The 51,908-nt window shown below is 55.3% G+C and carries 54 protein-coding genes, 1 tRNA gene, 1 rRNA gene, 3 pseudogenes and 1 riboswitch; of the genes and pseudogenes, 21 read left to right on the top strand and 38 right to left on the bottom strand.

Annotation, left to right across the window (positions count from 1 at the left end):
- Positions 1 to 140: 140 nt before the first annotated feature.
- The 3 genes from H8Z83_RS16160 to H8Z83_RS16150 form a co-directional block, all read right to left on the bottom strand.
- Positions 141 to 638 carry a DUF6550 family protein gene (locus H8Z83_RS16160; RefSeq protein ID WP_187016022.1) on the bottom strand — a complete coding sequence of 166 codons (498 nt, stop codon included), beginning with the start codon at positions 636 to 638 and terminating at the stop codon, positions 141 to 143.
- 69 nt (positions 639 to 707) lie between these two features.
- A complete protein-coding gene (locus H8Z83_RS16155) occupies positions 708 to 1,667 on the bottom strand; it encodes a tyrosine-type recombinase/integrase (protein ID WP_187016015.1) in 960 nt (319 codons plus the stop codon).
- On the bottom strand, positions 1,664 to 2,377 hold the full coding sequence (locus tag H8Z83_RS16150) for a tyrosine-type recombinase/integrase (RefSeq protein ID WP_187016014.1): 714 nt from the start codon (positions 2,375 to 2,377) through the stop codon (positions 1,664 to 1,666). Before H8Z83_RS16150 ends, H8Z83_RS16155 begins: the two co-directional genes overlap by 4 nt.
- A 187-nt stretch (positions 2,378 to 2,564) precedes the next feature.
- Between H8Z83_RS16150 and H8Z83_RS16145 the strand changes: the two genes are divergently transcribed.
- Positions 2,565 to 4,430: an AAA family ATPase gene (locus H8Z83_RS16145; protein WP_187016013.1), complete on the top strand. Its 1,866-nt coding sequence runs from the start codon at positions 2,565 to 2,567 to the stop codon at positions 4,428 to 4,430.
- On the opposite strand, the gene H8Z83_RS16140 is transcribed toward H8Z83_RS16145, so the two are convergent.
- Positions 4,383 to 4,862 carry a hypothetical protein gene (locus H8Z83_RS16140; RefSeq protein WP_187016012.1) on the bottom strand — a complete coding sequence of 160 codons (480 nt, stop codon included), beginning with the start codon at positions 4,860 to 4,862 and terminating at the stop codon, positions 4,383 to 4,385. The two genes, H8Z83_RS16145 and H8Z83_RS16140, sit on opposite strands and share 48 nt — an antisense overlap.
- 99 nt (positions 4,863 to 4,961) lie before the next feature.
- Here H8Z83_RS16140 and H8Z83_RS16135 point away from each other — a divergent pair, with 99 nt between their 5' ends.
- On the top strand, positions 4,962 to 5,501 hold the full coding sequence (locus H8Z83_RS16135) for a hypothetical protein (protein ID WP_187016011.1): 540 nt from the start codon (positions 4,962 to 4,964) through the stop codon (positions 5,499 to 5,501).
- Between the two features lie 47 nt (positions 5,502 to 5,548).
- On the opposite strand, the gene H8Z83_RS16130 is transcribed toward H8Z83_RS16135, so the two are convergent.
- The 5 genes from H8Z83_RS16130 to H8Z83_RS16110 form a co-directional block, all read right to left on the bottom strand.
- Entirely contained in the window at positions 5,549 to 5,725 is a 177-nt protein-coding gene (locus H8Z83_RS16130; protein WP_187016010.1) for a hypothetical protein, read from the bottom strand.
- Positions 5,726 to 5,737: 12 nt separating this feature from the next.
- Positions 5,738 to 7,039, bottom strand: a complete 1,302-nt coding sequence (locus tag H8Z83_RS16125) for an FtsK/SpoIIIE domain-containing protein (protein ID WP_187016009.1) — start codon at positions 7,037 to 7,039, stop codon at positions 5,738 to 5,740.
- Complete coding sequence (locus tag H8Z83_RS16120) at positions 7,026 to 7,988, bottom strand: viral replication protein (protein ID WP_187016008.1); 963 nt, start codon at positions 7,986 to 7,988, stop codon at positions 7,026 to 7,028. The genes H8Z83_RS16125 and H8Z83_RS16120 overlap by 14 nt, the downstream gene beginning before the upstream one ends.
- A 156-nt stretch (positions 7,989 to 8,144) precedes the next feature.
- Positions 8,145 to 8,462, bottom strand: coding sequence for a hypothetical protein (locus H8Z83_RS16115; RefSeq protein WP_187016007.1), 318 nt, complete (start codon positions 8,460 to 8,462; stop codon positions 8,145 to 8,147).
- Positions 8,463 to 8,643: 181 nt separating this feature from the next.
- Complete coding sequence (locus H8Z83_RS16110) at positions 8,644 to 9,012, bottom strand: helix-turn-helix domain-containing protein (RefSeq protein WP_187016006.1); 369 nt, start codon at positions 9,010 to 9,012, stop codon at positions 8,644 to 8,646.
- 770 nt (positions 9,013 to 9,782) lie between these two features.
- On the opposite strand from H8Z83_RS16110, the gene H8Z83_RS16105 reads away from it, so the two are divergent.
- From H8Z83_RS16105 to H8Z83_RS19720, 6 genes and pseudogenes are all read left to right on the top strand, one after another.
- On the top strand, positions 9,783 to 10,157 hold the full coding sequence (locus H8Z83_RS16105; RefSeq protein WP_187016005.1) for a helix-turn-helix domain-containing protein: 375 nt from the start codon (positions 9,783 to 9,785) through the stop codon (positions 10,155 to 10,157).
- On the top strand, positions 10,154 to 11,710 hold the full coding sequence (locus H8Z83_RS16100) for a recombinase family protein (protein ID WP_187016004.1): 1,557 nt from the start codon (positions 10,154 to 10,156) through the stop codon (positions 11,708 to 11,710). The genes H8Z83_RS16105 and H8Z83_RS16100 overlap by 4 nt, the downstream gene beginning before the upstream one ends.
- Positions 11,711 to 12,010: 300 nt before the next feature.
- Complete coding sequence (locus tag H8Z83_RS16095; protein WP_187016003.1) at positions 12,011 to 12,442, top strand: translation initiation factor 2; 432 nt, start codon at positions 12,011 to 12,013, stop codon at positions 12,440 to 12,442.
- A gap of 117 nt (positions 12,443 to 12,559) precedes the next feature.
- On the top strand, positions 12,560 to 13,069 hold the full coding sequence (locus H8Z83_RS16090; RefSeq protein WP_243185082.1) for a DUF3991 domain-containing protein: 510 nt from the start codon (positions 12,560 to 12,562) through the stop codon (positions 13,067 to 13,069).
- Positions 13,070 to 13,076: 7 nt separating this feature from the next.
- Positions 13,077 to 13,445, top strand: coding sequence for a hypothetical protein (locus tag H8Z83_RS16085; protein ID WP_187016002.1), 369 nt, complete (start codon positions 13,077 to 13,079; stop codon positions 13,443 to 13,445).
- Positions 13,442 to 13,672: pseudogene (locus H8Z83_RS19720) on the top strand (recombinase family protein); the annotation flags it as partial. The gene H8Z83_RS16085 and the pseudogene H8Z83_RS19720, both read left to right, overlap by 4 nt.
- Here H8Z83_RS19720 and H8Z83_RS16075 read toward each other — a convergent pair.
- Complete coding sequence (locus H8Z83_RS16075) at positions 13,649 to 14,833, bottom strand: IS110 family RNA-guided transposase (protein WP_366464470.1); 1,185 nt, start codon at positions 14,831 to 14,833, stop codon at positions 13,649 to 13,651. The pseudogene H8Z83_RS19720 and the gene H8Z83_RS16075 overlap by 24 nt on opposite strands.
- Positions 14,834 to 15,329: 496 nt before the next feature.
- Positions 15,330 to 15,440, bottom strand: a pseudogene (locus tag H8Z83_RS16070) (HU family DNA-binding protein); the annotation flags it as partial.
- A gap of 90 nt (positions 15,441 to 15,530) precedes the next feature.
- Here H8Z83_RS16070 and trxA point away from each other — a divergent pair.
- The 3 genes from trxA to H8Z83_RS16055 are packed head-to-tail and all read left to right on the top strand — an operon-like array spanning position 15,531 to position 16,997.
- The gene (gene trxA / locus H8Z83_RS16065; RefSeq protein WP_147562457.1) at positions 15,531 to 15,854 is read left to right on the top strand and encodes a thioredoxin; all 324 of its coding nucleotides are present in this window, start codon (positions 15,531 to 15,533) and stop codon (positions 15,852 to 15,854) included.
- 14 nt (positions 15,855 to 15,868) lie between these two features.
- On the top strand, positions 15,869 to 16,798 hold the full coding sequence (gene trxB / locus H8Z83_RS16060; protein ID WP_187016000.1) for a thioredoxin-disulfide reductase: 930 nt from the start codon (positions 15,869 to 15,871) through the stop codon (positions 16,796 to 16,798).
- A gap of 1 nt (position 16,799) precedes the next feature.
- On the top strand, positions 16,800 to 16,997 hold the full coding sequence (locus H8Z83_RS16055; protein ID WP_187015999.1) for a hypothetical protein: 198 nt from the start codon (positions 16,800 to 16,802) through the stop codon (positions 16,995 to 16,997).
- A gap of 700 nt (positions 16,998 to 17,697) precedes the next feature.
- Here H8Z83_RS16055 and H8Z83_RS16050 read toward each other — a convergent pair.
- The 6 genes from H8Z83_RS16050 to H8Z83_RS16030 form a co-directional block, all read right to left on the bottom strand.
- Positions 17,698 to 17,773 (bottom strand) — tRNA-Pro (locus H8Z83_RS16050).
- Between the two features lie 102 nt (positions 17,774 to 17,875).
- The gene (locus H8Z83_RS16045) at positions 17,876 to 18,115 is read right to left on the bottom strand and encodes a DUF1653 domain-containing protein (RefSeq protein WP_187015998.1); all 240 of its coding nucleotides are present in this window, start codon (positions 18,113 to 18,115) and stop codon (positions 17,876 to 17,878) included.
- Positions 18,116 to 18,128: 13 nt separating this feature from the next.
- On the bottom strand, positions 18,129 to 19,130 hold the full coding sequence (locus tag H8Z83_RS16040) for a ribokinase (protein WP_187015997.1): 1,002 nt from the start codon (positions 19,128 to 19,130) through the stop codon (positions 18,129 to 18,131).
- 183 nt (positions 19,131 to 19,313) lie between these two features.
- Positions 19,314 to 19,445: a hypothetical protein gene (locus H8Z83_RS19940; protein ID WP_256435355.1), complete on the bottom strand. Its 132-nt coding sequence runs from the start codon at positions 19,443 to 19,445 to the stop codon at positions 19,314 to 19,316.
- A 72-nt stretch (positions 19,446 to 19,517) separates the two neighbouring features.
- A complete protein-coding gene (locus tag H8Z83_RS16035) occupies positions 19,518 to 21,029 on the bottom strand; it encodes an IMP dehydrogenase (RefSeq protein WP_187015996.1) in 1,512 nt (503 codons plus the stop codon).
- 152 nt (positions 21,030 to 21,181) lie between these two features.
- Entirely contained in the window at positions 21,182 to 21,907 is a 726-nt protein-coding gene (locus H8Z83_RS16030; protein WP_187015995.1) for a GntR family transcriptional regulator, read from the bottom strand.
- Between the two features lie 265 nt (positions 21,908 to 22,172).
- Between H8Z83_RS16030 and H8Z83_RS16025 the strand changes: the two genes are divergently transcribed.
- The 4 genes from H8Z83_RS16025 (at position 22,173) to H8Z83_RS16010 (ending at position 27,600) form a co-directional block, all read left to right on the top strand.
- Positions 22,173 to 22,685, top strand: a complete 513-nt coding sequence (locus H8Z83_RS16025; RefSeq protein ID WP_187015994.1) for a shikimate kinase — start codon at positions 22,173 to 22,175, stop codon at positions 22,683 to 22,685.
- A gap of 807 nt (positions 22,686 to 23,492) precedes the next feature.
- On the top strand, positions 23,493 to 24,881 hold the full coding sequence (locus tag H8Z83_RS16020; protein WP_187015993.1) for a uracil-xanthine permease family protein: 1,389 nt from the start codon (positions 23,493 to 23,495) through the stop codon (positions 24,879 to 24,881).
- Positions 24,882 to 25,019: 138 nt separating this feature from the next.
- Positions 25,020 to 25,192, top strand: a riboswitch (Lysine riboswitch).
- A gap of 152 nt (positions 25,193 to 25,344) precedes the next feature.
- On the top strand, positions 25,345 to 26,973 hold the full coding sequence (locus H8Z83_RS16015) for a Na+/H+ antiporter NhaC family protein (protein ID WP_187015992.1): 1,629 nt from the start codon (positions 25,345 to 25,347) through the stop codon (positions 26,971 to 26,973).
- Between the two features lie 99 nt (positions 26,974 to 27,072).
- Positions 27,073 to 27,600: a phosphatase PAP2 family protein gene (locus H8Z83_RS16010; RefSeq protein WP_187015991.1), complete on the top strand. Its 528-nt coding sequence runs from the start codon at positions 27,073 to 27,075 to the stop codon at positions 27,598 to 27,600.
- A gap of 231 nt (positions 27,601 to 27,831) precedes the next feature.
- On the opposite strand, the gene H8Z83_RS16005 is transcribed toward H8Z83_RS16010, so the two are convergent.
- A complete protein-coding gene (locus H8Z83_RS16005) occupies positions 27,832 to 28,713 on the bottom strand; it encodes a DUF2238 domain-containing protein (RefSeq protein WP_337416408.1) in 882 nt (293 codons plus the stop codon).
- A 110-nt stretch (positions 28,714 to 28,823) separates the two neighbouring features.
- On the bottom strand, positions 28,824 to 29,363 hold the full coding sequence (locus tag H8Z83_RS16000; RefSeq protein ID WP_187015990.1) for a putative ABC transporter permease: 540 nt from the start codon (positions 29,361 to 29,363) through the stop codon (positions 28,824 to 28,826).
- Positions 29,364 to 29,487: 124 nt separating this feature from the next.
- Between H8Z83_RS16000 and H8Z83_RS15995 the strand changes: the two genes are divergently transcribed.
- Positions 29,488 to 30,060 (top strand): uracil-DNA glycosylase, encoded by a 573-nt coding sequence (locus tag H8Z83_RS15995; RefSeq protein WP_187015989.1) that lies wholly within the window; start codon positions 29,488 to 29,490, stop codon positions 30,058 to 30,060.
- 51 nt (positions 30,061 to 30,111) lie between these two features.
- On the opposite strand, the gene pgsA is transcribed toward H8Z83_RS15995, so the two are convergent.
- The 10 genes from pgsA to H8Z83_RS15945 all read right to left on the bottom strand — a co-directional run bounded on the left by pgsA (position 30,112) and on the right by H8Z83_RS15945 (position 41,331).
- A complete protein-coding gene (pgsA, locus tag H8Z83_RS15990; protein ID WP_187015988.1) occupies positions 30,112 to 30,633 on the bottom strand; it encodes a CDP-diacylglycerol--glycerol-3-phosphate 3-phosphatidyltransferase in 522 nt (173 codons plus the stop codon).
- 44 nt (positions 30,634 to 30,677) lie between these two features.
- Positions 30,678 to 32,000 carry a 30S ribosomal protein S12 methylthiotransferase RimO gene (gene rimO, locus H8Z83_RS15985; RefSeq protein ID WP_187015987.1) on the bottom strand — a complete coding sequence of 441 codons (1,323 nt, stop codon included), beginning with the start codon at positions 31,998 to 32,000 and terminating at the stop codon, positions 30,678 to 30,680.
- Between the two features lie 123 nt (positions 32,001 to 32,123).
- Positions 32,124 to 32,744: a regulatory protein RecX gene (locus H8Z83_RS15980; protein ID WP_243185080.1), complete on the bottom strand. Its 621-nt coding sequence runs from the start codon at positions 32,742 to 32,744 to the stop codon at positions 32,124 to 32,126.
- Positions 32,734 to 33,843 (bottom strand): recombinase RecA, encoded by a 1,110-nt coding sequence (gene recA, locus H8Z83_RS15975; RefSeq protein ID WP_187015986.1) that lies wholly within the window; start codon positions 33,841 to 33,843, stop codon positions 32,734 to 32,736. The genes H8Z83_RS15980 and recA overlap by 11 nt, the downstream gene beginning before the upstream one ends.
- A gap of 57 nt (positions 33,844 to 33,900) precedes the next feature.
- A complete protein-coding gene (prmC, locus tag H8Z83_RS15970) occupies positions 33,901 to 34,833 on the bottom strand; it encodes a peptide chain release factor N(5)-glutamine methyltransferase (RefSeq protein WP_366464461.1) in 933 nt (310 codons plus the stop codon).
- 66 nt (positions 34,834 to 34,899) lie between these two features.
- The gene (locus H8Z83_RS15965) at positions 34,900 to 35,871 is read right to left on the bottom strand and encodes a DUF1385 domain-containing protein (RefSeq protein ID WP_187015985.1); all 972 of its coding nucleotides are present in this window, start codon (positions 35,869 to 35,871) and stop codon (positions 34,900 to 34,902) included.
- Positions 35,872 to 35,943: 72 nt separating this feature from the next.
- The gene (locus H8Z83_RS15960) at positions 35,944 to 37,398 is read right to left on the bottom strand and encodes a HAMP domain-containing sensor histidine kinase (RefSeq protein WP_337786254.1); all 1,455 of its coding nucleotides are present in this window, start codon (positions 37,396 to 37,398) and stop codon (positions 35,944 to 35,946) included.
- A gap of 632 nt (positions 37,399 to 38,030) precedes the next feature.
- Positions 38,031 to 38,717 (bottom strand): response regulator transcription factor, encoded by a 687-nt coding sequence (locus tag H8Z83_RS15955; RefSeq protein WP_187015984.1) that lies wholly within the window; start codon positions 38,715 to 38,717, stop codon positions 38,031 to 38,033.
- Positions 38,718 to 38,736: 19 nt separating this feature from the next.
- Complete coding sequence (locus H8Z83_RS15950) at positions 38,737 to 40,107, bottom strand: FG-GAP repeat domain-containing protein (protein ID WP_337787275.1); 1,371 nt, start codon at positions 40,105 to 40,107, stop codon at positions 38,737 to 38,739.
- A 189-nt stretch (positions 40,108 to 40,296) separates the two neighbouring features.
- Positions 40,297 to 41,331 (bottom strand): hypothetical protein, encoded by a 1,035-nt coding sequence (locus H8Z83_RS15945; protein ID WP_187015982.1) that lies wholly within the window; start codon positions 41,329 to 41,331, stop codon positions 40,297 to 40,299.
- Positions 41,332 to 41,515: 184 nt separating this feature from the next.
- Here H8Z83_RS15945 and H8Z83_RS15940 point away from each other — a divergent pair, with 184 nt between their 5' ends.
- From H8Z83_RS15940 to H8Z83_RS15930, 3 genes are all read left to right on the top strand, one after another.
- A complete protein-coding gene (locus H8Z83_RS15940) occupies positions 41,516 to 42,604 on the top strand; it encodes a PfkB family carbohydrate kinase (protein ID WP_187015981.1) in 1,089 nt (362 codons plus the stop codon).
- A 38-nt stretch (positions 42,605 to 42,642) separates the two neighbouring features.
- Positions 42,643 to 43,572 carry a pseudouridine-5'-phosphate glycosidase gene (locus H8Z83_RS15935; RefSeq protein ID WP_301332344.1) on the top strand — a complete coding sequence of 310 codons (930 nt, stop codon included), beginning with the start codon at positions 42,643 to 42,645 and terminating at the stop codon, positions 43,570 to 43,572.
- A 111-nt stretch (positions 43,573 to 43,683) separates the two neighbouring features.
- Positions 43,684 to 44,055, top strand: a complete 372-nt coding sequence (locus H8Z83_RS15930; protein ID WP_243185078.1) for a DUF1294 domain-containing protein — start codon at positions 43,684 to 43,686, stop codon at positions 44,053 to 44,055.
- Positions 44,056 to 44,133: 78 nt separating this feature from the next.
- Here the strand turns inward: H8Z83_RS15930 and H8Z83_RS15925 are convergent, their stop codons facing one another.
- The 6 genes from H8Z83_RS15925 to H8Z83_RS15900 form a co-directional block, all read right to left on the bottom strand.
- Positions 44,134 to 44,718, bottom strand: a complete 585-nt coding sequence (locus H8Z83_RS15925; protein WP_187015979.1) for a hydrolase — start codon at positions 44,716 to 44,718, stop codon at positions 44,134 to 44,136.
- Between the two features lie 22 nt (positions 44,719 to 44,740).
- Complete coding sequence (locus tag H8Z83_RS15920) at positions 44,741 to 45,424, bottom strand: DUF2461 domain-containing protein (RefSeq protein ID WP_187015978.1); 684 nt, start codon at positions 45,422 to 45,424, stop codon at positions 44,741 to 44,743.
- A 154-nt stretch (positions 45,425 to 45,578) separates the two neighbouring features.
- Positions 45,579 to 45,860: a 50S ribosomal protein L27 gene (rpmA, locus tag H8Z83_RS15915; protein ID WP_187015977.1), complete on the bottom strand. Its 282-nt coding sequence runs from the start codon at positions 45,858 to 45,860 to the stop codon at positions 45,579 to 45,581.
- A gap of 37 nt (positions 45,861 to 45,897) precedes the next feature.
- Positions 45,898 to 46,230: a ribosomal-processing cysteine protease Prp gene (locus tag H8Z83_RS15910; protein ID WP_187015976.1), complete on the bottom strand. Its 333-nt coding sequence runs from the start codon at positions 46,228 to 46,230 to the stop codon at positions 45,898 to 45,900.
- A 2-nt stretch (positions 46,231 to 46,232) separates the two neighbouring features.
- The gene (gene rplU / locus H8Z83_RS15905) at positions 46,233 to 46,544 is read right to left on the bottom strand and encodes a 50S ribosomal protein L21 (RefSeq protein WP_187015975.1); all 312 of its coding nucleotides are present in this window, start codon (positions 46,542 to 46,544) and stop codon (positions 46,233 to 46,235) included.
- Positions 46,545 to 46,836: 292 nt separating this feature from the next.
- Positions 46,837 to 47,778, bottom strand: coding sequence for a restriction endonuclease (locus tag H8Z83_RS15900; RefSeq protein WP_187015974.1), 942 nt, complete (start codon positions 47,776 to 47,778; stop codon positions 46,837 to 46,839).
- 50 nt (positions 47,779 to 47,828) lie between these two features.
- Between H8Z83_RS15900 and H8Z83_RS20245 the strand changes: the two are divergent.
- Both H8Z83_RS20245 and H8Z83_RS19710 read left to right on the top strand, forming a co-directional pair.
- Positions 47,829 to 48,395: pseudogene (locus H8Z83_RS20245) on the top strand (transposase); the annotation flags it as partial.
- Between the two features lie 36 nt (positions 48,396 to 48,431).
- A complete protein-coding gene (locus H8Z83_RS19710) occupies positions 48,432 to 48,593 on the top strand; it encodes a hypothetical protein (protein WP_243185074.1) in 162 nt (53 codons plus the stop codon).
- Between the two features lie 505 nt (positions 48,594 to 49,098).
- On the opposite strand, the gene istB is transcribed toward H8Z83_RS19710, so the two are convergent.
- The 3 genes from istB to rrf form a co-directional block, all read right to left on the bottom strand.
- Complete coding sequence (gene istB, locus H8Z83_RS15890; protein ID WP_187015972.1) at positions 49,099 to 49,839, bottom strand: IS21-like element helper ATPase IstB; 741 nt, start codon at positions 49,837 to 49,839, stop codon at positions 49,099 to 49,101.
- Positions 49,840 to 50,080: 241 nt separating this feature from the next.
- Complete coding sequence (gene istA / locus H8Z83_RS15885) at positions 50,081 to 51,379, bottom strand: IS21 family transposase (protein ID WP_243185071.1); 1,299 nt, start codon at positions 51,377 to 51,379, stop codon at positions 50,081 to 50,083.
- Positions 51,380 to 51,790: 411 nt separating this feature from the next.
- Positions 51,791 to 51,906 (bottom strand): 5S ribosomal RNA (gene rrf / locus H8Z83_RS15880).
- Positions 51,907 to 51,908 lie beyond the last annotated feature (2 nt).

Here is a 51,908-nt window from a genome sequence, read left to right as displayed (position 1 = left end):
AGATCTCCAATGCTTTGTTTGAGGCGGCCAAACAATCCGTTTTGCCGCCTCTGCTTTGCTATGCTCTTTTTCCACCCGCAAATTTTCTTTCAATTGGGGCTTGACTTTTTAGCAGGTTTTATGCGGCGCAATTTTTGTGGTCAGCCCATGGTGCCGATTTTGTTGCCGTTCTCGTACATATCCTCGGCATACTCGACATGATTGGGGCCTTCGCTTTGTATCCAGCCAAAGCCGGGGACATAGACCATATCCGCCAGTTCATTATCGTTAGCTATTGGCTCCGGTGCCGATTTAGGTTCAGGTTGCGTGGGCTGTACCGGGGCGGAATCTGTCTGCGTATGAGGTGCAGATTCTTGTTCTGCCTCGACATCATCTTCTATTTCCGGTGCAGGAATGGGCACCTCCTCGGCAGCCACTTCCGGGGTTGATTCAGCTTTCAGCACTCCCGATTCTTGCTTTTCTGTGATTACTTGCAATATTAGTTCATCCGGTTCCGGAAGAGTCGGCTGTAGGGTGGTCACGGCGGTCGTTTCGCTCGGCGCGGGTGGTTTCTCGACCTTTTCGGCCTGCGGCCACACGGCGGCACACAGGGCGAGACAGGCGGCGAATGTAGCAGTGATGATGATTCTATTTTTCATTTTGTTTCCTCCTCTTTGAGTGTAAAATGATTGATTTCTGTGGACAACTCACCTTTTGAGGAATAGCTATCAGAACTTCAGAAGATTATCCAGAATATTTGCCGCCTGCTGCAGCTCGTCCCGAGTGGCTTCCTTTGGCATATCTTCATCCTTTTGCGCCTTGTGCTGCAGATAGGGTTCATAGTTCTGCCGGGTGATCGTCGGTCGGTAGTGACCCAGCATCTGCGCCAACTCCTTGGCATCCATGCCGTTCTTTAGAGCGAGGATGGCGCAGGTATGACGGAGATCCACATACCGAATGTGGTCGATGCCCGCTTCCTTGATGATCTCATTGTGCATCCGGCGCACCATCTGCGGCGAGTAGGGTTTCAGCGTGGCCGGGTGCATAAACATGAGCGGGCTGCTGGGGTGCTTGCTGTGCTCCATGATGAGAAGGTCGACCACCTCCGGAGTCAGCCTTATTGACCTCGTCTGGCTACCGTACTCTACCAGCTCTCGCCGTACCACGGCACGTTTTTCTGCGATGGTCAGCGTCCGACTTTCGATGTCCAGGTCGCTCCATTTCAGGGCGATTAGCTCGCCTTGGCGTAGACCTGTCGTCAGCGCCAGCATGAACATGGGGAGGTAGCCCAGCCACTCGGCAGCATCCAGATAGTCCTCCATTTCCAGAGGCGTCATGATATTTGCTTTCACCGTTGTGGACTTGCGGTAGCGGAATGCCTTGGCGGGATTCTCTGTTAGGAGACCGTCCCGTATGGCTTGATCCAAGCATTGCTGAAGCAGGCGGTGGATGTGCCGCATGGTTTCTTCTCCCAAGCCAGAGCTGCCGGTTCGATGATTGCCGAAGCGCTTCCGTTCCTCCAGAAATTCTCCAACCATCTCCGATGTCAATTCAGAGAGCGGTATATCACCCAAACCGGGGAGAATATGGTTTTTGAATACATAGTTGTGTGCCGCATAGGTAGTTGGTCTGCTCTGATGCTTATCATAGGTTTCCTGCCAGAAGAGGATGTATTCCCGGAGCGTCATATCCCCACCTCCATGCACTGACGCTGTAAGTCTCGAAAGGCCACCCACGGGAGCCTTGCCTGTTTCAGAATCTTCTTGTGCAGATAGTAGAACTCGTGGAGCTTGTACGGCGCTCTGGTCTTGGCATTGAGGAACACATGAGGCGAGTTGGTTTCCGGTATCCGCTCAAGAAGAAGTGCCGTCTTGTCATTGAGCGTCAACAGACGTTGGCCTTTGAGGATGTACTTGTAGCGGATATGAAAATCGGCCCACGACAAGGTGATCAGTTCACATTGCCGCAGGCCGCTTGATAGTCCTGTATAGATGATGGGAAGTACGCCGAGCTGCTCCGCTGCGTTCAGGTAACGCTGGAGCTGCCCCAATCGCAGAGGGGTTGTTTTGTATTCCTCTGTCTTGGACTCCTGGCAGAGCCGCACCGGGTTGCAGGGAATGAGTTGGTCCTGTGCCGCTTCGTCCATGCACCGGCGCAGGAGCAGGTGGACACACCAGACGCTTCTGGCGCCGAGTCCCTGGCTTCGCAGGCTGTTGTAGAAATCCGTTACCACCTGCTCCGTCAGGTCAGAGAGTGCCACACTCCCGATACCGGGGAGGATGTGGCTGTAAATCAGATTGCGGTACCCGCCCTCGGTGTTGCCGTTCCATTTGCGTCGGTTCGCGGTGAACCAGTAGTCGCACCATTGCCCGACCGTCAGCTTGTTTTCTTTCTGCATATTATCGCCTCCTTTTGGCAAACGAACAATATCACAGAAAGCAGGAAATAGCTACTGAAAAGAACGGCATATCTTCAGGAAAATAACTGTTCCGAATAACGCCGGCATTATTCGGAATAATATAGTTGATTTTATTCGGAGCAGCGGTTATAATATTCTTGACAAACTGCAATGGAGGTGTTCCAATATGACGATCAAAGAAGCGGCTGCCGCTTGGGGGATCACCGAACGGCGGGTCAATGCGCTTTGCAAAGCCGGACGCATTTCCGGCGCGTATAAGGAGGGCAGGCAGTGGTTCATCCCGGACGGTACTCAAAAGCCGATGGATAAGCGTGGCCGCCGGAGTACCGGGAAGCCCGCAGTGTCATCAGCGCGCAAGCCCTTGCCTATCGGTGTGTCTGATTACCGGGATGCCTGCAAGAACTACTACTATGTGGACAAGACCCTGATGATCAAGGAATTTCTGGATGAGCGCCCCAAGGTATCCCTGTTCACCCGTCCCAGACGTTTTGGCAAGACACTGAACATGGACATGCTCCGCACATTCTTCGAAAAGACGACCGAGGACACATCCGTTTACTTCAGAGACAAGAAAATCTGGTTCTGCGGAGAATCCTACCGTGTCCATCACAGAAAGTATCCTGTGATTTTTCTGTCTTTTAAGGATGTGAAATATACTTCTTGGGAAGAAACCTATCAGACGCTCCAAAAGCTGATCGCGCAGGAATTCCGCCGTCACGATGAATTGGCCTCCAGTTCTGCGCTCAGTAATTACGAAAAAGAGGAATATTCCCTTCTCGCAACAGAAGCCGCTGACGAAGTGGAATATCAAATGTCCCTGCGGACACTGACGCTGCTCCTCCATAAGCACCACAATGTCGCACCTATCGTCATCATTGACGAATATGATACTCCCATTCAGCAGGGCCATGTGAGCGGCTTCTACGACACGATCATCGGATTCATGCGAAACCTGTTCTCCGGCGGTCTGAAGGACAATCCGCATCTGAGCTATGGTTTCCTGACTGGCATCCTGCGTGTTGCAAAGGAGAGTATCTTCAGCGGTCTGAACAATCTGAAAATCAATTCTATCTTGGATGAACGTTATAGCGAGTATTTTGGTTTCACCTCGGACGAAGTGCGTGAGATGGCGGAATACTACAGCGCATCTGATAAGTATCAGGAGCTCTGCGATTGGTATGATGGGTACCGCTTCGGTAATGCAGAGATTTTTAATCCCTGGTCTGTCATTGGATACTTCAACAATAACTGCCGTCCCAAAGCATTTTGGCAGTCCACCGGAAGCAACGACATCATCCGTGAGGTGCTGGCTTCCGCAACGCCGGATATTATGGAGCGTTTGGAGCTGTTGATGAAGGGCGAATCCTTTGTTACGCACATTGACACCGGTGTCATTTATCCGCAGATTCAGAATGATCCGTCCTCTGTTTACAGCTTCCTGCTGGTGGCAGGTTATTTGAAGGCTGTGAGCTGCGACCAGTCTTACGGCGAGGATTATATGTGCGAAGTGGCTCTGCCCAACAAAGAGATTTCTTTCGTCTACAGCAAGGAGATCCTCTCTCAGCTTGAGAATATTATTCCTCGTTCTGCTGCTATTGCTATTCAGGAAGCTATCTACAAGGCAGATATCGAATCACTGCAAAAAGCCTTGGAAAAGTTCCTGCTCCAAACAATAAGTTTCCACGATGCTGCCGACGAAACATTTTACCATGGTCTGATATTGGGTATGTGCGCTGTGATGGACAACAGCTATCGCATTACCTCCAATCGCGAAGCTGGTGATGGACGGTTTGATATTCAGATGCTTCCTTTGAATAAGCGGCTGCCTGGCATTTTGATTGAATTAAAGGCCGGAAAAGGCCGCTCTGAAACACAGCTTGAAGACCTTGCCAATGTTGCCTTGCAACAGATCAACGACCGTGCGTACAGCGTTGATCTGCGGGCAATGAATGTTACGTCAATTATAAAAATCGGCATTGCATTCTCAGGCAAAAGAACACGTATTGCTGCCGAAAGGCAAAACATCGAATAACCATCTTCGCTCAGCAGGCTGGCTATCATCCAAGTCAGCCTGCTGTCTTTTTGTCATCGCGCTTATTTCTTTGTTTATGCGACGCAATTTTTGAGTTGCTGTTAGCGGCAGAATCACCCGCTGCCGGGGGGCAAAACCGGTCGGAAGCACTTTTAATATACAGAATTTCATCCCACACAAATCCCAAAAGACGAAAGTGGTGCCTGAAACGAACAGGGCAAAAGAGTTCCAAAGAGGAACCGAAGGAGTGCCGGAAAGCGCCAAAGAGGGCGCAACAGGGCTTCCCGAAGGTTCAGACATAGGTTTGGGAGCAAGATGTCGGGAGTTCGAGTCTCCCATCTCGGACCAAGTAATGATAATCCGAACTACATTCTCCAAATAGGGAATGTGTTCGGATTTATCATTTCTATTGAGAATGTTTTGTAAAAGCAAGGGCGGGAAAATAATTCCTGCCCTTGTTCTTTTATTAAAAGAAGTTTATACTTACCATACAAGATGGTTAGGCTGTATTCCACAGAAAAGGAGACAAATATGTGCCGGAACAGACTTTCTATACTGAAAAGTGCGGTTGAACTTGCCATACTGTATTTTCCCCTGCTCTTTCTATCTGACCTCATCGAAGAGGCATGCCCGTTTGCAAACATATATGTCCAGTCTACTGCCAGCGCATTACTTTGCTTTTGTGTCCTTTTCAGCAACAGTTCGAAAACTGCATTGAAAAAATGGAGTTGTTCAATTCCATTTACTTTGATTTTCTATTTTGTCCTCGCTGCAACGAATTTTGATGTTCGGCTGATCAATAGATTGCTTCCGGGATATGGACATCTTTCGGCGGGAGCGGGATTTGCGTTTATCATAGAATTCGGATTATTCACGATTGCACAAGGGATTGCAAATCTGCTGGCAATCGCTTGCAGCAATCCGCTAAACTCCGAAAAACTTCAAAAGCTGCGTTTTATCGTACAGGACATAATTCTTCCCATAATATGTATAATAATCTTTTTAATTGTGGTGTATCTTGAATTTACAATGCCTACATGGAAATCTATATATCAATCGACTAATTATTAGCAGAGCAACAAAAGGCGGGAGCATCGTTGCAGATGTTCCCGTCTTTGTTATACCTTGTTCTCTTGTTTAGCCTGCTGCTTTGCTTTCCACTCAGCAAACTCCCGCTGCCCTTCCTCGCTCTCGAAGAACGCTTGAATTTCCGGGAGCAGGACACGGGCAAGGGCCTCTACCTCGTGATAGGGAATCCCCGTGCCGTAATCATTGGGCTTCTTTCTGCGCGGCATGGTATCACCCCGTTATAGCTGCCCCTCGTCGAACAGATAGCCTTGAAACACTATGCCATCCCCAGTGATGAAGCGGCCCCGTGCGTCCTTGGGTATCTGTTCGGCGGCGCTGGTGTTGTCGAGGATGATTTGTGAAAGCACGCTGTCCGCTCTGCCGCAAACACGGAAATCCATGTTGTTGCGTATCTGGCCGGGGATGATGGTCGCATCCGGTCTCTGCGTGGCAAGAATGAGATGAATACCAAATGCCCGTCCCTGCCGCGCAATGGTGGACAGCTTGTTTTCAATTTGTGCCAGCAGCTTCTTCCGTTCGTTATCAGCTCCGGTCTTGTCCAACATCTCCGCCACCTCGTCGCAGGCGAAAATCAGCCGTGGTAAATCGTTCTCCGTGGTTGCGTTGTATGCATCAATGTTGGGACAGCCTAATTCTTTGAACGCCTTTTTACGGTATTCCAATACCGCCACAAGCTGGCTGAGCGTATAAAGCAACTCTTCCTCGGTGAAGCACATCCGGCATTTCTCGTGCCAGACTTTCGGAAAGTCCACGCCGCCCTTGAAGTCGGCAATGTAGACCTCTGCACCCTTGTGAAGTAACTGCATAAGCAGCAATTTGAGCAGAACACTTTTGCCGCTGCCGGTAGAGCCTCCTAACAAAATGTGCGGGATGTGGGCGAGGTTGACTGTCACAGGGCCGGTATAGCTTTCGCCCAATGTCAGCACAAAGCTCTTAGGGGAAAGATAGCTGTTTTTCCATTTCAGAACTTCCGGCAAATCGTCACCAGCAGAAACAGCATACACCAGCACACGGCTCTTGCCCTTGGCGTAGGCCAGCTTGACGATAGTGATTCCCAGCGCCGTTTCAATGGCTGGGCGTTTCTTCTCCCATTCTTGCAGCGGAATACCCTGATTGCGGAACTCCCACACCGTGACACGGGGATTATCCTTGTCACGATGCTTGCGGAGCAAATCGGGCGGCATCCCCGCATGGTTTATGAGGCCGATACATTGAAGCTGGTCTTTCGCCGCCCGTCTGCCGAAGGGATAGAGCAGGAGCACCAGCAGTGCCGCAGCGCCCACCAGCAGATAGGCAAACAAGGCGTGTTCCATCGCGGCCTTGAGCAGCGGAGAAAGCAGAGGGATATTGCCCGCCAGCGTGCGCCACGCCGCTTGCTTGATGAAGACATACGCAGCACCCATGATGTACAGCGCAGCCAGCACCAGCTTTACGGGAAAACCCGGTGTTCCGCTCAATTTCTGCCGTAGGTTACGGAGTGTGTTTCTTCTTCGGATTTGAAACTTTTCATTTTGTGTCACAGGGAAAGCCCCCTTTCTTGTGCTGGACGGTGGAACCGTCCGGCAGATACTCAATGACATTCTGCACCCGCCGGAGGAACGCCCGCCATGTTTCCATCTGATACCGCTGAATATCCCGGTACTGTTCCTCTAAGGGGATATTGCTGGTGATATAGACTTTGGTATAGCAAGCGGTTCTATCGGTGTATCGTGCAGGAAGTGTCAGCGGATAAATGTCCAGATAGTTGAGCATGGCGCTGATGGGGATTTGCGAATGAAATTCCTCCAGCACCAGCACATCCTGACAATGATAGGCGTCGAAGCGAACGCCGTTCCTGCCGCCGTAGTCGGTGATACGGCAAATGCTTTTCCTGTCATGCGTTTCGAAAATGCCCCGTGTTTTTCCCGTTCCGCTTGCGCCATAGAGATAGGTCACTTCCAGCGCCCGGTTTTCGGCGCTGTACTTTTCCTCCAAAATGGCTTGACGGAGGGTTTCAATCTCCCGAATACGGAAAGCGAGTTTAGGATTATCTTCGATGATTTCCATAACGGACTTTCCGGCCCGGAGGTCTTGAATGAGCTTGAACATTTCCGGGGCCTCTTCCTCCTTTTCGGCGGGGAGGTCTCCCCATTCCTCAAAGGTGCCGGGAACGGAGGTTTCTGCCTTGTCGGTATCGGCCCAGCGCCCCTCTTTGAGAATGTAGGCACGGTTCGTCTTTGCACTTCCGTATGCTTTCTCAATATGCGCCGTGGCGAAACGGTTTTTGACCGTGGAAAAGCGCATGGGCGAGGGAGAAAACAGGAAAACATGCGTGTGATAGGTTCCGGTTGTCGCTATCTCGTCCGCCATGCAGAAATAGGTCGGAGAAAAGCGATATAGGATTTCCCGGATAGCAGCGTGGTCGAGTCCGGCCTCCAATGGGTTATTGATGACCAGCGCCCACTTGCGGGATTGTGTATTGTTCTCCATGTCAGGCTCCTTTGTGATTGCTACGTGCTACATGGTTGCCATAAGGGTAATACTAACCCTTATGGCAAGCGGGCGGCGCTGACGCTGCCGCCGGGGGATATTTTTCTTGAGGAAAAATATCTGTTCCCCGTCTGCGCCCCAGCGCCGCCCAATGGGTCAGGGCTTCGGATTCACGATATGGATTCCGGTTGCCTTTGCCCCCACATGGTAGTCGCCCTTGGACCAGTAAATAAACACTTCCATGTTGTCGAAGCGCACTTCCACATAGCCGTTCGGGGCCTCTGCCTGCTGCTGTCCGTCAATGCGTACATCGACTTTATCAAGGCCCTTTTCGGGCAGCGCGACAGAGTAGCGATAGCCGAGGACAGTATCGGTGCGCTTGCCATCCTTGTACTCGTAGGCCGGGGACACATCCACGAGCCACAGCTTGTCCCCAAAGCTCTTTGGGGAAACGATCAAATCAGTCAGCTTCATTGCTAAATCCTTTCTTACGGCGCAATGCGCCATCCATCGGTTGACAGGTACATAACACGCGGCCTTGTGTTGTGCCTATCATAGCAAAGAAACTTTCAAATGTTGTTTCATGCGTGAAACACTAAAAAAGAGCGCAAAAAAAGCCGACGCCCACATGCTGTATAGGGCGTCGGCTTTCGGTTTATCGTTCAGTTGTCAGTAGTGGGAGACCTTTCTCATACAGAATATCGTTGGTTTCGTCCACAGTATAGCCTTGCTCTGCTACCTCCTCCCATACGCGGAACTCCGGGAAAGCCGTGTCAAACAGCTTTTTCCTTTGTTCGCGGGAGAGCTTCAGCGCCAAGGCGATAGCCTGTATCGTTCTCAACAATGGCTGGTATTTGGGGTTTCCGTTCTTGTAATTTGTAATTCTGCTGATAGTCGCTTTAGACTGGCCGGATTCTCTTGCCAGCCGTGCGGGACTCCATTCCCGTTCGGCTAAGTATCCGTTTATCAGCTTTGCTAATTCGACTCTATAATCCGGGTTTTGCTTTGGCACATAAATAGCCAAAGCTCGGTCCTCGGATTACAGATTACAATTTAGTTGGGTTTGACGCCGGAGGTGGCGCGTTGGAAATTGCGTCGCTGGGGACTATGGTATCGGTGCGAAAGGGTATGCGAAAAAAGAACATATACCATAGCGACCACCTCCTTATCGTGAAATACGCCTTGGGTGAATAGTTGTTGCTATCCACCTCCGACGCGCAAAACCCGTTCACGATAATTCAATGTTATATCGGAATACAGAATTGGAGCCGTATTCCATCTCCGTCTTTCGGGCATTTAATGGGATTGCGTACAGCAACCACTTTCCCATGCCCTGCCAATTTGGGCGGCTCATAGCACCGCCCATGTCCTTTACTTTGCTGCTTGAAAGCAGCGTTCCTCTTGAGTTGTTAGTTGTTCTCATTCATGTTATAAAATAGCTCTGCGGCAATTACAGTATAATTTATGCAAAAAAGTTTGTCAATACGCCGAAAAGTAAACAGTTTATGAACGAATGGGCTATGTTGTGTTATATGACGTTATAGGCAGTTATATCGCATTATTCCGTGTTATCTCATGCCGAAAAAATTTTTACCATGCACGCCCTCTGTCCCCTGTCAATGGTCGAGATGAACGGCAGAGCCGCCATTGACAGGGGCCGGAGGGTGTGCTTTTCAGTTATCAAGCAGCGTCAGCCACAAAGTGCTGACGCTGTGCAGTAATTATAAATTTCAAAATCAATATTTACTTCTATGCTTATTTATGATATTTTATCTGCGAGGAGAGTGATTTTATATGGAGCAAATCGGGAAGCGGCTGCGGGCCTTGCGGGAGGGCATCCGGCTGACACAGGTACAGATGGCGCAGATTTTAGGCGTCCAGCAATCCCGCATCAACCGATTTGAAACCGGACAATCCACACCGTCACCGGAGGTCTTTTTGAAATATGCGGATTACTTCGATGTGTCGATGGATTATCTCTATTGCCGCACAGACGAGCCGCGGGGCAAGCTGTACGACTACCAGCCGGAGCGGCTGAAAGGCAAGAACATTCAAAATCAAGAGTTGCGGGAGTTTATCGAAATGTGCTTTGACCCGCAAGCACCAGTCAATAAGCGTCTGAAGGAGGCATTATTCCGCATCATGGAGGAGGGACAGGAAAAGACATGAAAGCTGTGATTTATGCCCGCTATTCCAGCGACAACCAGCGGGAAGAAAGCATAGAGGGCCAGCTTCGGGAATGCACGGCCTACTGTAAGAAAAATGATATTACCATTCTGCGGACATATATTGACCGCGCCATGTCTGCCAAGACTGACCACCGCCCGGACTTCCAGCGCATGATTAAGGACAGTGCAAAGGGGTTGTTTGATGTTATCATCGTATGGAAGTTAGACCGCTTCGCCCGCAACCGTTATGACAGCGCCCACTACAAGGCACAGCTTCGCAAGTACGGCGTCAAGGTGCTGTCTGCCACCGAGAATATTTCAGACGGGCCGGAGGGCATCATCCTTGAAAGTATGTTAGAGGGCATGGCGGAATATTACTCCGCCGAGCTGTCCGAAAAGGTCATACGGGGCCATACGGAAAATGCCCTAAAGTGCAAGTACAACGGCGGTACACCGACTTTCGGCTATATCATCGATAAGGATATGCAGTATCAGATCGACCCACGCACCGCCCCTGCTGTGCTGGAAATGTTCACCATGTATGACAAGGGCGCAACGATGAAAGAAATCGTTGCATATATGAGCGAACGAGGCATTACCACGGTGCGGGGAAAGAAAATCGACCTTAATTTTATGGCCCGCCTACTGAAAAACCGGAAGTACATCGGAGAGTACAGCTACCGCCATATCGTCACGCCCAACGGGATTCCCGCCATTGTCCCGCAAGACCTGTTTGACCGGGTACAGCAGCGGCTTGCAGTAAACCGGAAAGCCCCAGCGCGGCACAAGGCCGAGGACGATTATCTTTTGACAACAAAGCTATTTTGCGGCACTTGTGGGGCTATGATGGTAGGCGAAAGCGGAACAAGCTCCAGCAAGGGCCGGAAGTACCATTATTACCGCTGTGTGAATACCAAGAAACACCGTGCCTGTGACGCCAAGCACAAGACCGTCCGAAAGCTGCCGCTGGAAAACGCCGTTGTCAATGCGGTCATGGCGAAAATCATGAATGATGGCTTTGTGGAGTATGTGGCGGATGCCGTGATGGATATTCAGAGCCGGGAAAGCAGCATACTTCCCGCCCTCCGCAAGCAGCTGGAAGAAGCTGAGAGCGGCATCACCAATATGCTCAACGCTATTCAGATGGGGATTATCAATGCCTCTACCAAGCAGCGGCTTGATGAACTGGAAGAACGCAAAAAGGATATTGAGCTTCAAATCATTCAAGAGGAAATGAAGCACCCTGCCGTGAGCCGTGAGGATGTCGTTTATTTCGTCTGCCGTTTCCGTTCGCTGGACACAAGCAAGCTGGACGCCCGCAGGAGGCTGATTGACAGCTTTGTAAACGCCGTTACCATTTTTGATGATTATATCCTTATCACATTCAACTACAAAGAGGGCGAAACAAGGATTGATTTTGCCGATATTGAAAGTTCGGATTTGCAATCGGTCGGGGGCCCAAGATGTGTTGATGAAAGATGCAACACAGAAAACGCCGCACGAAAGTGCGGTGTTTTTGTATCTTTACTGGCTTTTCTCTGGCGGAAAAGTTAGGAAAAACGCTTTTTTCGGAAAATCAGTTTTTCCACGCGAGAGGCGACATTTCAGAGATGCAGCAGAGCACTCTTGCGGACTGGTGTGACTTGAACACCAAGGCTAAAAAAGAATAAAGCATAAAAGGCAGGCCACCGTTCGGCTCCCCATGTAGGAGAGAACGGCGGCCTTTTTCGTTACTTTGGTGCTTATGTTGCTTTCGCCTCGTTTGTCTATCATTCCTTGGTGGTGTTGGTAATAGCTTTCTCATAACCTTTCGGGTATGCTTGCGTTACAAAAATACGAAAGAGGTGTCCGAGAATGGCAACCACCAAAAACTTGTGCGCTCAGATCCCCATTGATCTGCATGAGCGGGTCAGCGATGAACGGGAACGGCTGGGCCAGACCACCAGCGAGTACATCGCCAACCTCATCCAAGACTATTACAACATGACGGAAAATCAGAAAGGCGGCATTCAAATGACTGAAAAAAGCAGAACCATGGCATTCCAGATCCCCGAAGAACTCTTCCAGCGCATCAAGCGTCACTTGGAGCGCAAGACGCTCCGAACCGGCAAAAAGCTCACCCAGCGAGACTTCGTGCTGAACCTGATCGCGCAGGCACTGGACGAAGCGGACGCTGAGAACGCCACGGAGCAGAACACCCCCACTGAGGCCCCTGTCGCGCCCCGTGTGGCCGACGTGACCGCTCCAGCGGACACGGACACCCCCAACGAAGATAACGCTGTGTAGGCCAACGTTAAAGCCCAAACAAAAGAACACGATTTAGGGAAAAGCCACCCAGGGCATCCGAATCTCTCGGATGCCCTGGGTGGCTTTTTGCGTTTCGCCAGAAAGGAGATCATCACTATGGCAAGCGAGATCAAAAGACGCTTTACAGACGCAGAAATGCAGATCGCCAAGGAAACGGATCTGCCGGAACTGCTGACCCATTTGGGCTATCAGGTGCGGCGGATCGGCAGATACCACACCACAGCGGAAATGGACAGCCTGCGGATCAAGGACCGCCGCAAGTGGTTTCGGTACTCGCAGAATACCGGCGGGGACGCCATTACCTTTTTGCAGCAATTCTGCGGCAAGAGCTTTTCGGAGGCTGTGGAGTACCTGTTGGCCTTTCACGGCAGGGCCAGAGACTCCCCCACCAAAGCGGCGCCTTTTGTCAAGCGGGACGAGGTGCAAAAGCCCTTTACCCTGCCTCCCCGGAATACGGATGACCGCAGGGTGTTTGCCTACCTGCACAAGCGCGGCATCGTCTCACAGGTGATCCGTCAGTTTTTGAACAGCGGCCTGCTGTATGAGGACGCCGAGCATCACAACTGCGTGTTCGTCGAAAAGAACAGCGCGGGACAGGTAAAATAATCCCAAAATGCTGATGATTAACAAGGCGATTGCGGAAGCAACGGAAGAAAACCATAAAATCAGCACCCTGCGGGCTAACGGCTTGCTGGATGCCGATGCCTGCGCCGTCCGCATGAATGCCATCAGCGCCAAACTGACTCAACTCCGGGGAGAACGCCGCTGGTTGTCGGAAAACGAGGTTTTGGATGAAGCCATGGATGCCATTCGCAAGATGACAGCTGTCATAAAGAATGGGCCGGAACAGATGAACATCTTCGATGAGGACTTGTTCGACAGCTTGGTGGAGAAGGTCATCGCGGAATCCCAGACACGCATCCGCTTCCGGCTTTGTGGTGGTTTAGAACTGGCAGAACAATTGGAGGTGGCGGCAAGATGACCAACCGAAAAATTTTATATGGGTACAGGATTCGAAACGGTATATTGGAAATCGTACCGGAAGAACAACAGACGGTGAAGCGAATCTTTACCCTCTATAATGCCGGGGCTTCCTACCAGGGCATTTCCGATGCATTGAATCAAGGAAATATCCCATACAGTCAGGAAGTTCCTCTTTGGAATAAGCATAAAGTGAAGCGTCTCTTAGAAAATCCACGCTACACTGGCCAGGATGACTATCCGGCCATTGTGGACATGGAGGTCTTTCGGGCAGGGCGGCAGAGGACAGCCGAGAAAAATGAAAAGCGCCGCCCACATGGAGAGAAATCTCCCATCACATATCTGACACCGTATTTCCAGTGCACCTGCGGCGGAAAGCTTATCCGCATTGGCGGTAAATGGTTGGATAGCGACCTGTACCAACAGGGGCTTCAAGTACACACCGGCACGGGAAATGCGAGTGGACTTGACCTTTTTGGAGCTTTGGTCGTTGCGAGGGCAGCAGCCCGCCCATGAAACCAGATGCTTTGCGGAAGGAAACACCGACATATCGGCACCGATTTCCGAGATCAGTGCGATGGCGGTCATAATGTTTCCGGAAAAGCCGGGGACAGTCTGAAGCAGTTCCAACTGATAGGGGTACTGCTGAACCAGACAAAGAATTTCCTTTTCTACATTGGTTTTGTGGACTTCCAGCTCATCCAGGTGCTGCAAACATTCTCTGAGCTTTACGGCTTGTTGGTGGGAGATAGTGCCATCAATAACGGCCTGAATTTCCTCAACAGGGTGCTTGCAACGTCTGTCGATGAACGGGGCAACCTGAAAGGTCTCACCGGGATGCTCTAAAATGTAGCGGATAACGGAACGTGAGGATTTCCCAAACACGTCAGAAAACACATCATCCAGCTTCAAATTGGAAACGGTGAGACAATTTAATGCCCGGTTCTTTTCACTGGTCATTATATTAGTGAGCTTGGAACGGTAGCGCATCAGGTCGCGCAACTGGCGAATGTCCGGCGGAGGGATAAAACTTGGGTTGACCATATCGCACATATACAGGTCACAAATCCACTTGGCATCCTTATGGTCGGTTTTGTTGCCCTTTTGGGGTTTCGTGTATTTTGGATAGGCCAAAGTTACCCAGCAGGTTTTCTCAAGGATATTAAACACCGGTATCCAAAACTTACCGGTGGATTCCATACAAACATCGTTACAGTCGTATTTGGCAAGCCAGTCAGCCAGTTTCTGCAAGCCTTTTGTAAAGGAGGAAAAGCGAGCCTGCTTATACTCTGTACGTCCATTTGTGTCAGTAATTCCCATACAGGCGTAAATCCAAGTCTTGTGAACATCCAGTCCACAGCAGTTTTTGCGGAAAATCTTAAATGCCACATATACCTCCCAAGATAGATTGGAAAGATTCGGCAGTGACTGGTCATCCGGCAAAATCGAGTCGATTTGAAAGAGATAAGTTTACGGGCTACTTGTTTGCGCCATTCGTTGATGCCTTAACGGATGACCGACGCCATATAGAAATGCGGGGTTGCCGCTATACAGCCCCACCACTCACCTCCACGGGTTCTGTAGTGTACCGAACGCTCCGTGGATATTGTAACAAATTTTGCAAATGTACGAAAGGCCGCAGGTTTCATAACCACGTCGGTGCCTTTCGCAGAAAGGCGGATTATACACAAATGAAGCGCGGGATGAAAAGCTGTTGCCCGCTCGTCTCGGATGAATGTTGCTTCTATGATGCGACTTAATGGATGTTGTCTCTGGAATTGTTTTCAGTAACCGTGCCCTGGAGCGCCGATCCAAATCTGCTGATAAAAAACAGCGCCACTCAGACGAAAATCGTCCGAGTGGCGTTGTGGTATTCGCTATGAAATTACTGGATGGCATCCTTCAGGGCCTTGCCGGACTTGAAGGCAGGCACCTTCGCCGCGGCGATCTCGATGGTCTCGCCGGTGTGGGGATTGCGGCCCCGACGGGTGCCGCGCCGATTTTTTCAAATTATGTGACGCCGTCACAGTAGAACCGCCTGTCATGCGGTATACTATACCCAAGCAAAGGAAAGGAGCTGGCAGATATGGCAGCTATGAATATGAATCAGGAACAGTTTGAGCAGGCGATCCGGGAGGAAAAGCCCGTTTTGGTGGATTTCTGGGCGCCCTGGTGCGGCTACTGCCGGAGGATCGGCCCCGCGTATGAGAAGATCGGAGAGGAATACGCGGACAGTCTCGCCGTCGGCAAGATCAACATTGACGAGGAGCCGCGGCTGGCGGGGGCCGAGGGGATCGAGGTGATCCCGACACTGGTGCTGTACCGGAACGGAAAGGCCGTGGATTCCATCACCGCGCCCGGCTCAAAGGCAGAGATCGACCGCTTCATTCAGGGAGCCTTGGCGAAATAACGGAGGGTTCAGATATGAACAACAATCGTGTTTATGATATGCTCGTGGTGGGCGGCGGCCCGGGCGGCTACACCGCCGCCCTGTACGCGGCCCGGGCGGGGCTGGACATCGTCGTGCTGGAAAAGCTGTCTGCCGGCGGGCAGATGGCCCTGACCGAGCAGATCGACAACTACCCCGGCTTTGAGAACGGGATCGACGGCTACTCTCTGGCGGAGAAGATGCAAAAGCAGGCGGAGCGTTTTGGGGCACGCAGCGAATACGCGGAAGTTCTCCGCATGGATCTGACGGCGGTTCCCAAGCTCGTGGAGACCAGCGAGGGGATCTTCCGGGGGAAAACCGTGGTGCTGGCCACCGGTGCGGACCCCAGAACGCTGGGCGTTGCCGGAGAGGCGGAGCTGGTGGGCCGGGGCGTGGCCTACTGCGCCGCCTGCGACGGGATGTTTTACAAGGGCAAAACGGTGGTCGTGGTGGGCGGCGGAAATTCCGCCGCGGCGGACGCCCTCCTTCTCAGCCGCGTGGCGAAAAAAGTGATCCTCGTCCACCGCAGAGACGCCCTGCGGGCCACCAAGATCTATCACGAGCCGCTGGCACAGGCCGAAAACGTGGAATTCCGCTGGAACAGCACCGTTTCCGCGCTGCTTTCCGGGGACAGGCTGACCGGTGTCCGCCTGCGGGACACCGTTACCGGTGAGGAAAGCGTGGTGGACTGCGACGGCGTATTTGTCAGCGTGGGCCGACAGCCCGCCACGGCGCTGGCGGCGGGTCAGCTATCGCTGGACAAGGGCGGCTATATCGTGGCCGGAGAGACCACGGAGACCAGCGTTCCCGGCGTTTACGCCGTGGGCGATGTGCGGACAAAGCCTCTCCGTCAGGTGGTCACCGCCGTGGCAGACGGCGCGGTGGCAGTCCACATGGCGGAGGAATATATCGCGGGAGGCATCTGACATGAAGAAAAAGCTGAAAAAGTGGCTCCGCCCGGTGCTCTTTACCCTTGGCGGCGCGCTAATGGGCCTCGGATACTACGCCCTTGTGGGCTGCTCCACTGGAAGCTGCGCCATCACCGCCAGCCCGGTCAACACCATTCTGTACATGGGGCTGATGGGCTGGCTCCTGTCCGGGATCTTCGGCAGTCAAAGTGCGTGACGAGGCGTGGATGGATCGTCAGGGCATATTGCCATAGAAGTCCATCCACTCGTCAACCCCGGATTTGCTGTGCGAACTCTCCGTGTGAGCCAACTCGTGCACGCTCCTCTCAAACCTCCAAATTAAGAATGTTCAAGTTGAATATTCATTGAATATGACAATTATCGTGCAGTAATGGGAATGATAACTGAAATTTTCGATACCGAGACAGTAAAAGTGGGAACGGCGAAAACCGTTCCCACTTGCGTTTTGTATGCAGCTTTTCCCTGCGTCACATCGTAGAGAAAGATGCCTTCGCCCAGCAACGTATCGTTAGTGTCATGCTTACGGATGTTAAAGAGAACGGAGCAGTCGTGTTTCTTGGAAAGCTGTACAATATCATCCCCGGTAAAAAGCCATTCACCAGGGCCTTTAACAGCGCCCCATCCGCATTCTCATACACCGCAGTGGAGCTACCACCATATTTTTCAGGTAACTGCCCATTTATATGCCGCATCCTCCCTATAGTTCTTTTAGCATAGAAAGGATTTGCGCGCTACTTTGTCAACAGGTCCGTTATTGTACCTTATCAATCCTTGACAGCACCTTATCTAAGTCACGGACAACGTGCCAATTCCGAACAGATTCCGAACATCAGCTCACATTTCTGTCCCAAATAAAGCAAAAAATCCTGAAACCATTGCGGTTTCAGGATTTTAGCTGGTCCGAGTGGCGAGACTTGAACTCACGACCCCTTGACCCCCAGTCAAGTGCGCTACCAACTGCGCTACACCCGGATACGAGGTTGACTTCTTGAAGTCAGCTTATGTATAATAACATAGCTTTCCGCAAAAAGCAACCCTTTTTTCAAAAATCTTGAAAAATATTTTTGCAGGCCGTCAGACCTCTTCCGAGACCCCACCGATCCACTGGAAACGGGGGCCATGATAGCCGTCCCGGTCTACAGGCTCGCTCCACATGGCGGCAGGACGCACCCACACGCCCCGCTCTCCATACAAAGCCCGGTAGACCACCATCGGCTCCAGAGTCTCCGAGTGGCGGGCCACATACAGCAGCTCATATTCGTTGCCCTTAAAATGCCGGTAGCGGCCCGGGCGAAGTGCAAAAAGCTCCTCCATGCTTCCTCCCGTTTCAGCGCAGCGCATCCAGGCAGGACAGTTCCAGTCCTGCACCGCCACGGGTCCGGATCAGCTCCAGCACCTCCGGCAGTGTGGGCAGGGACGGCATTGCTCCCAACCGCGAGACCGTGATGGCCGCAGTGTGGCTGGCAAAGGTCAGCGCCGCATCCTCGGGCAGGCCCACAGCCAGCGCGGTGGACAGCGCGCCCACAAAGGAATCGCCGGCAGCCGTGGGATCTGCCACATGCTCCATATGGACACAGGGAACATACCGGGGGCCGCCGGTCTCCGCCACAGCGGAGCCGTAGCTGCCCAGCGTGATGATCACATGCTCCACGCCCTTACCTTGCAGCGTATCGGCAATGTTTCTCAGATCTTCATCCCAAGGGCCGGACTTATCAAAGCGCAGGGGCAGATGGGTCTCCTGAGATGCCTCCTGCTCGTTGGGGATCAGGTAGGAGACCAGGCTCAGCAGCTCATCGTCCAGTTCCGTGGCGGGGGCCGGGTTCAGGATCACCGGTACACCGGCCTCTCTGGCCCAGCGGGCCACGGCCCGGTTCACCTCGATGGGGACCTCCAATTGCAGCAGGACCATATCAAACCCGGAAACTGCCTGTTGGATCCAGGCCACTTCTTCCACCGTCAAGGTCCGGTTAGCGCCGGGGATCACTACGATGCGGTTCTGGGCGCTGTGTTCCGTGACTTCCAACACCACGTGTCCCACGCCGGAGTGAATTCCCTTTCGGACCACCACATGACTGACATCCATTCCAGCTTCCCGCAGAGGCTCCAGAAGCTGCTGTCCAAACAGATCGTCACCCACGCAGCCTACCATGGTCACTTCCGCGCCCAGACGGGCGCATTGAAGGGCCTGATTAGCGCCTTTTCCGCCGGGTGCCATGTGGAAGGACTTGCCGTAAACCGTCTGTCCAGCACCGGGGATCTGCTCTGTTGTTGCGATCACATCCATAACAAAGCTGCCAACAACTAAAATACGAGGTTTTCTATGTAACATGCTATGCTCCTGATCCGCAGAAACGGCCATGCCGTTCCTGATGTATTTAATCGTTTATATTATACAACTTTACAGGTTCAGATACAAGAGATTTGGGATAAGTTTCAGCAAATCGTTTACTCAACTTTTTAGGATGGGCCGGCAAAAAAAGAGACAGCTTCAAAAGCTGTCTCTTTTAATATCTTAGCCCCGCTGGTTGCCGTTGGTGGTGTCCTTCAGCAGAACGTCATGGGCGCCGCCCGCTCCCCACGCGCCGGTGACGCGCGGGAACCCCGCATAGGACTCAAATGGGCAGGCGAAGCCCGCCCATTTCAAGGATTTGCTCCGCAAATCGCTTGGACGCGCAATTGCGCGGTCAGAGGGCGGTATGAGAGCCGTTCAAATACCTTAGCCCCGCTGGTTGCCGTTGGTGGTGTCCTTCAGCAGAACGTCATGGGCGCCGCCCTCGACAATGGAGGTTGCGGAGACCAGCGTCAGCTTGGCCTTCTCACGCAGCTCCGGGATCGTCAGCGCACCGCAGTTGCACATGGTGGAACGGACCTTAGCCAGCGTGGTGGCCATGCCGTCTGCCAGAGCGCCAGCATAGGGCACATAGGAGTCCACGCCCTCCTCAAAGCTCAGCTTTGCGGCGCCGCCCAGATCGTAGCGCTGCCAGTTCCGGGCGCGGGCGCTGCCCTCACCCCAATATTCCTTCATATAGCTGCCGCCCACAAGGATCTTGCTGGTGGGAGACTCGTCAAACCGGGAGAAATACCGGCCCAGCATGCAGAAGTCAGCGCCCATGGCCAGCGCCAGCGTGATGTGATAGTCCTGCACGATGCCGCCGTCGGCGCAGATGGGCACATAGATGCCGGTCTCCTCAAAATACTTATCCCGCTCGGCGGCCACGTCGATGACTGCGGTGGCCTGACCGCGGCCGATGCCTTTGGTCTCACGGGTGATGCAGATGGAACCGCCGCCGATGCCGATCTTTACGAAGTCGGCTCCGGCATCTGCCAGGAAGCGGAAGCCTTCGCCGTCCACCACGTTGCCGGCGCCAACCTTCACGGTATCGCCGTACTTGGCGCGGATCCACTCCAGGCAGTGCTTCTGCCAATAGGAATAGCCCTCAGAGGAGTCCATCACCAGCACGTCCACACCGGCCTCCACCAGTGCGGGGACACGCTCCTCGTAGTCACGGGTGTTGATGCCCGCGCCCACCACATAGCGCTTCTGGCTGTCCAGCAGTTCCAGCGGGTTGCCCTTGTGGGAATCATAATCCTTGCGGAACACAAAGCTCACCAGATGGCCGTCCTCGGAAATAATGGGCAGGGCATTGAGCTTGTGATCCCAGATGATGTCATTGGCCGTTTTCAGGCTGGTGCCCTCCGGTGCGTAGATGAGCTTCTCCACCGGCGTCATGAAATCCGCCACCTTGGCGTCGGGGTCCATACGGCTGACCCGGTAATCCCGGCTGGTGACCAGACCCAGCATCTTGCCGGTGCCGGTGCCGTCATCCGTGACAGCCATGGTGGAGTGACCGGTGCGCTGCTTCAGAGCCAGCACATCCGCCAGGGTATCCGTCACCCGGAGGTTGGAATCGCTGATGACGAAGCCTGCCTTGTAGTTCTTCACCCGGCGGACCATGGCCGCCTGGGACTCAATGGACTGGGAAACATAGATAAAGGCGATGCCGCCCTCCTTGGCCAGCGCAATGCCCATCTGCTCGCCGGACACGGCCTGCATGACGGCGGAGACCATGGGGACGTTCATGGTCAGGGGGCATTCCTCCCCCTTCTTGAAGCGGACCACCGGCGTCTTCAAAGACACGTTGGCGGGGATGCAGTGCTCAGAGGAATAACCGGGCACCAGCAGATATTCGCTGAAGGTATGGGAAGGCTCCTGGAAAAAATAGGCCATAGTAAGATACCCCTTTCTCATCGTTCGTTTATCATTTTACTTATTATAAATATTATTTTTAATAATATCGCAAATGTGCGGTACGGTCAAGCGGCGATGACCTGATTTTCAAAATGGACCGCCACGCTCACGTTGGGCTGACAGGCCGCAGGTCACAGCTTTTTCCGCAGGACCGTATGGTGGAAGATGCCGTCGGCAAAATACTCGTTGGAGGCAAACACCGGCGCGCCCTCAATATCATAGTCCACCTCGTCCATGTTCAGCAGCGGCGTTCCCTGTGGCACCTGAAAAACATCAGCCAAGGTAGCGTCCGCAGCCACAGGCCGCAGGTCCGTCAGGTCCAGATAGGACGAAATTCCGCAGACATTCTGGAGGAAATCGAAAATGGGCTGACGCAGTTCCTCCGCTGTATAGGGCCGCTGGAGCTTTGCCTTTTCCACCACATCCTCACAGTAGATGGCGGGGCGGCCGTCGGCGGTGCAGAGCCGGGAGATCCGAAGGATCGGCGTTCCGGTGGGGATCCCCAGCTGGGCGGCCACCTTATTGTCCGCCTTGTCATCGGCAGCCCGGACAAAGGCCACGCCGGGAGTGTGTCCGCTCTGGCGAATCATATCCAGAAACTCCACTTCAATGTCCATTCTGGCCGGTGCACCCAGCACATGACGGTTGATAATGGTGCCAACTCCATGACGCCGGGTAATGAAGCCCTCCCGGTCCAAAGAGGCCAGAATATCCCGCAGTTGTGTGCGGCTGATGCCCAGCATTTCCGACAATACGCTTTCCCGGGGAAGCCGGTCACAATGGGCATACTCCCCCACCTGCATAGCGGTGAGCAGCTGCGCCCGGATGCTTTTGGACTGTCTTGGGTTCTGACTCATGTCGGTCCTCCCTTCCGTTTCGCCGTCCGGTTCGATTACGGAGCGGCCAAAATAGGTATTACCATTTTTAGACATTGTACCGAATGGACCGCCATTTGACAATGCGCATATTCAACAGATTTCAATAGTGTTTTTCGGGGCAGTCTTGTCCGCCCTGTCATGAAAGGTCGATCTTTCTTTGTTGAATTTTTTGTGTACTTTTACTATGTACATTTGTCCGTGCATCACGTATTATAAAAACACTTTTACCACGGAGGCGCTGCCTATGAAAAATATTGTATTGATCGGTATGCCCGGCACGGGGAAAAGCACCGTCGGAAAGGCGCTGGCGGACAGGCTGGGGTACGATTTTGTGGACGCAGACGATCTCATCGTCCAGACCACCGGCAAAACGCTGCCGGAGATCCTGCGGCAGGACGGGCTGGAGGCCTTTTACGAAATTGAAAATAAAGTGGGTACGGATCTAAATCGGACCCACACCGTCATTGCCACCGGCGGCAGCATGGTGCTCTACCCGGAGGCTATGGCTCATTTGAAGAAAGGCAGCACGGTGATCTGGCTCCAGACGCCCTTTTCTCAGCTGGAAAAGCGGATGCCGGCGGATCTGTATGACCGGGGCATCGCCGTGCCGGCAGGAACGCCGCTGCGGGAGATCTATGAGGAGCGCTGCGTTCTCTACGCCCGGTATGCCGACCTCATCGTGGCCAGCCAAGACGGTGAGTCCGACACCGCTCGATTGGTAGAGGACGTGATGCGGACTGTGGGTCTGGAAGCCTGATCGAACCTGACCGGACAAGAGGGCCGCTGGCAAGCCCGTGACCTCAGCGTGTCGAAAAGTCTTTTCTCCCCGCTGAGTCAGTTTTCAGAACTTTATAAAAGTTCTGAAAACTAAGGATTTCAATGGTGAAGAAATACGTTGCCGGTCTAACCGTTTTCCGGGCGCAAGACGTCCGGAAAATGGGAGCCTTCCTCGAAACAGCCCTCGCTTCATCCACCACTGGCGGCGCTTCGCCTGTTTCCCCTTCTTGGGTTATCTCCGCGCCAAGAGCCGCCTTGCGGCGGTTGCGCTCCAAAACGCGCCTGCGGGCGCAGTCCCGCGTACACCCCTCACCCGCAAGGGGTATGCGGCATCCGTAAAGCGGCGGAGCCGCTAACGGCTGCCCTACCTTACCGTTGCGGAGAATCTACCACTTTATCGACAATCTCGGGCTACAGCAAGCCTGAAGCAGTTCTCTCAAATAACGGGAACCGGTCATCACGAATGCTGTTCTTCTGTGATTTTTGACAATTTCCAGCAGAAAACTTCTATTCCAATCATAGATATTACGGCTTGCAATCCGGAACCGGCTTCTGTATAATGAACCAGATAAATTTCTTAGGAGGTAACACCATGATGCAGTCCAGTATGAGCATGCGAAGCGCTGTTTCCTCCATTTTCGGGGTCCACGGTCCCGTCATTTCCATTTCCCTTTTTTGACCGGCTATAGGAGCCGGTATTTTTATGCCTGTTTGCGGACAGCCGCAGGAACCTGGTCTATTTATATAATTTAGATAGAAGATTTGTGTGTTACGAGAGGAGAAAAACATGAACGAGAAAAAGAAACCCATCCTCGGTCAGGAAGCCGTGACCGACGCCCGCACCCTGGGCACCCCCCGTATGCTGATTTTAGGCTTGCAGCATCTGTTCGCCATGTTCGGTGCCACCGTGCTGGTGCCCATTCTGGTTCAGGGCTACGGCCTGCCCCTGAGCATCCAGACTACCCTGCTGATGGCCGGTCTGGGCACTCTGCTGTTCCATGTGTGCACCAAGTTCAAGGTCCCCGCTTTCCTGGGCTCCTCCTTCGCCTATCTGGGCGGCTTCTCCACTGTGGCCTCCATGCCCGCCTATGACGGTCTGGATCCCGAACTGAAGCTGGCCTACGCTCTGGGCGGCATCGTCATCGCCGGTCTCCTGTATCTAGTGCTGGCTCTGCTCTTTAAGGTGCTGGGCGCCAAGACCGTCATGCGGTACTTCCCCCCCATCGTCACCGGCCCCATGATCATCATGATCGGCCTGAACCTCTCCGGCTCCGCCATCAAAAACGCCGCCACCTGCTGGTGGCTGGCCCTGGTGGCCATGGCCATCATCGTGGTGGCCAATATCTGGGGCAAGGGCATGGTGAAGATCATCCCCATCCTGCTGGGCGTGGTAGGCAGCTACATTGTGGCGGTGATTGCCACTCTCTGCGGCGCCCAGCTGCCGGATGCCAACGGCGTCATGCAGCCCCTCGTCAACTTCGCCTCCGTGGGCGAGGCACACCTCATTGGCCTCCAGAAGTTCATCCTCGCCAAGTTCGACGTGTCCGCCGTGCTGGTCATGGCCCCCATCGCCATCGCTGCCATGATGGAGCACATCGGTGACGTGTCCGCCATTTCCTCCACTACCGGCAATAACTTCATCGCCGATCCCGGCCTGCACCGCACCCTGACGGGCGACGGTCTGGCTACCGCCTTTGCCGGTATGTTCGGCGGCCCCGCCAACACCACCTACGGCGAAAACACCGGCGTGCTGGCTCTCTCCAAGGTCTACGATCCCCGCGTGATCCGTCTGGCTGCCGTCTACGCCATCATCCTCAGCTTCTCCCCCAAGTTCGACGCGCTGGTAAACTCTATCCCCTCCGCCATCGTGGGCGGCGTCAGCTTCATCCTCTACGGCATGATCTCCGCCGTGGGCGTCCGCAACATCGTGGAGAATCAGGTGGATCTGACCAAGTCCCGGAACCTGATCATTGCCGCCGTCATGTTTGTCAGCGGCCTCGGCTTCAGCTCCGTGGGCGGCGTGACCTTCACCGTGGGCGGTGCGGCTGTGACTCTGTCCGGTCTGGCCATCGCTGCTCTGTGCGGCGTGATCCTCAACGCCATCCTGCCCGGCAATGACTACGAGTTCGGCATCAGCGTCGAGGGCGACAAGTCCGCCGACCTGGGCAGCTACTAATTTCTGACAGCACTTTTCCAACAGGGAACGCCAAAAACGCGGCGTTCCCTGTTCTTTTTGCAAAATATAAACATTTTGTGAAGAAACCGTTGACAAGTTCGGAAATTCACCTATAATAGGGTAGGATACAACTGGATAACGCATGATAGAGGCGCGGCTGATAAGAGTAACCATCCGGCAGACAGGCATAGAGGATGGGGAAAGGGTTAGCCGCCGAAGGGCCGTACCGCTGCCTGGCGGGTCGGTGCCTGGGCCGTCGGAAAACATCCGCCGGACTGTCGCCCGGAAACGGGCGGGGCGCTGTCATGGATCTGTTTGGTGAAATGAGACCTTCAAATGGAGTCATGGCGGAATGTCATGGCTCCATTTTTTGTTCTGAAACACAATGTGCTTTGACAGGATGGAGTTCACGCGTATTCTCCGGTTGCATGGGCTGCGGCCCAAAAATGAAAGGAGAATCTCCATGAAAAAGCATCCCCTACTGCGGACGGCCCTGCTGGTCATGACCGCCGCCGCGCTGCTGTGTGTCAGCGCTCTGGCTGTTGAGGACGGCGCATCCACCAACAGCATGTACGGTACGTTCTGGGCACTGGTGCCCCCCGTCATCGCCATCACTCTGGCCCTTATCACCAAGGAGGCGTACAGCTCTCTGTTCATCGGCGTCACGGTAGGCGCTCTGTTCTCTCAGGGCTTTTCTCCCATCGGCGCGCTGAACATGATCGTCAACGACGGCCTGGTGGCCGCCATCAAAGACAACGCCGGTATCTTCCTGTTCCTTGTCCTGCTGGGTATCATCGTGGCACTGGTGAACGCCGCCGGCGGTTCCGCTGCCTTCGGCCGCTGGGCATCAAAAAACATTAAGACCAAGGTGGGGGCTTCCCTTGCTACCTTCCTGCTGGGCATTCTGATCTTCATCGATGACTATTTCAACTGCCTCACCGTGGGCACCGTCATGCGGCCCGTCACCGACAGCCACCGGATCTCCCGCCCCAAGCTGGCCTACCTCATTGACGCCACCGCCGCCCCCGTGTGCATGATCGCCCCTATCTCCTCCTGGGCCGCCGCCGTTTCCTCCACCGCCGAGGGTCTGGACACCGGCATCAGCGGCATCCAGCTCTTTATCAAGGCCATTCCCTACAACCTCTACTCCCTGCTGACCTTCGTCTTTATCATCGCCCTGTCCTTCATGCAGTTTGATTACGGTCCCATGCGGACCTATGAGCGCAAGGCCCAGGAGACCGGTGACCTCTCCGCTCTGGAAAACGCAGAGGATGAAGCCGTGAACCCCAAGGGCAAGGTCATCGACCTGCTGCTCCCTGTTCTGGTGCTGATCGCCGTGTGCACCACCGGCATGATCTACGTGGGCGGCTTCTTCGGCGTGGATGCCTGGGGCGGCACCGACTGCGCCGGAGACTTCATCGGCGCCTTCGGCAATACCGACGCCTTCATGGGTCTGCCCTGGGGCGGCATCATTGCTCTGCTCTTCACCGTCATCTATCTGGTGGCCCGCCGGGTCATCACCTTCAAGGACGCCATGGCCTGCATCCCCAAGGGCTTCAACGCCATGATCTCCCCCATCCTGATCCTGACCCTGGCCGTCTCTCTGAAGGCTACCATCACCTCTCTGGGCGCCAGCATCTATGTCCATGACCTCATGGAAGGCGCCGCCGCTACGCTGTACTCTATGCTCCCTGCCGTGATTTTCGTGGTGGCCTGTATTCTGGCCTTCGCCTCCGGCACCTCCTGGGGTACCTTCGGCATCCTGATCCCCATTGTTACCGCTATTTTCCCCGCTTCCAGCGAGCTGCTCATCATCGGTATCTCCGCCTGCTGTGCCGGCGCTGTGATGGGTGACCACTGCTCCCCCATCTCCGATACCTCCATCATGGCCTCCGCCGGCGCCCAGTGTGACCATCTGGAGCACGTTGCCACCCAGATCCCCTATGTGCTGACGGTGGCCGGTGTCTGCGTGGTTGGCTTCATCGTGGCCGGTTTCGTCCAGAACGTGTATATTACCTGGGCCGTCAGCTTTGCGCTGATGCTGTGCGTTCTGTTCGTCATCCGCAGCATGGAGCGCCGCAAGGCCGCGTAAACTCATTGAAAAAGTGCCTTTCCATTCGTGGAAAGGCACTTTTCTTTTTGCGGCGGATATGGTATGATGGCCCACAGCGAATAGGAAAGGACCGAAACGATGCAAGCCTTTGAACTGACAATTTTGAACTGGATACAGGCTCACCTGCGCTGCGGCGTTCTGGATGCCGTCATGGTGCCAGTCAGCCGGATCTGCGACCACGGTGAGGTGTGGATCTTACTGGCGGCGATCCTGCTGGCGATCCCAAAGACCAGAAAGCTGGGGACCTGTGTGGCCTGCGGGTTGGCTCTGGATCTTCTGTTTTGCAACCTCGCCCTCAAGCCGCTCATCGGTCGGGTACGGCCCTTCGCCGTCAACCCCACCGTCTCCTTGCTGATCCCGCCGCCTGTGGACGCCTCCTTCCCCTCCGGCCACACGGCAGCCTCCTTCGCATCGGTGGCCGCGCTGAAAACAGCGAACAGCCGCCTTTGGAAGCCAGCGCTGGCGCTGGCCGTGGTCATCGCCCTGTCCCGGCTGTACCTCTACGCCCACTGGCCCACAGACATTCTGGGGGGCGCTGCCGTGGGTATTCTGGCAGGTTGGCTGGGAACAAAGCTGGCGCAGTCATTTCCCCGGAAAAAAGTGTAAAAAGGCCCGGAAACATCTAACGTGTTTCCGGGTCAGCGTGTCGAAAAAGTCTTTTCTCCCCGCTGAGCAAGTTTTCAGAACTTCATAAAAGTTCTGAAAACTTAGGATTTTAATGGCGCGGGACACCCCTCTTGGGTTTCCCGCGCACACCCTTCCTTACCGTCGCGGAGAATTTACTACTTTTTTATTGACAGTCTCGCCCGGAAACATCTAACGTGTTTCCGGGTTTCTTTATTTCTTCCTTTTTTCAGGGAGATCCGGGCCGTTTTCACGGGCCTGCTGGAGGTAATCGTGATCTTCATTTTTCTTGCTGGGCACGAAGTTCAGCGCCGCTGCCCGCTTTTTGCCCTTGCTCCGGGCGTAGAAATACCCGGCCACGGAGAACACCACCGCGCCCACGAAATTCACCAGCAGATCCTTCATAGTGTCAATGAGACCGATGTCCAGATAGCCGCCCAGGCCCAGATTCTCGCCGTTGATGACCACATCGTGGATCTCCTTCACCGCCACTACCTTATTGGTCCGGGTAGGGTCCAGACTGGCGGAGTAGATGGCGTTGATGACGGTATCCCGCTGCATATCCGTATGGAAGAACCAGTCCATGCCGAACTCAAAAAATTCCCACAGAACGCCGATGGTCATGGAAAAGCAAAACGCCACCATCGCCAAAAAGAATGGCGACAGATCGAAGGTCAGCTTTTCATTGTCGTTGAGCAGCAGCACCAGAGAAAAGCCCACCGCCGCCGCCAAAAAGCCGTTGATGGTGTGGAGCATGGTGTCCCAATGGGGCACATTGACATAGAAGGCGTTGACCTCTCCCAAGATCTCGGCCGCGAAAATGAAGCAGAGGATCGTAATTTCCAGGGGCGGCGGCAGCTCGATCCGCAGCCGGACCTGCACCCAGCTTGGCACATACAGCAGCACGATGGTCAGAATACAGAAAAACGCACCCTCGTAGTTATCCAGAATGATCTGGCGCACCAGAGATACGATCACCAAGGCCCGCAGAATATAAAAGACGATGAACGAGCTTTTATGTTCCCGCAGTTCCTTGTCCATGGCCCGCTTGAACGTCTTTTTCAGCCAGCCCCGCTCTTTTCTTGTTTTTTTCAATATGGTTCCTCCTGTCCGGCGGCTATGACCGCTCATCATTGCAACAGAATACCACAAAAAATGGCTTGCGACAAGATAAACCGGTCAGGCACTTGGCTGTCTTTGCACAATCAGCGGTCAGCTGACACCGGCCAGACGGCAGCCCGCAGGGCTTCAAGGTCATGGGTCACCGCCAAAAAGCGGAGGGAGCACACAGCGTCGGCGGTAAAGGCCAACAACAGCCACCACGTCACGCCGACGGGAACACGGTCCGCCAGCGCCACCACCGGCGGCGTCACCAGATAGACAGCCGGGAACAGCAGCAGTCCCCACGCCAGGGAAAACGGCAAACACACCCGACCACAGAAATTTCCAAAAACCCCGGTGTAGTCCCAGAAGGACACTCCCAAAAAGGTCTCCCCCCACCAGTGGTAAATATACTCCACGGCGGTGGCGGTCAGCCCGCCCCAGAGGTAGAGCGGCCACTCGGAACGAAGGCTCGGCGGCAGGGCCAGCACCGCCGCCATGCCCAGTCCGTACACCGGGCAGAGCGGCAGGAGCAGTAGACATCGTCTCCTCCGCCGGGGAGACCGGGTCACGGCAGCAAACAGCCGCTCCAGCACCCATCCTAAAAGGCTGAAGCTCCAGAAGATCCACAAAAATTCCGCCATACGCCGCCCTCCTCTGCTTGATGCCCTGTCAGTATCGGCAGGCCGCCACCGCCTTATACGCTTGCGCGGGAGAAAACAATATGCTATACTCAAACAAAGCTATTTCAGAAAGGCGGGGGATCCTATGGCGGATAGCTGGGAGTGCTTAAAACAGGAATGCAACGCCTGTCGGGGCTGTGCGCTGGCGGACACCCGGACCCACGTGGTGTTTGGGGACGGCTGTGAGACGGCGGAGATCATGCTCATCGGCGAAGGCCCCGGCCAGCACGAGGACGAGCAGGGTATTCCCTTTGTAGGCCGGGCCGGGCAGCTGCTGGACGATATGCTGGAGATCATCCATCTGGACCGCGCCAAGGTCTACATCGCCAACGTGGTGAAGTGCCGCCCGCCTCAGAACCGGGACCCTCTGAATGTCGAACAGGATGCCTGCATCGGCTATCTGCGGCGGCAGGCAGCACTGATGAAGCCCAAGATCATCGTCTGTCTGGGCCGGATCGCCGCCAAAGCCATCATCAAGGAAGATTTCAAGATCACCCAAGAGCACGGCCAGTGGTTCCAGCGGGGCGGCGTCCAGATGACGGCCATCTATCACCCGGCGGCGCTGCTGCGGGATGAGCAGAAGCGCCCGGAGACCTTTCTGGATTTAAAAAGTATTCAGGCCAAGGTCCGGGAGCTGTGCGAGTATACTGAATGTTAAAAAGTGCGGGAACTTAAGTTCCCGCACCTTTTTCATTTTTGATTTCAATTCTCAGGCTGTGGCGATTATGTCCCGGTTCAGCACAAAGTATTCCACGCCGGAATACAGGGTGGTGATGGCGATCACTGCCACGCACACGGTATTGAGCCAGCCGGGGATCGGCAGGAACATGAGCACAATGCACACCATGGTGCTGGCCGTCTTCACCTTGCCGGACCAACCGGCGGCGATAACCCGGCCCTTATCACTGGCGATCATCCGCAGGCCGCTGACGGCAAACTCCCGGACAAGGACGATCAGCAGCGCCCAGGCAGGCATCTGGCCGATCTCCACGAACCAGAGCAGCGCCGCCGTCACCAGCATTTTATCCGCCAGAGGATCGGCAAACTTGCCGAAATCCGTGACTAAGTTGTACTTTCTGGCGATTTTCCCGTCCAGCAGATCGGTGAAGCTGGCGACGATGAAAATGGCCACCGCCACCCAGGTAGCGCCGGGGAAGTCCCAGTACAGCACCACCATAAACACCGGGATCAGCAAGATCCGCAGCATGGTCAGTTTATTGGGTAAATTCATAATATACGTCCTTTCGCAGGGTTTTCAAGGAAAAACAATCACCTTCACACAAGCTCGCCGGTGGTCTCACCGTCCATGGTGCCGGTCAGGCGGACATTCACAAAGCTGCCGGGAGTGATCTCGCTGTCGGCGGTGAACCAGATCCGTCCGTCGATGTCGGGGGACTCAGCATAGCTGCGGCCGTAGAACATCTGAGCCTGAGAATCGTACCCCTCGCAGAGGACCTCCCGCTCTTCACCTAAGATGGAGTCATTGTAGGCGTCAATGATGTCAGACTGGACATCCACCGCCAGCTCCGCGCGGCGCTGGGCCTCTTCCATGTCCACGTGCTCCATGAGGGCCGCCTTCGTGCCGTCCTCCGGGGAGAAGGGGAACACACCCGCCCGCTCGATGCGGACCTCCCGCAGGAAGTCGCACAACTCCTCAAAGGCCGCGTCATCCTCGTAGGGCAAGCCCGCAATGAGGCTGGTCCGCAGCACCAGACCGGGAACCTTCTCCCGCAGCTTTTTCAGCAGGGCCAGCAGGTCCGCCTTGGTGTCCCGGCGGTTCATGGCCTTTAAAATGGTATCGTTGCAGTGCTGGATGGGAATATCCAGATACTTCACGATCTTCGGCTCGCTGGCGATCACGTCGATCAGCTCGTCGGTGGTGTCCGTGGGGTAGAGGTAATGGAGCCGGATCCAATGGAAGTCCAGCTTGCAAAGCTCCTTCAGCAGCTTCGCCAGCTGATGCTCACCGTTGAGGTCCGTGCCGTACCGGGTGATGTCCTGCGCGATGACGATCAGCTCCTTGACCCCGGCAGAGGCCAGCTCCGCCGCCTCGTCCAGCAGCTCGTTCATGGGACGGCTGCGGTACTTTCCCCGGAGAGAGGGGATCACGCAGTAGGCGCAGTGGTTGTCGCAGCCCTCGGCGATCCGCAGATAGGCGTACCAAGGGGGGGTGGACAAAATGCGCTCGCCGCTTTGGTTGGCAGTGTGGATATTCCCCAGATGGCAGGGCTTTTCGCCCTTTTCCATCACCTCGGCAATGGCCGTGGCAATGTCGCCGTAGCTGCCGGTACCCAGCAGGCCGTCCACCTCCGGCAGCTCATGGAAAATATCCTCTTTATAGCGCTGGGTCATGCAGCCGGTGACTAAGATCTTTTTCACCTGCCCCGCCTTTTTCAGCTCCGCCATCTCTAAAATGTTCTCGATGGCCTCCTCGCAGGCGGACGCCAGAAAGCCGCAGGTGTTCACCACCACCACATCGCAGCCCTCCGGCTGGGCCTGAATGGAGTAGCCTGCCTCGGCGCACAGAGCCATCATCTGCTCGCAGTTCACTTGATTCTTGGCGCAGCCAAGGGAAATGAATGATACATTATAGCTCAAAATGGATTCCTCCGGTATGATCGAATACGCCCCTCCGGGCGGAAATAACGAATGCGCAATCAGAACCAAAAATTTCACAGTCTTTGAGACTGATCCTCGGCTCCGCGGATATAACCTCCGGGATCACTCCTCCCAGATCTCAGAACCATAGCGGCCCCAGGCGGACCTCACCTCGCCCCAGGAAAACCCCCGGCGCAAAAGGGCGTCCGTCAGCCGCTTCTTCTCCTTATCCTCCGGGGACCGGCCGTGGAGCTTGCTTTGCAAAAAGCGGTCGATCTGCTCCCCGTCCGGGGGCAGCTCGTCCAGCGCCTCGTCCCAAAGTTCCTGAGGCACGCCCTTTTCCCGCAGCTTTTCTCTGGCCCGCCGGGGACCATATCCCATATCGCCGCAGTGCCGCACCAGCGCGGCGGCATAGGCGCCGTCATCCAGCGCGCCGATGGCTTCCAGCCACTCTCCGGCATAGCGGGCCTCAGTCTCTGAGGCTCCCTTTTCCTGCAATTTCTTCTCCAGGTCTCGGCGGCTCATGGCCCGACGGCCAACGAGGTCCGCCGCCGTGGTCTTGATGTTAGACACCCCGGCGGCCTCCTTCAGCCGCGTCAGGGTTTCCTCGTCCAATTCATCGCCGGAGCGCAGACCAAAGGTCAGCAGCTCCTGCTCCGTCACCTTCAGCAGACTGCCGTCTGCCAGGAATACCAGCACCCGCCCCCGCTTATGCTTGGAGGCTTCTATGCGGTCAATCCTCATCGTTGAAATCGTCGGCGGAGACGTTCACCGCCTTGCCGGCGGCCTTGGCAGCGGCGATCCGGGACTGGTTGCCCATCAGCTTATCGAAATTGGCCCGAATCTGCGCTTCCACATCGGCGGCAATATCGGGATTTTCCTCCAGATACTTCTTGGCGGCGTCCCGGCCCTGACCGATGCGGACCTCGCCCATGGAGAACCAGGAACCGGCCTTGGTGATGATACCCAGCCGGACGCCCAAGTCGATCAGTTCGCCGGTGTGGGCGATGCCCTCGCCGTACATAATGTCGAATTCCGCCTCCCGGAAGGGTGGCGCCACTTTATTTTTCACGACCTTGGCCCGGGTGCGGTTGCCCACCACCTCGCCGCCGTTTTTCAGCGCCTCAATCCGGCGGACGTCGATGCGGACGGAGGCGTAGAACTTCAGCGCCCGGCCGCCGGTGGTGACCTCCGGGTTGCCGTACATAACGCCCACCTTCTCGCGAAGCTGGTTGATGAAAATGACGATGGTGTTGGTTTTACCCACCGCACCGGTGAGCTTCCGGAGTGCCTGGCTCATCAGCCGGGCGTGAAGGCCCACATAGCTGTCGCCCATTTCGCCCTCGATCTCCGCCCGGGGCACCAGCGCCGCCACGGAGTCCACCACGATCACGTCGATGGCGCCGGAGCGCACCAATGCCTCGGTGATCTCCAACGCCTGCTCGCCGGTATCCGGCTGAGAGATCAGCATTTCATCGATATTCACGCCCAAGGCCCGTGCGTAGGTGGGGTCCAGCGCGTGCTCTGCGTCCACAAACGCCACCTCGCCGCCCTTTTTCTGGGCCTCTGCCGCCACATGAAGGGCCAGCGTAGTCTTACCGGAGGATTCCGGTCCGTAGATCTCCACAATGCGGCCTCGGGGCAGACCGCCTACGCCCAGCGCCACGTCCAAGGACAGGGAACCGGTGGGGATCACGTCCACCTGCAAATTATTCTGGTCGCCAAGACGCATAATGGAGCCCTTGCCGTACATTTTTTCGATCTGGCCCATAGCCGCTTCAATAGCCCGCTTCCGATCCTCCGCCGGGGCGGCACTGGCCACGGGGGCTTTCTCTTTTGCCATACGTTCTTCCTCCCAAATCTGATTTTCTATCTTGCTTGCCCGGTCTGCCGGGCGTTCTTACTCGCTGTAAACCTCTCCGCAGAGGGTGCCGAACACCACGCGGGGGATGTCGTTGTGGTCCTTCACCACCTGAATGTCTCCAAAGCCCTGGGCGCGCATGATCCGGAGCACCGCATCCGCCTGACCGATACCTACTTCAAAATACAGCCGCCCGCCGGGGGCCAGTGCTGCCTTCCACTTCTCACTGATGGCCCGATAGAAGTCCAGACCGTCCTCGCCGCCGTCCAGCGCCAGATGGGGCTCGTAGTCCTTCACGGAGTGGTCTAATCCCGGAATATCCCCATGAGGGATGTAGGGGGGATTGCTGACGATGCAGTGAAACTCTCCCAAAGCCCGGTCCGGCCGCTCCAAGGCATTCACCGTCATGGGGATCACCCGGCCCGTCAGGGCGTTCCGGCGGGTGTTCTGGCGGCAGATCCGCAGGGCCCCGTCGGAAAACTCGCCCAGTACCACATGGGCCTGAGGGGCCTGCGATGCCAGCGCCAGACCGATACAGCCGCTGCCGGCGCACAGGTCCAGCACCCGGCAATTGCCCAAGGACTGCACATAGGGCAGCGCCTGATCCACCAGCACCTCCGTATCCGGCCGGGGAATCAGCACCTCCTTGGAAATGTCCAGAGGCAGGCCGTAAAATTCCCACTCACCGATGAGATACGCCACCGGCTCTCCCGCCAGATGGCGGGCTGTCAGCTCCCGCACCCGGCGTTCCAGCTCCGGCGGGGCGTACAGCCGCCCGTCCCTGGTCAGCTCCTCCCGGGTCTTGTTGACCCCGAAGCAGGTCAGCTCCCGGGCCTCCAAGGTGGTGTCGATGACGCCGCCCTGCTTCAGTTCCCGGCGAATATCCAAAAATAAGTCATTATATGTGATCGCCATGCGTCGTCGCAAAGTCCGCTGAACTTCGTTTCTGCCTGTGGCAAAAACTGCGTTCACTCCCTTGCTCCTCCTTTTTCTTCCGCAAACGTTTCGCTGGTTGCGGAAGAAGTATTTCTATAATTGTCACCATGCGTCCTTGCCCTTTTCGTCGGGCAGGACCAACTCCAGCGAACGGATGGCACACTCAATCATGCTGTCATCCGGCTCGTTGGTGGTGAAATTCTGCATCCACAGGCCAGGGGCCGTCAGGAATTGGGCCAGCTTGCTGTCCTGCACATGGCGGCCTACCCAGCGGTTGAACTCATAGGTGATGCCCACTACCAACGGCAGCAGGAGCAGATGCACCAGCGTCCGCAATCCCGCGTTGGTGATGGGCCAGATGCCGAACACCACGCTGGAAACCAGAATGGACACGAAGATCACCACAAATAGAAAGCTCGTTCCGCAGCGGGGATGGTGCCGGGGCTGGATGCGGACGTTCTCTACCGTCAGCGGCAGGCCCGCCTCGTAGCAGAAAATGGTTTTATGCTCCGCCCCGTGATACTGGAACACCCTGTAAATGTCCTTCTGCTTGGAGCAGAGGATCAGATACGCCAGAAAGATCGCGATTTTCAAAAGGCCCTCCACCACGTTCCGGCCCCACAGGGGAAAGCCGGGGAAAAAGTGAAGGATCCCGCCGGTAAGCAGCGTTGGCAGCACCAGAAAGAGGAAAATGGACATTCCCACGCCTAGCAGCACGGCAAGGCCCACGATGGCTTTTTCCAGCTTTTCGCTGCTGAGGTGCTTTTCCAACCACTGTTCAAATTTGGAAGGCTGGCTTTCTTCCTCCTCCGGGTAAAAGTCTGCGGAGTACATCAGGGCCTTCACGCCGCTGACCATTGCCGCCAGAAAATTTACGGTTCCCCGGATCAGGGGCATGCCCAAAATGGGGTAACGGTCCTTGATGAGCTTCAGCTCCTCCACCTTTTCCACCAATTGACCGTCTTTGTCCCGGACCACGATGGCCTGCTTTTCAGGCCCGCGCATTAAAATGCCTTCGATCAGCGCCTGTCCGCCGATACTGGTGCGGAAGGCACCGCTGGAATGTTCCGCCATAGATAAGGTTCCTTTCTGTTTCGCTGTTTCAGTATATCACACTGTTGTTTGAAAATCAAACATTTGTTCTATTTATTCTTTTTCCGGGATGCAGATGGTCACCACTGCACCGCCGCCCTCGGCATTGGCAATGTCGAAGGTGCCGCCGTGGAGCCGCACGATCTCGTCGCACACAGCCAGACCGATGCCGCTGCCCCGGGCCTTGGAGGAGCCCTTGTAGAATTTCTGCTTCACGTAGGGCAATTCCGCCGCCGGAACGCCGGGACCGTAATCCCGGACCCGAACCACCTGCACCGTTCCCTCCCGGGTCAGGGAGGCATCAATGCGCCGGCCTGCGCCGCCGTGCTTGGCGGCGTTATCCAGCACGTTGCAGAACACCTGCTTCAGTCGCTCCGGGTCGCCACTGATGGACGGCAGGATCTCCTCTCCCGGTTCGTAGCGCAGTTCGATCCCCTCCTGTCGGAACAGCTCCCGGTAGGTAAAAATGGCGTCCTCAAACTCTGCCTGAAGATCCATTTCTTCCAGTTGCAGCGTAAAGCGGCCATCCTCCATCTTGGAAAATTCCAGCAGCTCCTCCACCATGGTCGAGAGCCGCCGGGACTCGTTGAGGATGATCCGCAGGCCCCGGTGGAGCTGGATCTGATCCCGCTCCCGGTCTGCCAGCAGCGTTTCGCCCCAGCCGCTGATGGCTGTGAGCGGCGTCCGCAGCTCGTGGGAAACCGACGAGATAAATTCCGTTTTCATTTTCTCGTTCTGGCCGATCTTCATGGACATATCGTTGATATTGTCCACCAGCTCGCCCAGCTCGCCGGTATACTTGTTTTCCAGCGTGAAGCCGTAGCTTCCCTGAGAGATCCGCTTGGCAGCGTCAGATACCACCGCCACCGGCTCCACCACATTGTTGATGAAAATCAGGTTTGAGCTTAACACCAACAGAAGACACAGTAAAGCCACCAGCACCACTGCCAGCACCGTCATCCGCACCTGAACGTTGACCTGCCGCAGGGAGGTGACGAATCGCAGGACGCCTACCACCTTGCCGTTCACCGTCAGAGGGTGAGACACCGCTAAGATCTGTTCTCCCGTCTTGGGGTCTGCGCCCCGGAAATAGCTGATACGGTTGGTTTCCACCGCTCTGGAAATATCCTCCGTTCCGGGGCGGGTGCCCACCGTCAGGTTAGATGTGGAGGACGCCTGAATACGGCCTACGCTGGACAGGAACTGCATTTCTACCCGTTCCTTGTCCGCATAGTCGGAAATGGCCTGATTGGCCCGCTGCAAGTAGTTGGCGAACCCCTGATCCATAAAATAGTCCACAAAGGCGCCGGACTGCGCCCGGGCCTGCCGTTCCAGACCGTCCAGCATTCCCTTATAATAGTAATTGGAAATGCCCAGAGATACGCCGCCCACGATCAGCGCCAGCAGCACGAAGATGGGCACCACAGAGTTGACGATCCAACGCTGGCGGAGGCTCCGCACCCGCGTGGCTTTTCGTTTTTGACTTCCCTCCGGCACGAAGCATCTCACCCTTTCTTTTCCCATTTTGCGGGGCAAAATGGGAGCCCTTTCATCTTACTTGCGCGGCGGAAATGAATTCCGCCTTGTGCCAAGGTTTTGGCTCCGCCAAAACGCTTGTACCCGCCTGACGGCGCGCCCCGCCGTGCGGGGCCCCGGACAATGTGCCGTCAGCTTACTCGTTTCACGCGTCCCATTTATAGCCATAACCCCAGACGGTTGTTATGAAAGTCGGATTCTGCACATTGCTTTCCCATTTTGCGGGGCAAAATGGGAGCCCTTTCATCTTACTTGCGCGGCGGAAATAAATTTCGCCTTGCGCCAAGGTTTTGGCTCCGCCAAAACCCTTGTACGCGCCTGACGGCGCGCCCCGCCGTGCGGGGCCCCGGACAATGTGCCGTCAGCTTACTCGTTTCACGCGTCCCATTTATAGCCATAACCCCAGACGGTTGTGATGAAAGTTGGATTTTGCACATTGCTTTCCCATTTTGCGGGGCAAAATGGGAGCCCTTTCATCTTACTTGCGCGGCGAAAATGAATTCCGCCTTGTGCCAAGGTTTTGGCTCCGCCAAAACGCTTGTACGCGCCTGACGGCGCGCCCCGCCGTGCGGGGCCCCGGACAATGTGCCGTCAGTCTATTCGTTTCACGCGTCCCATTTGTAACCATAACCCCAGACGGTTGTGATAAACGTGGGATTCTGCACATTGTCCTCGATTTTTAAGCGGAGGCGGCGGATATTCACGTCCACGATCTTCAACTCTCCGAAGTAGTCCCGGCCCCAGACCCGATCCAGAATTTCCTCCCGGGACAGCGCCTTGCCGGGATTCTCCATAAACACCCGCATGATGGCGTACTCCACCTGCGTCAGCTTCACCCGCTGGCCGTTTTTCTCCAGCGTCCGGTTGCGGGTATTCAGCAAAAAGGGCGGCTGGCTGATCTCACCGCTCTGGACCACTTCCTCCCCGCCAGCCCGGCGGAACAGCGCGTCCACCCGGGCGGTAAGCTCCGCCGGAGAAAAGGGCTTGGTCACATAATCGTCGGCGCCGGTCATCAGTCCCGTCACCTTGTCCATCTCCTGAGACCGGGCCGTCAGCATGATGATGCCGATTTTCGTATTGGTGGCCCGGATGCGGCGGCAGACCTCAAAGCCGTCGATCCCCGGCAGCATGATGTCCAAAAGAGCCACCTTGGTATCCGGGTTGGCCCGGAGCCGTTCCAATGCCTCCTCGCCGGTCTCAGCCTCAATCACATCGTAGCCCGCCCGGCGGAGATTGATGACGATGAAGCTGCGGATGCTGGCTTCATCCTCCAAAACCAGAATTTTCTTCACGAAAGCTCCTCCATATCCATCAGTTGTCCCCTGCGGACCATTCCGTGCCGATCAGGCTGAAGGATGCCCGCACCTCGTCCTCTGTAACGCTGTACTTCCAATCCTGATTGCCCTTCAGCAGCTCGCCCACATAGATGACGCCGTCATTCCGGCCCAGGATGAACCGTCCCGTCCGCACCGCCAGCCGCTCCCGTTCGGAGCCGCTAAGGGCCGTGATCCGCAGCACCGGAACATAGGATTCCTCCCGGCTGCTGTCGGTATAGAATGTAATGCCGATCTCATCCGGCGATGTGGACCGGCCGACCCAGACCCGCTCCGGCCAGCCCTCCGGCAGCTGGAGATACCAGCCGTCGGCAACATCGTGATAGGTGGACAGGACCCGGGACGCGGTACCGGAAGCGTCATAGCTGATCCAGTCCACCCGCTGAGAAACGGCGTGGTCTGCGTCCTCGCCCTGCAGCGTCACCGTGCGGGGCACCTCTGTAACGCCGTCGCCGTTGATGTCCATGGGATACACGGAACAGAACCGGGACACCTCTCCGGAAACGCCGGTAATGGCGGAAAGCACCAGATTTGTCAGTTCTCCGCCCCGAAGGGCCAGCACATCCGTAATAGCCCGGGCGCCGTCCGCAACGCCGGTGATGAACAGGGCGGGGTCGCTGGACCGCAGCGTACCCACGGTGACCTTTCCCTGCTGGCTCAGCTCCGCCATGGTCATGGACACCAGCACGCTGGACCGCAGCGTCAGCGCGCCGTTTTTCGACACATAGCAGTCCGCAACGCCCTCGCCGTCCTGATTGGCCCGTAGCACCGTCAGTTCCCGTTTGCCGTCTTTATTCAGGTCCGCCACGGCGTATTTCACATAATTGGTCCGCATCAGCTCCCGTGCGCCGTCCGGCTCCAGGGAGTAGACAGCCAGCGCCTGCAGATCCATGCTGACCCGCCAGCCCACGATGATCTCCATACGGCCGTCGCCGTCAATATCGCTGTAATCCACGCTGTAAATCGCCAGACCGCTACCCTCAATGACCGCCGCCTGCCGGTAGCTGTTGTCATCATCCGCCGTAAATATATGGATCTTCAGGGGCTTTTCCCCATCGCTCTGGCGGAAGAAGGCCAGTGCCTCCTCCCGGCCGTCGCCGTCCAGATCCATCATCTGCACCGGCTGGATATTGCTGCCGGATACCGGAGCGGCGTATTCCGCGCCGCTTTCCTGGATAGCGCTGAGCTGCTTATTCAGAGCGGTATACCGCTCCGGCAGCTCCGGCAAAGCGTACAGTTCCTCCGGGTCCAATGTTAGCTTCGGCGCGGTACAGGCAGAAAGAGGCAGCACCGACAGCGCGATGCACAGTGCCAGCAGTCCTGACATGATCCGCCGCTTTCTTCTCACGGTTCCGCCCCCTTTCAATACACATATCAATACAAGGATACAATACCACATCTTCCTCAAAAATGGTAGTCCCTCTGCCTGATTTCAAGAGATTTTACAGGCCGTTCACGATTTGCGCCGCGAGTACGTGAACACAGCCCCGGAGATGGAATCATCTCCGGGGCTGTTCATGCACCTGTCATCCGCTATTCAGGAGATTGCCGCGGCGCCTACGGTATAATCTCCCCAATGTCCCTGCGCATCCCGGCTGGCGGTGCAGTCAGTGAAGAAGTAGGCCCCCAGCGCAGAGCGCCACTTCTGGGCATCGAAGGTCACGGTGTTCTGCAAAGCGTCCGGTTCGCCGCCCTCCGTTTTCACTGGTTGGCAAAAGTCAGACTGTCCTTGTTCTGCCTCCGCCGGAGGCAGTTGGCAAGCAGCACCGCTTTCCTCTTCTGTACGGGGCAGCGGGTCTGCGCCGGTAATATTTTTGCTGTCCTGTTCCACATGGATGCTGTCCTGCCCGTTCTGCTCCGTAATGGTGAACAAGCAGCCGTCCTTCCAGTGGGGGATCCCGTCGACCTCCGGGGCCGTGTCGGAGAGATACCCCTCCGCCGCCAATTCCTCGTAGCTCATGGTCATGGTCTCGGAAATATCGTGCATCCCGCCGAATACCCACGCTACCGCCGCCTGCTCGCTATCGGACAGGCCGGTTTGGGACAGGTCCACAGAAAGCATGGTAATGTCGCTGTTCAGTCCCTCATCCACGGCCCACAGGTCATTCAGCACCCGGAGATACAGGGCGCAGCGGTCATCAAAGCCGTCAGAGCGGATATTCACCGCCGTGACCTCCGCCAGCTGGCCGGGATAGGTCTCCAGCACCAGATCGCAGGCGACCTCCACCAGCGCGCCGGTCAGGGTACCGTCAGGAAAGCTCTGGTAGGCGCCCGGCTCGTTCCGGTCAAAGGCGTTGCCGTCCAGTGTCAGCTCTGCATCGCGCAGGGACAGGGTATACACATCCGCCGAGTTACCATCTGTCTTAGCCAGCAACAGATTCTCCGGCTGCTCCTGGATGATCCGGAATGTCTCCCCCGCAGACACCGCTTTTTCGCCGGAGCCTCCCATCGTATCGGATACCATACTTTCTCCGGGGGCCTCCGCTGTCCGGCAGGTGTCGCCGGTGCTGTCTGTCCGCCCGCACCCCGCCAGCAGGCACAGGCACAGGATCGCCGCAAACAGTCGCTTCATGAAAACCGCCTCCTTTTTCATTTCTACTTCTTTGTCGGCACAAACGGTGATTTTGTTCCCGGTTTTGCAAATTTTTCCTGAAATAATTATTTTTCTGAAATTTGTGCTTGACATTTTGCTTTCGCCGCGTAAAATAAGCATTAGATTAGAAGCCTAAATTTTTGCTTACAAAGGAGGGGCAACCATGACCCAGCGGGAGCGGCAGCTTTTGAACTGGATTGAAGAGAACCCCCTGATCTCCCAGCAGGAGTTGGCAGACAAGGCGGGGATCACCCGGTCCTCTGTGGCGGTGCACATCTCCAACCTGATGAAAAAGGGCTACATCACCGGCAAGGGCTACATCATCCACACGGCCCCCTACGTCACCGTGGTGGGCGGCGTGAATATGGACATCGGCGGCTGGCCCGGTGAGGTTCCCGTCATGCGGGACTCCAATCCCGGCGTGGTGCGGATGAGCCTGGGCGGCGTGGGCCGGAACATTGCCCACAATATGGCCCTGTTGGGCATGGACGTCCGTCTGCTGACGGTATTCGGTGACGATATCAATGCTCAGAAGATCGCCGCAAGCTGCGGGGAGCTGGGCATCGACATCTCCCAGTCCCCGGTGATCCCGGAGGGCCGCACCTCCACCTACCTCTTCATCACCGACGAAAAGGGCGACATGGCCCTGGCCGTCAGCGATATGGAAATCTACAAGCACCTGACCCCGCAGATGCTGGCCCAGCGGCAGACGCTGCTGAACGCCAGTCAGGCGGTGGTGCTGGACACCAACATCCCCGCCGAGAGCATTGAGTGGCTGGCGGATCACTGTGCCGCCCCCCTGTTTGCCGACCCGGTGTCCACCGCCAAGGCGGTGAAGCTGAAGCCGGTGCTGGGCAAGCTTCACACTCTGAAGCCCAACCGTATCGAAGCAGAGCTGCTCTCCGGCGTGAAGATCACTGACGATGCCAGCCTCCAAAAAGCGGCGGAGACGCTGCTGGACACCGGCCTTCACCGGGTCTTTATCTCTCTGGGTTCTGACGGCGTGTTTGCCGCCGACCGGTCCGGGCAGCAGGTGCAGCTTCCCCCTCTGCCGGGAGCTATGGTGAACACCACCGGCTGCGGCGACGCCTTCATGGCGGCGATCACATGGGCCTATTTACAGGGCACGGACCTGACGGACACGGCGAAGGCGGGGCTGGCCGCCTCCGTCATCGCCATGGAGTCCGCTGAGACCATCAATCCCGCCATGAGCGAGGACGCCCTGCGGCAGCGTGCCGCTTTTTCCAAATAAAACAACATTCAAATTTCAATCTTATGGAGGAATTCAACATGACGCTGAACAAATATCTGGACATCGCTCCCGAAGTGCAGAAGGCCCTGGAGGAGGGCCGTCCCGTGGTGGCTCTGGAATCCACCATCATCTCTCACGGTATGCCCTATCCCCAGAACGTGGAGACTGCCCTGAACGTGGAGAAGATCATCCGCGAAAACGGCGCAGTACCCGCCACCATCGCCGTCATCGGCGGCCGCCTGAAGGCCGGTCTGTCCGAATCCGAGATCGACTATCTGGGCAAGACCGGCGCGGCCGTCACCAAGGCCAGCCGCCGGGACCTGCCCATTCTGGTGGCCGAGGGCCGGGACGGCGCCACCACCGTGACCACCACCATGATCATCGCTCACATGGCCGGTATTCAGGTGTTCGCCACCGGCGGCATCGGCGGCGTCCACCGGGGCGCTCAGCAGACCTTCGACATCTCCGCCGATCTGGAGGAGCTGGCCCACACCCCCGTCATGGTGGTCTGCGCCGGTGCCAAGTCCATTCTGGATCTGGGCCTGACGCTGGAATATCTGGAGACCCACGGCGTGCCCGTCATCGGCTACGGCACCGAGGAACTGCCTGCTTTCTACACCCGGAAGTCCGGCTTCAAGGTGGACTACCGCATCGACACTCCCGCTGAGCTGGCCAAGGCCTTCTATGTGAAGCAGGACATGGGCCTGGGCGGCGGCATGCTGGTGACCAACCCCATCCCCGAGGAATACTCCATGGATCACGAGGTCATCAACAAGGCCATCGACGAGGCTGTGGCCGAAGCCAACCGGCTGGGCATCCACGGCAAGGAGACCACTCCCTTCCTGCTGGCCAAGATCAAGGATATCACCGGCGGCGATTCTCTGGCTTCCAACATCCAGCTGGTGTACAACAACGCCCGACTGGCTGCCAAGACCGCCTGCGAGCTGGTGGCACTTGCCAAGAACTGAAAACTCTGCTAAAATGGACTGGCCGGGAAATTCCCGGCCAGTCCTTTTTTCGACTGCAAGCGCAAAGCAGGGAGTAAGCCTCCCAAATCATAGAAAAGCAGGTAATGAACAATGATGACGCGTCTTGCCAAGACCGTGGTGGAGCCCACGGCGAAAAACGGTTTTATTTTTACGCTTCTCGGCACCAAATGGGGGTTCCTCTGGCTGTGGCTCCTGATCATCAATGCTGCGGCGTTTCTGGCCTATGGCTTGGACAAGCTTCTGGCTAAGCTGAAGGCCCGCCACGAGAAGGTCCCCCGCCTGCCGGAGAGAAATCTTTTGCTGCTGGCTATCGTAGGCGGCGGCGTTGGCGCATGGCTGGGCATGGAGGTCTTTCGCCATAAGACCCAGCACCGCTCCTTCCGGATCGTCGTGCCCCTGTTCACCTGCCTCTGGCTGGTCATCGTCACCGGCGCGTATCTCTATTTCAACGTGTTCCGCTGATCCGCTTTTCATCTGACAAAACCCCACCCTTGACGGACGGTCCGCCGGGGGTGGGGGTTCGATCATATAGAAACTTTTTTACAGGGCCGACACAGCCTCATTTACGGCATCCTCGCAGGAGCGCATGGCCAAAATGGTCTTTTCCATCAGCTCCTCAATAGGCCAGCCCAGCCGCTCCGCACCGGTATTGATGACATCCCGGGAGCAACCGGCGGCAAACTTTTTGTCCTTGTACTTTTTCTTCAGGGAGCTGACCTCCATATCCTGCACGGACTTGCTGGGCCGCATCCGGGCCGCGGCCCCAATGAGGCCCGTCAGTTCGTCGGTGGCAAAGAGGACCTTTTCCATTTTCTCCACAGGCTCCACATCGCAGCAGATGCCGTAGCCGTGGGAGCAGACCGCGTGGACCAGGTCCTCAGAACAGCCGATCTCCCGTAAAAGCTCCGGGGCCTTGACGCAGTGCTGCTCCGGCCACTTTTCAAAGTCCACATCGTGGAGGAGGCCCACGGTGGCCCAGAAATCGGCATCTGCGCCATAGCCAAGCTCGTTGGCACACCAGCGCATGACGCCCTCTACCGTCAGTGCGTGCTGAATGTGGAACGGCTCGCTGTTGTACTTTTTCAGCAGAGCCAGGGCTTCTTCTCTTGCAGGACAGGCTTTCATAGGGATCGCTCCTTTGTTTTACTTATTTCAGTGTCTCCGGCTCCGGGTCGGAGGGCAGTGTCAGAAAATAGTCATAATAGGGCAGCAGAAATGTGTAGCCGGTTTTGATCCGGTCCACCACATCCCGGCTGAACAGCTCCTCCGTCAGTTTCTCCTCGTGGGTGATGCTGATGGTTTTCATCTGGAACCACGGTGCCAGCAGCTCCGACGGCGCGCCTGCCTTGGGACGCTTGTAGGTATCGCCGCCCAGAGTAAATTCCGTCTGGCCACGCAGCGCCTTCGTCAGCTTTTCCATGGGCTTCGGGTCCCTGATGATCCGCGAGCGCAGCTTGGCCATGTCCATGGGCCGGGCCATCCAACAGCCCATGCCGTAGCCCCAGTAATCCGGCCCCAACTCAAACCAGAAGGTAGGCCGGGTGGTCCAGTCCTCGGCGGGGCGTTCCACGCAGAACCACAGGTGGTCCTTGTAAGGCCCCCGGCCGTGGAGCCGCCGGGCGTCCCGGTAGATCCGGGAGATACGGCACACCATGGGGTCATTCTGCCGCTGTTCGGACAGAAATTCATAGATCTCCGCTCCCAAGTCCTTCATGGGGCGGTAAAGCTCGCTTAAATAAGTCTCCTTGTGGGCTTCAAACCAGGGGCGCTCGTTATTGAAGCGGATGCCCCACAGGAAGTCCACAGTGGCATCGGTAAATCCGGTAAACATCGTTTCCCTCACAATCGTTTTTCCGTGTTATTGTAGCACAGTCATAATCGGTATTTCAAGAGATGATCCTTATAAATCCTATTGTTTGAGTAGGTATATGTTGTTGGAAATGGCAAAAGCTCCGGTCTTTCGACCGGAGCTTTTAAAATGCGGATTATTCAGCGGCGTAGACGGAAGCCTGCTTCCGATCCTTGCCCAGACGCTCAAAGCGCAGGGTGCCGTCCACCTTGGCGAACAGGGTATCGTCAGTGCCGATGCCCACGTTGGTGCCGGGATGGATCTTGGTGCCGCGCTGACGCACCAGAATGTTGCCGGCCTTGACGAACTGGCCGTCCGCGCGCTTGGCGCCCAGACGCTTGGAGTTGGAGTCACGACCGTTCTTGGTGGAGCCGCCGCCCTTCTTGTGGGCGAAGAACTGCAAACCGATCATCATCATAATAAAGGACCATCCTTTCTGTAGATTTCAGGGAGAATTATTCATCCTCCAGAACTTCGATATGTTTGGGATACTCGTCGTGGAGCTGAGCAAAGTAAACCATCATGCCCGTCAAAAGTGCCTGACAGGTGCTCTCCGCTGTCTGGCCGAGGCTTCCCGGCAGACGGAGGGAGATCGATGCGTCACTTTCCCGCACCTTCACGGATGCCGCCAGACCCAGCACATCGTTCACCGTGGTCTCCACGAGACGAACGGCGCTGGTGATCGCCGCGCAGACAATGTCCGCACCGGCCTCAGCGTAACCGCTGTGACCCTGTACGTCAAAGCCTGTGATCCGGCTGCCCTGACTGCGGAAGGTGATCGTCGTCATGCTCAGACAGAGATCTTGCCGATCTCAACCTTGGTGTAAGGCTGACGATGGCCCTGACGTTTCCGGTAACCCTTCTTGGGATTGTACTTGAAGATGCGGATCTTCTTGCCCTTGCCGTTCTTCACGATCTTGGCCTCCACGGAAGCACCCTCCACAACGGGAGCGCCGAACGTAGCCTTCTCACCATCGATGATAGCCAGGACCTGCTCGAACTTTACGGTATCGCCAGCCTCGTTGTCCAGCTTCTCGATGTAGATCACATCACCCTCGGACACCTTGTACTGCTTGCCGCCAGTCACGATAATTGCGTTCATTCTTTTCAACTCCTTCATTTACGGGCTCGCTGTCGGGGGCGATTTCCGAAGAAATACTTATAACCCATTCAAAGCGGCTCTATTATTATATCTGTGCACAGTCAATTTGTCAACGGTTTTTCCTAAGAAAAACAAGCAAAATTCGTTTGCAAAAGTAAATGCAACCCCACCATTGCATTTAGTCTTACAAATCTCAGTGTTGCATTTACTCGTACAAACGCAGGTGTAGGTTTCATCACACACTGAAAAATAAGAACTCCAGAATCTAAATTTGATTCTGGAGTTCTCGTTTTTATCCGAACAGCTCGTCCAATTTTTCTTGGAGCGTCCCTTCCTTTGTGTAGGGCAGGGCATCAAGCTGCCGGAAATTATGCTTGATGTCCTCCATACCCTCATTAAAGCCGAGGATATAGGATAACGCAATATGATAGATGATTTCTGTTGGAGCCAATCCATAGACCTGTTTCTCAAAAATATGGCGAAGGCGTTCTTTCGGGTCAGGGAACTGTTCCTTCATTCGCTCACTCTGATACAGGCGCTTGACGATTTCTGTGATGTATAGGCCGGATTTCATATAGAGGTCGATAAAAGTCTTGTCCGGGTCATCGAAACAGCCGGGGTTCTCAGTTTCAAGCATATCCACCATCTTCTTGACCATTGTCTTCGGGGTGAAGATTTGGTTGGTCTTCTGCGGCGGGATATAATCGAAGATGTCCTCGATACTCTTTTCATCGAAATAATCCGCCAACTTTTTCTTGAGCCGAAGGAATTCCTTCACAGAGTCATCGAATACGACCGGGTCAAAGAGATTGCCCGCAAACTCCTTTTCTTCCCCTGTCTCAGCGTCCTTGTACTTACCGCCGTCACGAAGGAAACGGAACTGGTCGAGGGTAATGCTTGTCACCTCAAGGAACTCAGGATTCGGGATAACGGCATCGAAGGTTGCCAGCGTAACGGTATCATTGCCATAGGCCATCAGGAATGACGGTATCGTGCGGGAGAAGCCCCTCAGGTGGTCCCTGACGGAATCTTCTATACCCGTCTTTTCCCGTTCCTTGATTTTCTTCTCAACCGTCTCAACAACATCCTGCGTAGATGTTTCAATGAAAGTCTTTACGGTATTGGAAAGCTGGTCCTGTAAATTGGCTTGCAAGTCCTGCTTTTTCTGTTCAAATTCTTCTTCGATTTCCGTCTCAGTTTTTCCAGTCTCATGGCGAGAGCGCATCGCCGCCAAACGGTCTTTCTCCGCAATTTTCTGCTCGATTTGATAGTTGTTATGTCTTTATGAGCAATGCGGATGAATTGATGGTCAGCGAAAAGACTGTCTATAACTATTTAAACGCTGGCCTTTTTGACGCTGATAAGATGGACTGTCCACGCATCATCAGGATGCGTCCGAGGCGGAGCACTCCAAAGCTGAAAATCGACAGACACTGCTATGAAGGCCGCACTTACGAAGATTTTATGCGCTTCATTGCGGATAACCCGGATGTTCCTGTCGTTCAGATGGACTCTGTCATTGGAAACAAGAGCGGGAAAGTCCTTTTGACTATGTTTTCCCGGAACACCAATCTGCTTCTTGCTTTCCTGCGTGACCACAATACCGCCCGTTCTGTTTTGGATGTATTCAACGACCTCTATGCCATGTTTGGACGGGAAACCTATTGTAGACTCTTTCCTGTCATTTTGACTGACCGTGGCAGTGAGTTCAGCAATCCGGTCCCCATCGAACAGGATGAAAACGATGAGCTTCGCAGTCTTGTTTTCTATTGCAATCCCAGTGCCCCTTATCAAAAAGGCGGCATCGAAGTAGCCCACGAACTGGTTCGGCGTGTTTTGCCGAAAGGCAAATCTTTTGATGACCTTCAGCAGGAGGATATTGACCTGATGCTTTCTCATATCAACTCGTATAAAAGAGGAAAGCTGAACAGTCGGTCTGCATACCAACTGTTCAACTTCATCTACGGGGATGATATTTTGCCGAAGCTCAATATCCGCGAAATCGAGGCAAACGACATTGTTCTGTCTCCGAAGCTGCTGAAGAAGTAACCCTCAGCATTTCAGATGTCAAACAGAGAACTTTCAGGGGTGCGATTTACCTTTACAAAAAAGTAAGCGGCAATCGGACCTCTGGGAGTTTTTTGCCTTTTTCCCGATTTCTTGCCTTATGCTATTGATTTTAACACATTCTACGCCATTGAAAAGAGAATTTCCCCATATTTGTAAGAGTGAATCGAAGTTTTTGAACTTTGCTGTTGCATTTACTTCTTACAAACTTGCATTTACTTTTGCAAGTGAGCAAAAACAAGCAAATTTCTCGATGAAATTCACTTGCCGGAGGTATTCCCCCCAGTTTTCGGGCCAGAGGTGAATATGCCGACCGAAAACTACACCCTGACCGTTAGCCGTCCGACACCCTGACCGCTGAAAACGGACACCCTTTCCGCTGGTCCTACACCGAGGCCGTGGTGCATGCACCACCACGTCGGTCCACGGACACCGCCCAAATGGTGCACAGCGGCCGGGCACATGGTGCACCCGGCCGCCGGGGAAATTACTCTGTCATACCCATGCGCTTGCGCGTTGACTCACCCTCGATCTGAACCGTGTACGCGTTGTAGATGATCCGGTCGCAGATCGCGTCCGCCAGAGTTGGATCATACAGATTTTCATGCCACTCACTGGTGTCGTACTGGGAGCAGAAGATGGTGGACGCCACCTTGTTCCGAGCTTCCACCAGCTCCAGTACATCCCGGGCTTCTGCCTCCTTCAGCGGGTACAGCAGCCACTCGTCCAGAATGAGCAGCTTCACCTTTTTCAGCTGCTTCATATATTCCCGATAGGTCCCATCCCTCCGGACTACAGCGATCTCTACCAGAAGATCCGGCAGCCGGAGATACCGAGCGGCGCAGAAGTTCCGGTTGGCCGCCACACCCAGGGAACAGGCCAGGAATGTCTTTCCAGCACCGGTAGCGCCCAGGATGATCACATTTCGTGCCTCCTGAATGTACGAACAGGATGCCAAGCGGAGGATCTGCTCCCGGTCCAGATGCCGTTCGGCAATATACTCGATATTCTCCACGCTGGCCTGTGTATCTGCATAGCCGGCCTTCTTGATCAGGCCAGTGAGCCGGTTGCTTTTCCGCGCACTCCATTCGGCATCCACCAGCATGGCGAGTCGATCCTCGAAGGGCACATTCCGGAACTGCGGGTCTTCCAGCTGGGCAGAAAGCTGCTCTGCCATGACGCCCATGTGGATCTCTCTGAGCTTACGAATCGTTTCGTTACTGAACATTATTTCTTCCCCCTTCTGTAGTACTCAGCACCACGGGTAAACCTGTGGGCCTTCTGAGGCACAGGTTCTGGATCCACATCTTCCGTCTGAAGCAGATCCTGCTCAGACTTCAGAATAGCCTGTACACTTTTCAAGCTAGGAGAAGGGGTGAAGGTAGAGCTTTTCGACAGGCGTCCTCCAAGCGGACCACAGAATAGTGGTCAGACAGCTTTAGGAGGGCCATGCAGGATTTGTAACCCTGCTACTCTACCTTGTGAGCAGTAAGGAATACTCGCACAACAGCGGCAGTATTTTCGCCAATAGAGGACACCCAGCGAAGGAACCGTTCACTGTTCCATTGGAGGTAAGCGGTGTGCTCCGGAGACATATGCTCCTCAAGCGTACTGTACTGATTGGGGCGGCCATACAGCCAAAGGTGGGAGGCCACTCTGGTACCGCAGAAATAGATTTCTACAGCGGAGCCGGTGAGTCGTACATCCACTTTCTGTTTGATGTATTCGTATGGGACCGAATAGTTCATGCGATCCACTGAAATGTGGTAGTTATATTGCACCGTGGCCGTTTTCCTTTCTGCCAGCTCAAACGGATTTGGCGGTAGCGGCAGAAGGAACAGCTTTTCTTCCTCAAAGTCAGAGGCTCTGCTGCCATCTTTCTTCTGAAACGGCTTGTGATTGAAATCAGCCAGCTTTTCCCAGATTGCACGATTCAGTTCATCCAAGGAGAGAAACTGACGGTTCCGCAACGCAGCAAGGATCCAGGTGGAGACAACGCCAACGGAGCCCTCCACGAACGCTTTGTCCTTCGGTGTCCGTGGACGGGTGGGGATAATTGCGGTGCCGTAATGCTCCGCCATTTCCTGGTAGGCTTTGTTCAGGACGGTCTCCGTGCGGGTATTCTTGATGACGCCGGTCTTGAGATTGTCCGGGGTCAGGATTCGGGTGACTCCACCGAAATAGTTGTAGGCATGAACATGAGCTGTGATCCATGCTTCCTGCTTCATGTTGAGGAACGCTTCCGTATAGGCGTAGCCGCTGTACGGAAGCACTGCTACAAAGAGATAGGCGGGCAGGCGCTCGCCGGTGTCCGTGTCCGTAATCCCAGCGGTCTGACCGGCCCAGTCCACCTGGAGGTTCTCACTGGGCTTGTGCTCCAGATGCATGGTCGCTTTCGTTTTGTGAACATAGTCGGCGTAGTACTTGTTGAACTGCGTGGACTTGTAGGGGAGCTCACCGTTTTGGCGGCACCGTTCGCAATACTCCACCCACAGCAGGCTGAGCGTGACGCCGCTCTTCTGCATTTCCTTGTGGACCCACTCGTAGTCCGGCATACTGTACCGCTGCCCCATAGATGTGGCAGGGCACAGCTTACGGGTCACTTTCTCAGAGCTAAGGTTCTTCACCGCATTCCACGAGAGGCCGTTTTCTTCAGCCTTGTGCAATGCCGTGATGACGGTGCTCCGGGCGCAGCCACAGCTCTCGGCGATGCGCGTTTTGTTGAGACCCAGACTATGAAGTCTGATGATCTCTTTGTAGTTGGTCATCGTGTTTTCCTCCTGTTGTTAGATTACATCTTTCGATGCAATTCCATTATACAGAGGGTGTCTGACCGGCGGCGAGAGTGTATGATTTCAGCGGTCAAGCTGTCTGACCTGTGCGGTCAAAGTGTCCGTCGGAGGGCGGCGTATTCACAGAGGCAAATTTGCAGTTCCCATATTTTCTGGTATCTGTCCAAAGTTAAATTTCCGCTGCCTGATTTTCAATGCACTGATCATTAAAGTCCTTCAGCGCTGCAAATGATCCGTCACGTTGCAGACAGGCAATTTCTGCAAAACGCAGATGACAACTTAAGACAAAAATATACAACTATGTGCTAAACCGTATTTTGACAAAGCTCACAGCGCTCCACGAAATCCACACAACAAAAAAGCGACGGTCAAAAGACCGTCGCTTAGTGTTGGCGCTATCTATCTTCCCAGGCCGTTGCCAGCCAAGTATTGTGGACAGAAATGAGCTTAACTACCGTGTTCGGAATGGGAACGGGTGGACCCTCATCCTAATCAGCACCAACTA

The organism is Dysosmobacter segnis (assembly GCF_014297285.1).
GTDB classification, from domain to species: domain Bacteria; phylum Bacillota; class Clostridia; order Oscillospirales; family Oscillospiraceae; genus Oscillibacter; species Oscillibacter segnis.
The sequence above is the reverse complement of the archived record's forward strand: the minus strand, read 5'-3'. Positions and strand labels throughout refer to the sequence as shown.

What these genes read in the sequence shown, in the direction of transcription:
- H8Z83_RS15980 (WP_243185080.1), bottom strand. Translation starts at nt 32,744, where the DNA reads ATGAGGATTGACCGCATAGAAGCCTCCAAGCATAAGCGGGGGCGGGTG.
- H8Z83_RS16095 (WP_187016003.1), top strand. Translation starts at nt 12,011, where the DNA reads ATGGCAACCACCAAAAACTTGTGCGCTCAGATCCCCATTGATCTGCAT.
- H8Z83_RS16135 (WP_187016011.1), top strand. Translation starts at nt 4,962, where the DNA reads ATGTGCCGGAACAGACTTTCTATACTGAAAAGTGCGGTTGAACTTGCC.
- H8Z83_RS15945 (WP_187015982.1), bottom strand. Translation starts at nt 41,331, where the DNA reads ATGAAGCGACTGTTTGCGGCGATCCTGTGCCTGTGCCTGCTGGCGGGG.
- H8Z83_RS15995 (WP_187015989.1), top strand. Translation starts at nt 29,488, where the DNA reads ATGGCGGATAGCTGGGAGTGCTTAAAACAGGAATGCAACGCCTGTCGG.
- recA (WP_187015986.1), bottom strand. Translation starts at nt 33,843, where the DNA reads ATGGCAAAAGAGAAAGCCCCCGTGGCCAGTGCCGCCCCGGCGGAGGAT.
- H8Z83_RS16025 (WP_187015994.1), top strand. Translation starts at nt 22,173, where the DNA reads ATGAAAAATATTGTATTGATCGGTATGCCCGGCACGGGGAAAAGCACC.
- H8Z83_RS15925 (WP_187015979.1), bottom strand. Translation starts at nt 44,718, where the DNA reads ATGAAAGCCTGTCCTGCAAGAGAAGAAGCCCTGGCTCTGCTGAAAAAG.
- H8Z83_RS16030 (WP_187015995.1), bottom strand. Translation starts at nt 21,907, where the DNA reads ATGAGTCAGAACCCAAGACAGTCCAAAAGCATCCGGGCGCAGCTGCTC.
- H8Z83_RS16085 (WP_187016002.1), top strand. Translation starts at nt 13,077, where the DNA reads ATGCTGATGATTAACAAGGCGATTGCGGAAGCAACGGAAGAAAACCAT.
- H8Z83_RS16045 (WP_187015998.1), bottom strand. Translation starts at nt 18,115, where the DNA reads ATGGAGGAGCTTTTTGCACTTCGCCCGGGCCGCTACCGGCATTTTAAG.
- H8Z83_RS15930 (WP_243185078.1), top strand. Translation starts at nt 43,684, where the DNA reads ATGATGACGCGTCTTGCCAAGACCGTGGTGGAGCCCACGGCGAAAAAC.
- H8Z83_RS16090 (WP_243185082.1), top strand. Translation starts at nt 12,560, where the DNA reads ATGGCAAGCGAGATCAAAAGACGCTTTACAGACGCAGAAATGCAGATC.
- H8Z83_RS16000 (WP_187015990.1), bottom strand. Translation starts at nt 29,363, where the DNA reads ATGGCGGAATTTTTGTGGATCTTCTGGAGCTTCAGCCTTTTAGGATGG.
- H8Z83_RS15935 (WP_301332344.1), top strand. Translation starts at nt 42,643, where the DNA reads ATGACGCTGAACAAATATCTGGACATCGCTCCCGAAGTGCAGAAGGCC.
- H8Z83_RS16155 (WP_187016015.1), bottom strand. Translation starts at nt 1,667, where the DNA reads ATGACGCTCCGGGAATACATCCTCTTCTGGCAGGAAACCTATGATAAG.
- H8Z83_RS15920 (WP_187015978.1), bottom strand. Translation starts at nt 45,424, where the DNA reads ATGTTTACCGGATTTACCGATGCCACTGTGGACTTCCTGTGGGGCATC.
- H8Z83_RS16035 (WP_187015996.1), bottom strand. Translation starts at nt 21,029, where the DNA reads ATGGCCTATTTTTTCCAGGAGCCTTCCCATACCTTCAGCGAATATCTG.
- H8Z83_RS16015 (WP_187015992.1), top strand. Translation starts at nt 25,345, where the DNA reads ATGAAAAAGCATCCCCTACTGCGGACGGCCCTGCTGGTCATGACCGCC.
- H8Z83_RS19710 (WP_243185074.1), top strand. Translation starts at nt 48,432, where the DNA reads ATGCTTTCTCATATCAACTCGTATAAAAGAGGAAAGCTGAACAGTCGG.
- H8Z83_RS16160 (WP_187016022.1), bottom strand. Translation starts at nt 638, where the DNA reads ATGAAAAATAGAATCATCATCACTGCTACATTCGCCGCCTGTCTCGCC.
- istA (WP_243185071.1), bottom strand. Translation starts at nt 51,379, where the DNA reads ATGACCAACTACAAAGAGATCATCAGACTTCATAGTCTGGGTCTCAAC.
- H8Z83_RS16020 (WP_187015993.1), top strand. Translation starts at nt 23,493, where the DNA reads ATGAACGAGAAAAAGAAACCCATCCTCGGTCAGGAAGCCGTGACCGAC.
- pgsA (WP_187015988.1), bottom strand. Translation starts at nt 30,633, where the DNA reads ATGAATTTACCCAATAAACTGACCATGCTGCGGATCTTGCTGATCCCG.
- H8Z83_RS16100 (WP_187016004.1), top strand. Translation starts at nt 10,154, where the DNA reads ATGAAAGCTGTGATTTATGCCCGCTATTCCAGCGACAACCAGCGGGAA.
- H8Z83_RS16105 (WP_187016005.1), top strand. Translation starts at nt 9,783, where the DNA reads ATGGAGCAAATCGGGAAGCGGCTGCGGGCCTTGCGGGAGGGCATCCGG.
- H8Z83_RS16120 (WP_187016008.1), bottom strand. Translation starts at nt 7,988, where the DNA reads ATGGAGAACAATACACAATCCCGCAAGTGGGCGCTGGTCATCAATAAC.
- H8Z83_RS15910 (WP_187015976.1), bottom strand. Translation starts at nt 46,230, where the DNA reads ATGACGACGATCACCTTCCGCAGTCAGGGCAGCCGGATCACAGGCTTT.
- H8Z83_RS16010 (WP_187015991.1), top strand. Translation starts at nt 27,073, where the DNA reads ATGCAAGCCTTTGAACTGACAATTTTGAACTGGATACAGGCTCACCTG.
- trxB (WP_187016000.1), top strand. Translation starts at nt 15,869, where the DNA reads ATGAACAACAATCGTGTTTATGATATGCTCGTGGTGGGCGGCGGCCCG.
- H8Z83_RS16040 (WP_187015997.1), bottom strand. Translation starts at nt 19,130, where the DNA reads ATGTTACATAGAAAACCTCGTATTTTAGTTGTTGGCAGCTTTGTTATG.
- rplU (WP_187015975.1), bottom strand. Translation starts at nt 46,544, where the DNA reads ATGAACGCAATTATCGTGACTGGCGGCAAGCAGTACAAGGTGTCCGAG.
- H8Z83_RS16130 (WP_187016010.1), bottom strand. Translation starts at nt 5,725, where the DNA reads ATGCCGCGCAGAAAGAAGCCCAATGATTACGGCACGGGGATTCCCTAT.
- H8Z83_RS15940 (WP_187015981.1), top strand. Translation starts at nt 41,516, where the DNA reads ATGACCCAGCGGGAGCGGCAGCTTTTGAACTGGATTGAAGAGAACCCC.
- rpmA (WP_187015977.1), bottom strand. Translation starts at nt 45,860, where the DNA reads ATGATGATGATCGGTTTGCAGTTCTTCGCCCACAAGAAGGGCGGCGGC.
- H8Z83_RS15965 (WP_187015985.1), bottom strand. Translation starts at nt 35,871, where the DNA reads ATGGCGGAACATTCCAGCGGTGCCTTCCGCACCAGTATCGGCGGACAG.
- H8Z83_RS16115 (WP_187016007.1), bottom strand. Translation starts at nt 8,462, where the DNA reads ATGAAGCTGACTGATTTGATCGTTTCCCCAAAGAGCTTTGGGGACAAG.
- trxA (WP_147562457.1), top strand. Translation starts at nt 15,531, where the DNA reads ATGGCAGCTATGAATATGAATCAGGAACAGTTTGAGCAGGCGATCCGG.
- H8Z83_RS16145 (WP_187016013.1), top strand. Translation starts at nt 2,565, where the DNA reads ATGACGATCAAAGAAGCGGCTGCCGCTTGGGGGATCACCGAACGGCGG.
- H8Z83_RS16055 (WP_187015999.1), top strand. Translation starts at nt 16,800, where the DNA reads ATGAAGAAAAAGCTGAAAAAGTGGCTCCGCCCGGTGCTCTTTACCCTT.
- istB (WP_187015972.1), bottom strand. Translation starts at nt 49,839, where the DNA reads ATGTTCAGTAACGAAACGATTCGTAAGCTCAGAGAGATCCACATGGGC.
- H8Z83_RS16150 (WP_187016014.1), bottom strand. Translation starts at nt 2,377, where the DNA reads ATGCAGAAAGAAAACAAGCTGACGGTCGGGCAATGGTGCGACTACTGG.